This window comes from Rossellomorea sp. ABR4_012 (assembly GCF_056159545.1).
On sequence record NZ_JBSWVK010000003.1, the window covers coordinates 1 to 56,981 of the forward strand.

Below are 56,981 nucleotides of genomic sequence, written 5' to 3' on the forward strand. Positions count from 1 at the left end.
GTAGCTGGACAATTCTCGAAGTAAAGTTAATATTTTCTTGTTAATTGAAAAAAGGGCTGCCTGGCTGCAGCCCTTTTTCATATTCTGATAAAACGATCTATACAGCATCAAAATATGGTCGGATAATCGTCGAAACCTTGTCCGGATGCATCCAAAGAATAGATTTCATATTCTCCCCATTCATTTTCCCGAAGATCAATCCCTCCCAGCAGACCCTCTGAAGCTTCCAGCACGGCCTTTCGATAGGATATGATTCTTCCGCCCGATGTTTGAAAACTGATGATGTCCCCGTGATAATTACGCTGAACCTTCGTGATTTCCTCCATTTTCCAAACCCCCTCTTCAATGTTTTTCAGTAGTAGTATGGTCAAAAATGCCGCAGTTCATAAGGAAAAGGAGCTGTATTTAAAAATATAAAATAGGGAAAAAAGAAGGATTTTTCTCTTATAATAAGAAATAGAATAAGAGAATAAATATACAGAGGTGTAATGATGAGTAAATCTGAATGGCATACAAACGCCAGATCACGCTGGGATAATAATGCAGATAATTGGCATTCAAGAAGCGTAGAAAACTGGTCTACAGGCAGCAGGAAAGCAGTTATCCCCTTCTTTCTGAAATCTGTGGGAAAAGGGAATAAAGTAGGAGACCTCGGGTGCGGTGATGGCTATGGCTCCTATCTGCTTCATCAGAACGGATACAAAGTGACGGGCATGGATTTCTCTGAAAAAATGGTAAGGATAGCAAATCAGCTTGAACAGGAACATTTGCAATTTGTTCAGGGAGACCTTGCCCGCCTCCCTTTTAATGACAATGAGTTTAATGCAGTGATGGCCATCAATTCAATCGAATGGACAGAATCTCCGTTAGAGGCATTAAATGAACTTGAAAGAGTAACAGGCAAACAAGGGTATATTTGTATTGGACTACTTGGTCCGACGGCGCACCCGAGAGACAATTCCTTCCCTCGTCTACATGGAGAAGACGCCATCTGCAACACGATGATGCCTTGGGAATTAGAACGATTGGCTGAAGAAAATGGCTGGAATAAGATTGATGAAGAGTGGGTGTATAAAAAAGGTGTAAATGAAAGTTTGGCTTCATCACTTTCAAATGAATTACGACAAGCGTTGACGTTCATGACTCTTTTTATGTTCAGGCTTCCTTAAGAAATACATGCTTCAATGAAGAGTGGATGAATTTCTTTTAGTGTAAAATAAATGTAAGTACCGTGGGTATAACTCAACGATAAAAAGGTGGATACGATGACATTGACAACTAAGAAATTGAAAACAGATATCGAAATCGCACAGGAGTCTGCTCTCCTGCCAATCTCTGAAATTGCTCAAAAAATCGGACTGACAGAAGAAGATATTGAGCTGTATGGAAAATATAAAGGGAAAATATCATATGAAGCGATACATAATCTGAATAAACATAGTGATGGAAAACTAATATTGGTAACCTCCATTAACCCTACTCCCGCTGGGGAGGGCAAATCGACGGTGACGGTTGGGCTTGGCGATGCACTCAATCAGTTGAATAAAAATGCGATGATTGCCATGAGAGAACCTTCCTTGGGACCAGTCATGGGAATGAAGGGGGGAGCTACAGGGGGAGGGTTTTCGCAAGTCCTTCCAATGGATGAGATCAACCTTCACTTCACCGGGGACATCCATAGCATTACAACGGCTAATAATGCCCTTTCGGCAATAATTGATAACCATATGCATCAAGGGAATGAGTTAAATATCGACCCCAGAAGAATCGTTTGGAAACGTGCCCTTGATATGAATGATAGGGCTTTAAGGAACATCGTGATCGGTCTTGGAGGACCCGTTCAAGGTGTACCGAGAGAAGATGGGTTTGATATCACAGTGGCATCCGAAATCATGGCCATCCTATGTTTATCCAATGATCTTCCGGAATTAAAAAGGAGACTGGGTCAGATTGTAGTGGCTTACAACGATAAAAGACAGCCGGTCACCGTTAGTGACCTGAAGGTGGAAGGGGCGCTGACTTTATTACTGAAGGATGCCCTGAAACCTAATCTAGTGCAGACAATCGAGCAGACACCTGCACTGATCCATGGTGGTCCATTTGCAAATATTGCACACGGATGCAACAGTATCATCTCAACCAAAACAGCATTGAAACTTGCTGATTATGTTGTGACGGAATCAGGATTCGGGGCAGATCTTGGGGCAGAGAAATTCCTCAATATCAAGTCCCGTGCTGCGGGTATCGCTCCTGATGCAGTAGTCCTTGTAGCAACAATACGTGCTTTGAAAATGCACGGCGATCAAAGTAAGGAAGAGCTGCAGATTGAACATATGGAAGCCCTGAAACGTGGACTTGCCAATTTAAAAAAACATATGGAAACCCTGGATGCCTTTAACGTATCGTATGTGGTAGCGATCAATCGTTTTGTTACAGATACCGACAGGGAGATAGAATTGCTGAATGCCTGGTGTGAAGAGGAAGGGGTCCCAGTCTCATTAGCTGAAGTATGGGCAGAAGGCGGAAAAGGCGGACTGGATCTAGCACAAAAGGTATTATCGGTCATTGAAGATAATAATAAGGAATTCACTCCGCTGTATGATTTGTCAGACTCACTTCAAACGAAGATCGAATGCATTGCCGGAAAGGTATACGGAGCCAGTGAAGTGGATTTTACGGTGAAAGCAAAAAAGCAGCTGGATGAATTTGAAAAGAACGGATGGGGCACCCTCCCAGTTTGTATGGCGAAAACTCAATATTCCTTATCAGATGATCCCGTCAGGCTGGGGAGGCCAAAGGATTTCACCATTACGATCAGGGAGTTGAAGCCTAAGATTGGTGCAGGGTTCATTGTGGCACTAACCGGGGAAGTGATGACGATGCCGGGGCTTCCTAAACATCCGGCTGCATTGAATATGGATATTGATGCCGAAGGAAAACCCACTGGTTTATTTTAAGGTGACGCACCTGAATTGAAGGGAAGGAGGAGATCGGGATGTTTGATCCTACAGCCTTTGACAACTTAAAGGTAGTTGTAGAGGGAGCAGTGTACGACTTAGATCTATCAGGAGATATTTCCATTCTTGATCGGAAGGATTTATTTGATTTTGCTCATTATGACCGTACATACGTCATTCACTATTCCCTTCCTCATCGGTCTAGTTCGATTTCACTTGAATTAAGGGCTGACATGGGGCAATTTTTAGCGGAGAGAAATGGGATAGCCGCAAAGAACCAGGCAGGGGCAGTCATTCAATTGACATACATGGGAACTGAAACAATGGACGAGCATCGGGAAGAGCTTGAGAATGCCTGGGGCCCCGATAAAAGCTGGGAGTGGATCAACGTGAACTCCTCTCTACATTCGACTAAAATACAGGGAGTTCTTAGTTTTAATAGAGTCATTACAGAAGAAATGGTGGATGATATCCTTCAAATGGTTTCTTTTTCAGTGGAAACATTGAATATATTGGACTAATGGGGTTTGAAAATTAATAGACATTCGAAAGAGGGGGCGTTTTTGATGAGAATCGCATGGGTAACTGATAGTACTGCATACATCGAAGATCTATCAGCATGTAAGGAAAAAGATGTGTTTGTGGTGCCAATGAATATACTTTTCGGTGAAAAGGAGTATAAGGATGGAATAGATTTATCTCCTCAGGACCTTTTTGAAAAGTTGAAAGAAGAAAGAGTTGAAGTGAAAACGTCACAGCCTTCCATCGGTACGTTTAAGGAATTATATGAAGAGCTTGCAGACAACTATGATCATATTTTTTCGATTCACGTCTCTTCTCACTTCAGCGGTACCATGTCTTCCGCTTATCAGGCGGCAGAATTGCTCAGTGATACATTTCCAACCATTACCTGCATCGATTCCAAGACGCTGACATATCCTTTGACGGAACTCATTGAATATGGTCAAATCCTTCATAAAAAAGGGAAGTCGATTGAAGAAATTACGAAATCAATAGAGGAGAAGATCAAAACCCGAGAAGTGTATGTAATGGTGGGAAGTCTGGAACAGCTTCACAAGAGCGGAAGAATGAATGGCTTATCTTTCTTTCTTGGAAGTGTATTAAATATCAAACCAATCCTATCGATAGTAGATGGAAAGTTAGAAGTGAAAGACAAAGTAAGAAGTATAAATAAAGGCTTGAGTAAAATGAGTAATCTACTGCGTGAAGCATTACAAAAAAAGAAAATCAAAAAAGTTTCAATCTTACATGGGTTGAATCACGACGAGGCTGTCGAATGGATCGAAGAACTAAAGAAAAGCTACCCGGCAATCGAGTTCGGAGCATATCCACTTGGAGCCGTCATCGATGTCCATGCAGGTGCCAACACAATCGGGATCAGCTGGTCGGAGGATAACGCGGAAGCATAAGCGTGGAGAGGTGATGTATAAGTGTAAATCTTATACATCACCTCTTTAATCATTTAGCTCCGTTTTTTGATACAATGGGGAGGAAAGGTGATGATAATGTGGGCCGGGACGAAATAGAAGGATTAATACATGCGTTGAAGCGAGAATTTAAAGAAGAGTCAACAGGACATGACTGGTATCACCTTGAACGAGTAAGAAATAATGCTCTATTGATTGCAGAGAAAGAAAATGTGAAAGATACATATATCATTGAGTTAGCTGCTTTGCTGCATGATGTTCCGGATGAAAAACTTAATTCATCCGAGGAAGAAGGGAAAAGAAAGCTGGAAGGATTCGTATCCTTACTATCACTTTGTGAAGATGAGAAGGATGAACTCTATGACATCATCTTTTCAATTTCTTATAAAGGCGGTAACGAGGAATCTTTATCCTCGATTAAAGCGATGATTGTCAGGGACGCAGACAGACTGGACGCACTAGGGGCAATCGGAATCGCCAGAACGTTCGCATATGGCGGCAAGAAGGGGCGTGCGATATTTGACCCTGATATAGATGCAAGGTCTGAAATGAGCCTGATTGAGTATAGGAATGGGAAAAGTTCTAGCATCCATCATTTTTATGAGAAATTATTAAAATTGAAAAACTTGATGTGCACGGAAACGGGAAAAGTTCTTGCAGAAGAACGGCATGAATACATGCTTGAATTCCTAAAGCAATTCAACAAAGAATGGAATGGTCAAGAATGAGAATGTTAACAGCTGAGAACCTGTCAAAATCCTACGGAGAAAAGACTTTATTCGACAATATTTCGTTTTCAATAAATGAAAAAGAAAGAGTCGGCCTGATCGGTGTAAACGGTACAGGGAAATCAAGTCTCTTAAAGTTAATAGCGGGGATTGAAGAGTATGATGATGGTGAAATCATCACTCCCGGAGATTATCATATAACCTATCTACCTCAGGAACCGGAGATTGGCGGTGATTTGAGTGTTATTGGACAGGTTTTTCGCGGAGAGGCAAAAATCATTAAAGCCATGCGTGAATATGAAACAGCTCTGCTTGAAATGGAAAAAAATCCTGAAAGCGTGACTGTGCAGGAAAGATTATTTGAGGCTCAGAAACAGATGGATATCCTTCATGCATGGGAAGCCAATGCCAATGCTAAAGCGATTCTGACAAAATTGGGTATATATGATTTCTCCAAAAAAATGAATGAGTTATCAGGTGGTCAAAAGAAAAGAGTGGCACTTGCCGGTGTACTTATCGAAACTCCTGACCTTCTCATTCTCGATGAACCTACAAACCACCTGGATTATCAATCCATTAAATGGCTGGAAGATTATTTGGCTAAATATAACGGTGCAGTTTTACTGGTGACACATGACCGGTATTTCTTGGATAGTGTCACGAATCGTACATTTGAATTGGATGGGGGAAGGATTTTTACATATAAAGGGAATTATGCTTCGTTTATTGAAGCGAAAGCGGCAAGAGAGGAAAACGAGCGTCAGATATCCGAAAAACAGCAAAACCTTTATCGCCGTGAACTTCAATGGATGAGAAGAGGTGCAAAAGCCCGAACAACCAAGCAGAAAGCAAGAATCCAGCGATTTGAAAACCTGGAGGAAAACATGACTTCAGGTCCCAACCATTCACAAGTGGAGATCGCAATCGGAGGAAATCGTCTAGGCAAGCAGGTATTTGAATTGAAAAATGCTTCAAAATACTTCGATGGCAAGGTGATCCTGAAAGACTTCAATTACTTAATCAAACCGGGTGACCGAATTGGGGTGGTTGGAAAAAATGGAAGTGGAAAGTCAACATTTCTCAATCTTCTCTCAGGGACTGACGAACTGAATGAAGGGGAACTGATCACCGGTCAAACCGTCAGGATCGCATACTACACCCAAGGGCATGAAGAATTGGATGAAAACATGCGGATGATCGAATATATCAGGGAAGCCGGTGAATTCATCACAACGGATAAAGGGGAACGGATATCCGTCACTTCCATGCTGGAGCGATTTCTTTTTCCGATGAGTACCCATGGCACGCTTATTCGTAAGCTATCTGGCGGAGAGAAGAGAAGGCTGTTCCTCCTCAAGTTATTAATGGGAAAACCGAATGTGCTTCTGCTTGATGAACCCACCAACGACTTGGATACTGAAACACTCACGGTTCTTGAAGACTATATCAATGATTTTGCAGGCGTGGTAGTGACTGTTTCACATGATCGGTATTTCTTAGACAAGACTGCTCATCAATTGCTCGTTTTTAACGGGGAAGGCGATATAGGATACTATTTTGGAGAGTATACAGAGTACTTAGAGGAAGCTGAATTAGAAACGAGAAAGCAGGCAGAAGAAAAGAAACAGGATACAGTATCAAAGCAGCCCTCATCACAACCTGAAAAAGAGAAAAAAAGGTTATCCTATATGGAGAAGCGTGAATGGGAGGAAATCGAAGGAAAGATCTCTGCCATTGAAGGGAAACTGGAAAATGTCCAGGAAGAACTTCAAAGTGTCGGGAGCAATTTCGAACGAGCGCAAGAACTAATGAATGAAAGTCAGCAATTAAACGAAAAGCTCGAACACTTGATTGAAAGATGGAGCTATCTTTCAGAATTTGCAGATTAAGCCGCTTTGTTTTTTTACAGAATAACAACTGTGTTAAGATGTAATAAAGAAGTGTTGGCAGAAAGGGGATTAACTGTGAGAATCGTATCGATCGAACCTACACCCAGCCCAAATACGATGAAAGTTCTCTTAGACAGGGAGCTTGAAGCTGGGAAAAGTAATAACTATAAAAAAGATCAGACGGAGGGTGCACCTTCCATCATCAAAGAAATCCTTCTCATAGAAGGAATCAAAGGGGTTTATCATGTTGCAGACTTCCTTGCTGTTGAACGGAATGCGAAGTTTGATTGGCAGGAGCTTCTTCCTCAGGTCAGGAAAGCATTCGGAGAAGAGACGCAGCAAGAATCGAATGAATCCCGGATGGAAGAGCATTTCGGTGAAGTGAATGTTTCTGTACAGATGTTCAAAGGGATTCCGATGCAAGTGAAGGTGACAGAAGGAGAAGAAGAAAAGCGTTTTTCATTACCTGAACCTTTCTTGAAAGCATTAGCAGGTGCCCAGCAGGAAGGAGACAATGTCGTACTGCTCCGAAAGTGGAAGGACCATGGAGTAAGATATGGTGATCTGGATGATATCGGAAGCGATGTAGTAGAGGAATTAACCGCTGCCTATCCGGATTCAAGACTCGAAAGCTTGGCTCAACAGGCAATGGAAAACCGTACTGAAGCACAACCTGTCCGGCCAAGTAAGCAAAAAATCACGTTGGAAGACTTTCGTGCACCGGACTGGCAAACCAGATATCAGAAACTTGAAGCAATGGATACACCTTCCCTTGAGGACCTTCCGCTTCTTGAAAAAGCATTGGAAGATGAAAAAGTGTCAATTCGCCGTTTAGCCGTGGTATATCTGGGCATGATCGAAGACGATCGGGTATTGCCTTTATTATATAGAGGACTTGAAGATAAATCTGTATCCGTACGACGTACAGCCGGTGATTGTTTATCCGATTTAGGATTCAAGCAAGCTATGCCGCAAATGGTGAAAGCACTGGAGGATAAGAGTAAATTAGTGAGATGGCGCGCTGCCATGTTTCTATACGAAGAAGGCGATGAATCGGCCCTTCCTGGTTTGAAAGCTGCAGAAAATGATCCGGAATTCGAGGTCAAATTACAAGTGAAAATGGCGATTGAGCGTATAGAAGGCGGAGAAGAGGCAAAAGGCTCTGTTTGGAAACAAATGACAGAAGCGCGTTTGCAGGATTAACAGGAAAATGAAATAAAATATATTCTATAGGGGGAATGGTTGATGTCAATGGCTTATGAAGAGTATATGAGACAATTGGTGAAACCCATGAGACAAGAACTTGCTCAAGCAGGTTTCAAGGAACTGATGACCGCTGAAGAAGTGGAGCAGTATATGGAAAGTGCAGAAGGAACAACTCTGGTAGTGGTGAACTCAGTATGCGGCTGTGCAGCAGGACTTGCAAGACCTGCTGCTACTCAATCCATCATGAATAATGATAAGGCTCCTGACCAACTAGTGACTGTATTTGCTGGACAGGATAAGGACGCCACAATGAGAATGAGAGAGTACTTTGAAGGTTACGAGCCTTCATCACCTTCAATGGCATTATTAAAAGGTGATAAAGTGGTTCATTTTATACCAAGAGAAAAAATAGAGGATCACGACATTTCAGACATCATATCAAACTTGACTTCTGCATTCAACGAACATTGTTAAAAAAGATATATCATCACAGGGAACTCTTAAAGGGTTCCCTGTTTCTATGGTATTATAGATTGAATAAGCTGAATCAATAAAGGAGACAACCAATGTGTTTGTAACGACATGCGGGAGAGTTAACGAGAATGTCATCAAAGAGGCCTTGCGAATCGCATCTGAACTGAACATTCCCTATATCGAACGAGGAAAAAAATCACTTGTGTATCATATGGAAAAAGAAGGTCAAGATTGCGTAATGGTCGGTAAAGAGCGTCTGGAGCTTCATAAAAAAATAGGGGAGGAACCTTTTTTCTTTCATCCAAATTCAGCATCGTTCCGCATTAAAAGATTAATGCGAGGGGAAAGAGATCCCATGGTGGAAGCAACAGGGCTGAGAGAAGGGATGAGCTTCCTTGATTGTACACTTGGACTTGCTTCAGACAGCATTATCGCCAGCCATATAGTCGGCCCTGAAGGAACTGTTAAAGGAATGGAAGCAAATAAGTATATTGCCTCTATCATTTCAGAAGGCTTAAAGAATTGGACGTCGCCCCTTGCAGAGTTAAACGAAGCGATGAAAAGAATAGAAGTGCGGCAAGGGAATTATGAAAATGGGTTAAAGGAATGTGCTGACAAATCAATTGATGTAGTCTATTTCGACCCTATGTTTGAAGAAGGACTGACTGATTCAACCGGCATAAATCCAATCAGGAACTGGGCTTCCTATACACCCCTGAAAAAAGGAGTGATAGAAGAAGCCAAACGAGTGGCCAGAACTAAGATTGTCATGAAAAATCACTATCAATCCCCCCTTTTCGAGGAACTAGGATTTGAAGTGATAAAAAGACCATCATCCAAATTTCATTTTGGAGTCATCAGGCTGTGAAATGAAGTTTTTCAAAACAGTTTTTGAGAGAACATTCTAACAGGATATCGGCAAAGTGGGTTTGAACGAAGTCAAGGTGTTTGGTAACCCTAGAATGCCAGAAAAATAATAATTTGAAGTATAAAGGTGTATAAGCCAGTTCAACATTTGGATTGGTAGTAAGTTTTCATGCAATCATCCTCATTATTTACCATATTTATGGCAGCACTGTCACAAGTACATGAATTAGCTCAGTTTTTTCTTAACTTAGCAAGGGGGATCTTTGTATTGCTTTGTTTATGAGCTATTTTGAGGATTTATGAGCCATTTTGAGGATTTATGAGCCATTTTGAGGATATATGATCCATTCTGAAAATATATAATCCATTTTCAAAATATATAATCCTTTAAGAATCATTTAAATAAATCCGACCCTATCAGAGCCGACCAACTTTAGGATTAAATCATAAGGGCTTGCAGCAGAAGGTTCACAGATAGACCGCAGAAAGCGGAATTTCGAACGCAATCGAGAAGCGGTGTTAAACAGATCTTATAGAAAACAGCCAACAAAAAAGACAGGCCATCAACAATGCCTGTCTGCTTTTTTTACATTTACATTAGTCAGTGAATCCTAGTACTACAAAATAACCTAATAGAAGTAAATATCCGATATTAATCATAATTCCAGTATCCATTTTAGTTATCCTCCTTACGAAATATCCTCATTAATATACTACCACATAAATATTTTTATATCCTACAAAAAAATGAAACCTTTTTCACTTTTTGTTCGTAATAAATAGTATAATAATAGAAGCAATACATAGGAAAGGACGTTATCTATGGCAATTTGGCTCAAAAAGTCGTTTTTTGTTCTAATATCGATCCTTACATTCGGATTGGTGTCCCCGTCACAGGGTTTTTTGACCGAGGGAGGACATGCACTCGCTAAAAGCAACGGAAAACTTTCTTCAGTGGAAAGTGCAGAAGAGGAAGTCCTTCAGGAAGAAACGGTCTTATCAAGAGAAGATTTTCTGGACCAAATGATGGAGCAGGCAGAAATAAATTCATATATGAAATTTGGTACCAAGATTAAACCGGCGATTGAGGATGAATTCAGAAGCGTAATCCTGCCGAAGATGGAACATGCAATCGAACAGACTGCTTTACAATATGAAGAAGATTTATCCTTCCTTGTTATATCAGAGGTTCCGAAGTATGCAAAAACGGAGAAAATCTTTCATATCTACGATGAACGATCCGGGAAAGATGTGATCCGATTTCATGTCAGAAAGGATCATCCCCCTAAAGAAGGGTATTATTTTAACTTTCATTACCATACAGTACACGATAATTTCCAGACCCATCATGACCTTGGAAGCATTTACTGGGATAAAAACACTCCGCCTCAGTGGATGAGTGTCTCATAAACTTTTATACATACAGCAAGCACAACTTTCTTTGTGCTTGTTTTTTTATTTGGGAAGGCAAGGCTCCTTTCAAATGGGAATTGGAAGGAATCTATCCTAAAAAACAAATTAATATTATGGTAGAATAATAGTTATTCAGGCACTTTTCGTATACGGAGGTTCTTTTACATGAAACGTGCAGCCATATTCCTCGTGCTTATCACAACTTCTTTCATCATCTGGAAGCAAACACAGGCAAGCAACAGCGGTATTCTTTTAAAACATTCTGCCATTAAATCCAGCATGCAATTAAAATCAGACGAACAGTTGGAGAATATTGTTCTGCTGCCGGAGGATGACTTTGACCAAAGCGAAGCAAAAGGCATCATCCGAAGGCTTGATCATATTTCACCCCATCTACTCAGTGCAGTCGAAAATCAAGAAATAAAGATACGTTTATTCGAAAAAAAACTAACGGATTTTTCTTCTACGAGTCACTTGAAGGGTGTGACGCCCAGAGGGTACACAAATAAAAGTACAACCTGGGATGATGTACCTGGAATCGGGGGCTCCAAACTGGTTTTAGTGAAGATAGGACATAGTGAAAGGGGAATGGGGCATGATTCCGTTAATTTGGAATTACATGAACTTGCCCACAGCATCGACAGATATGTTGTCAATGACCCTTATTCAGAAATGGCATTTATGCAGGTTTGGAAGAAAGAAGCACCCCTTTTATTCCCTGGTCAATCATACTTCATTGATTATCAAGAAGAATATTTTGCAGAAACATTTGCCATGTACTACTTCAATTCAGACTCTAGGAATATATTGAAACGGAAAGCTCCATCTACTTATCAATACTTTAAGTCATTGAACTGAGTGTCAATGACCATTAGATATACATTTTACAGAGGCTGGGACAAAAGTGATTTGGTCTAAGTAAAACCCGAACTAATTTGCATTCAAGTAGGCAAATTAGTTCGGTTTTTTTGTTCAATGTATATATTTAGATTTAGCTTTTTCCAGCGGTTGATTGGAGTGCAAAACGAAGACTCCTGCGGGAAGAGTAGCTTATTTGAGACGTGTCCAGCTACAGGGCTTAGAGGCACATGTCATAAGTCAAACCGGCCAAGAAGGCAAAGAACGCCTTCGTGGTCGATTCGCCTTATGCTACCCGCCTCTGAACAAAGCCCTTCCGCTTTCCTTCCCACAGGCTTGCCGAGTTATCATGAACGAAACTAGCTCCTTACCCGTAACATCGTAGGTTAATTTGGTAAAACTGTTTTTAGGAAAACCCAATACCAAATCAGAGCTACATTACGGAAGGAGCCAGTTATTATGAAGGATACCTTAAAATACGTAGGTTTAGACGTATCAAAGGAAAAAATTGCGGTCGCTATTGCGGAAGAGGGTCGTCACGAACCACGATACTGGGGAATGATTCCTCATACTTCTGGGGCAGTGACGAAATTAATGAAGAAGCTGGGCAAATCCGAAAACCTGCGAGTTTGTTACGAAGCAGGATCTACAGGTTACCCGTTATACAGACTATTTCTAGCTTTAGGCATTCACTGTGAGGTGATTGCGCCATCCCTGATTCCTCAAAGACCGGGAGAACGCATCAAAACGGATCGCAGAGATTCTCTTTGACTGGCACAGTTATATCGAGCTGGCGAGCTGACTTCTATTTATGTCCCAACGGAAGAAGATGAAGCATTACGAGATCTTATCAGATGCAGGGAAGACGCGAAAGAAGATGAGCTGAGAATCAAGCACCGGTTAAGTAAATTTCTACTACGAAATAACATTAAGCCCCCGTCGGGGGTAAACAAATGGACGGTAAAATATTTTAATTGGTTGGATACGTTGAAATTTAAAAACACCCATTTAAGAATCGTACTTCAAGAATATTACCATCAGCTAAAAGAGCTAAAACAACGACTTCTTAGATTGGAAGAAGAGATTAAACGACAATCCACCGAAGGTGTACAAGCTCCAAAGGTTCAAGCCCTACAAGCGTTAAGAGGAGTAGCTCTTATCACGGCGACAAGTGTTGTCGCGGAAGTTGGGTCTTTCAAACGTTTCTCCACCCCGCGACAATTCATGGCCTATGTTGGATTAATTCCAAGTGAATATTCGAGTGGAGAAAGCAGGAAGCAAGGAAACATTACGAAAACAGATAATCGGCATGTACGACGTTTATTAGTCGAAGCTGCTTGGAGCTATCGTTTTCAACCTGCCGTAAAAGGAGAACTTAAGAAACGGATACATGGTCAATCACCTACGATTCAAGCAATTTCCTGGAAAGCACAAAATCGTCTGCACCAAAAGTATTACCGTTTAGTTTCACGAGGTAAAAATCCCGGAAAAGCCATAACGGCGGTAGCGAGAGAGTTAGCCGGTTTTATCTGGGCGGTTATGCAGGAAGTTGAAAGTTCTCCAAATGCTTAATGATTGATGTTTTGTTTGTAAAATCGTTTTGGAAATAAAAATCGAAATTAAATAGAAGCCTGAGAATAGGGCTCGAAGGCAAAGAGTAAAACCGGAAAGGAAAATCCACGTGCCTCCTATGTGATATATCTAAATAGATTAACTCACGCGCCGAGTTAGTGGACCAGACCTTTATAAGGAAAGATAAAATGTGAAAACCCACGAATATCAGAGTGCTAACCGCAGTAGAGATTTTTGCCTTCGTGCCGTGTTCTTACCTTCTGTTCCATCAAAGAAAAAGGAGGAACCAGACAAACCAAGATAAGCTACCACCCATATTTTCAGGATTTATTTGTGTAGTCTTATCCAGATTTAATACCGATTCCAGCGGTTGATTGGAGTGCAAAACGAAGACTCCTGCGGGATAAGCGTGTTAGGTGAGACCCCGCAGGAGCATCGCGACGAGGAGGCTCACCAACCGCCCGCGGAAAGCGAAGTTTTGCACGGAAATCATTAGCGGTAATGCATGGAATCAAATTAATTTAGAAGTCAAAACAAGCTTCTCTATTAGGGTTGCCTAAAAACTAAATCAAATCAGGGTGGGGTGAGTATCTTGACGGTTTCGTTCATATCAGGAGGCTCACGGGCTACCTGAGGAAAGCGAAGTCTTGCACGGAAATCATTAGCGGTATAAGTGCCTACAAAAACTTGTTCGTCTTAATTTGGTGGTTTTTTAGTTTTGTCCCAGCCTCTATATTTTTTCATTGGCTATTAGAGATTGATTGTCTTAAAATAAAGGAGATACATAAAAGAGTCATTTTTTCAGCAAAGGAGCGATATTGATGAAACACGGAGAATATGCTTATCTGGATATGTGCCGCCATGTACTGGATAACGGCTTCAAAAAAGAGGATCGAACAGGGACAGGCACCCTCTCGGTATTCGGTTATCAAATGAGATTTGACTTAACTAAAGGGTTTCCTCTGCTGACAACAAAAAGGGTACCTTTCAGGCTTGTGGCCAGTGAATTATTGTGGTTCATAAAAGGTGATACAAATATCCGATATTTACTTCAGCACAACAACAATATCTGGAATGAATGGGCGTTTAAAAACTGGGTGGAAAGTGGAGAATACTCAGGCCCTGATATGAAAGATTTTGGGCTCAGAAGCCAGCAGGATGAAGAGTTCAACAAGCAGTATCAAAAGGAAATGGAACATTTCAAAGAACGTATCCTCAATGATGAGAGGTTTGCCGAAAAATATGGGGAATTGGGTCCCGTTTACGGCAAACAGTGGAGAGCGTGGGAAACGACTACGGGAGGAACGATCGACCAGTTAAAAGATTTGATTGAACAGATAAAAGTCAATCCTGACTCAAGGCGATTGATTTTATCGAGCTGGTCGCCTGAATTTATTCCTATGATGGGATTGCCGCCTTGTCATACGTTATTTCAATTTTATGTTGCGGATGGAAAGTTAAGCTGTCAGTTATACCAGCGCAGCGGAGATATTTTTCTTGGAATTCCATTCAATATAGCAAGTTATGCTCTCCTGACTCATTTAATTGCACACGAATGCGGGCTTGAGGCGGGAGATTTTATCCACACCATAGGCGATGCGCATATTTATACGAATCACATGGAACAAGTTACAACCCAGCTTGACCGTGAACCAAAAGCCTTCCCTAAATTGAAGTTGAACAGCGAAGTGGAATCGATTTTTGATTTTGAAATGAAGGATATCGAATTGGAAGGATATGACCCTCATCCGTCCATCAAAGCACCGGTTGCAGTATAATGACAACTTGAAGGTATGGCCCGGATTAATTCCGGAATATGTTTGAAAGGGGAAGAGTAAAGTATGATCTCTTTTATCGTCGCAATGGACTCGAAATCAGCGATTGGAAAAAACAATGAACTCCCTTGGCACCTGCCTGCGGACTTAGCTTTCTTTAAAAGAGTCACCATGGGGAATCCGATTGTGATGGGAAGAAAAACATTCGAATCAATCGGGAAAGCCCTGCCTGGAAGAGAAAATATTGTAGTCACAAGAGATAGGCAGTACAAAGCAAAAGATTGTACGATCATCCACTCAGTGGATAAGGTTTCTGAAATTGAAAGCAGTTCAAATGAAGAAGTGTTTGTGATTGGTGGAGCGGAAATTTTTAAGGAAGTGTTTCCGTTTGCGGACCGCCTCTATATTACGCTGATAGAGGAAGAATTCGGGGGAGACACATTTTTCCCTCCATTTGATCAAGAGGAATGGGAATTGATAAGCAGGGAAAAGGGTCCCAAGGATGATAAAAACCCATTTGATTATTACTTCTTGACTTATGACCGCAAATAAATGAACGCCTCTGTTACAACGTATAGTTTTTTGTTTCCGGAAGTTGTAAGGAGATCAACAGCGGTGTTTGACAGGTGAAAAAATAATATCAAAAAAGGTACCGTTCCATCTACGGTACCTTTTTTTGGCGTTATACGTATAACAATATACAGAAATACATGCAGCCGCTCCCTGCCAAAACAAATAAATGCCAAATCGCATGATTGTAGGGAAGCTTGTTCCACACATAAAAGATGGCTCCGATAGAATACATAATACCGCCGGCTAATAAAAGAGAGAACCCTGCGCCTGTCAGACTAAAATAAAGCGGTTTAATCGCGATGATGACGAGCCAGCCCATGATAAGGTAGAAAAGAGTCGATACCACTTGAAACCGCTGAACGAAATAACATTTAAATACAATGCCTACGACAGCAAGCCCCCATACAACCCCAAAAAGTGTCCAGCCTAGTGCACCCCTTACACTTACAAGCATAAAAGGGGTGTAGGTCCCTGCAATCAAAATATAGATTGCTGAGTGATCAAGGATTGCGAATAGGTTCTTGACCTTTGACGGTTTAAAGCTATGCAGCAAAGTTGAAAATAAATATAGAAGGATCATCGATGCCCCGAATATGGAAAAGCTGACGATATGCCATGGTGATCCCCTGTCAACGGAGAAGATAATCAGCATGACCAAAGCGGGGATGCTTAATATGAAGCCGATACCATGAGTGATGGCATTGGCAATTTCCTCTTTCCAATTGGAATAATCAAAGTCATATGTCAAGAATACGCACCCTTTCAGTTAAACCGTAAGTTTATTATTTTATCGTAATCGTCTTTACCGAATTCTGCAACCATTTAGCAAAGCGATTCTTGTTTTTGTGAGTAATTTAGGTTACCCTCTTTTTAAGAATCGCTCAGTTAAAGGTGATAGTTATACCTCAACAGACCCGGGCCATTGTAACAATTTCTAGAAAAAGTTAAAGGATATAGAGGTGATTCTATGTGTGGAAGATTTTCTCTTACTACTCCCCTGGAAGAATTGATTAGTCAATTCTTAATAGATGAATTCATCGAAGAAGTTTCTCCCAGATACAATATTGCCCCTTCTCAAAAGGTGCTTTCACTCATTTCAAACAATGGTGAAAGAAAAGCGGGGGAAACACTTTGGGGCCTCGTGCCTGGCTGGGCAAATACGAATAAATGGAAGCCGCTGATCAATGCACGAAGTGAAACATTATTAGAAAAACCAAGTTTTCGCTCATTGGTCCATAAGAAAAGGATGGTCATTTTCTCAGATGGATTTTATGAATGGAAGCAGGAGGATGATGGAAAAGTCCCCGTCCGCTTTCAGCTCAAAAGTGAAAAACCATTTGTTTTTGCTGCTCTATGGGACCGAAGCAGTGATGGACAGGTAACATCCACGATCCTCACGACAGAAGCCAATGACCTGGTAAATCCCGTCCATAACAGGATGCCTGTTATGCTAAGCGATAATAATGAAATTGAAAGATGGCTGAACACAGATAAATATTCATTCGAAGAAGCATCCTCAGTACTGAAACCATTTCCTCTTGAAGAGATGAAGAGTTACCAGGTGTCCAAACTGGTCAACTCACCAAAAAATGATGTAATGGATTGTATCAACCCTGCCTGAAATTAATATCCCAGATTCGGAAACAGCACCAGCCAGCGAAAAGCGGTGTCTTGCACGGAATCGGGCAGCGGTGTTGTGACAGTAATAGTGTTAAAAAATTTTAATTTCGCAAGATTAGACATTTTACGCATCCTTAATGAGGTATAATAGGGATATAAACGGGTATAAATGAGGATTGATACTTTGCTGACAAAAACCATTGAGTTCAAATCAAAGTATGGAAGGAAAGTCAAAATCTTAGAAGTCCCTGTGCTAAAGGAAGACAGCCCGCTCTATTTTAGAGTAAATCTGAAACTGCATGCTTTCATTTCAAAAATCTTGAAAGAGCAGACCAGGAAACCAGTGTACAGTTTTAGAGAATACCTAAAGAAAACAATGAAATGGTCGGATTATGAACAAATTTATCACTCCGATGAATTAAAAAATAATGCTTGAGCAAGTAGCAAGGACATTCTAAAGCAAACACGTTCTTTAGAATGTCCTTTTTTCTTTGTGGAAATTGGGTATACATATACTGAATGATATACGATATCAATTGTTAAAATCTATTTTAATCCTGACTCTTTAACGTTATAATACAAGGGATATGGTAGAAGGATGTGGCAAAGTTGACCAAAATTAAAATAGTAACAGATTCAACAGTAGATTTAACAGAGAAGGAAATAAGCGACCTGGACATACATGTAGTTCCTCTATCGGTTACAATCGATGGAGAAACGTACTTAGATAGAATCGATCTAACCCCTTCAAGTTTTTTGGAGAAAATGAAAGCATCAGAGGAATTGCCTAAAAGTTCGCAGCCTCCTGTAGGAACTTTTCTTGAATTGTATGATGAGTTAGGAAAAGATGAATCGACTATTCTTTCGATCCACATGACCGGTAATATGAGCGGAACCGTGCGATCGGCACAATCTGCAGCAGAAATGTCTTCATCACAGGTAACAGTTGTAGACTCAAGATTCATTTCAAGAGCACTGGCTTTTCAGGTTATCGAAGCTGCCAAGCTTGCTAAGAAGGAGAAAACTCTTGAGGAAATCCTGCATTCCATTGAGAATATCCGTAAGAATACGAACTTGTTCGTTGTAGTGGATACCCTGGAAAACCTGGTGAAAGGAGGAAGAATCGGCAAAGGGAGGGCAATGATAGGCTCCCTGCTCAACATCAAGCCGATTGCTTCTTTGGCCGGAGGGGAGTATACCCCTGTAGCAAAGGTAAGGAGCCATACGCAGGTTGTCAAATACTTATCGTCACAATTTGTTGAAGACGTGAAAGGGAAAACGATACTCGGCGTCGGGCTGGTTGAAATTGACGGTTTGAAGCTTGCTCAAAATCTCAAGAATAAGATTAAAGAAAAAACCGGATACGAAGATTATGAAATACTACAGACCACACCGATCATCAGTACCCATACTGGAATCGGTGCAATTGGATTCATGTACTATACAGATTAAAAGAAACGGCGGGGGGCTGGCCCTTCGCCGTTTTTTGAATTTTATGCTATCAAAACCCATACTATTTAATATGATTCAAATTTTCATTTAGTTACATATACTAAAGTAAGTAAATAGGCGGCTGTCTGTCCAACGATTGAATAGTAGGGCAAAATAACTGCAGTTTACAATTAGTTTATGTATTATTAACAAAGGTTTTACGTATATACTGTCGTGATATAATAACATTATACTGTGAGCGAGGTGAAGCGGATGAATAGAATAGCATACTTCATGCTTGCTTTTGTTCTTCTCTTATCTGGCTGTTCATTGGAAGATGCAGCAGAACATGTAACAAGGGAAGTTTCCTTGTGGGATAAAGATAATCCGAATGAAAGCTTCATACCGAAAAATTTAAAGATTGTTTCAATTGGGGATTCTCTTACTCAAGGAGTAGGGGATAGTACAAAGAGCGGGGGGTATGTGCCTTACCTGGAGAATCAAATGGAGTCCATGGATGGAATTAATAATGCCCAATTCCATAATTATGGAGTCAGGGGTAATCGAACGGATCAGTTGCTTAAACGGTTAAAAGAAAACAAAGTGAAAAAATCGATCGAAGAAGCTGATATGGTCATGATTACGATCGGTGGAAACGATGTGATGAAGATTTTTAGGGAAAACTTGTCTCACCTGAGTTTAGAGGTTTTCCAGGAAGAGAAACGTTTGTATCAAGAAAGGCTTACGAACATCATGAGTACGATTAAAAGCTATAATTCTGATGCAGGGATTGTACTTGTGGGACTATATAATCCTTTCAATACATGGTTCTCAGAAATTGATGAAGTGAACCAAATCATTCAAAACTGGAACAGTGCAAGTGAGCATGTATTGAGCGGCTACGATAAAACGCTGTTCATAAAGATCGACGATTTATTCATCGACAGTGGAGATACCCTGTTGTATGAAGATTATTTCCATCCAAACGATGAAGGATATAAATTAATCGCAGACCGGATGTTTATGAGTCTTTCACAAGGGGAAACAATTGCAAGACTGACCAATTGACCATATTTAGTTAGAAGAGGAGCAGCCGCCATGAAGAATAAGTGGAAAGTAGCATTTTTTTCCTTATTGGGAGCCTTGATTGCAGGATTTGTCATTATTCTGTTAATGGTTTTTGCTCCTGCTGAGGATGATGAACTGCCTCAAAATAAAGCAAATAATAATAGAGAAGTGGGATTTGACGTACGCTCTAATAAACACGACCTGAACCTTATCATTGGGCACTATATCGAAGAAGAAGGACTTAAAGGTCCAGTTGAATATGACGTACAGTTAAAAGATGAAGTGGAATTACACGGATCTGTTCCAGTATTCACGTCAGACATTGATTTCGAGCTTAAATTTGAACCCAAGGCATTGGAGAATGGGGATATTCTCCTTAAACAGAAATCGATTTCAGTCGGCTCTCTTAACCTGCCGGTATCTTATGTATTGAAAGTCATCAGGGATTCATATAACTTTCCTGATTGGGTGAAAATCCAGCCGAATGATGAATTGATTTACGTATCCCTGCAGGATATGAAACTGAAAAGTGATATCAAAGTGAGAGCGAAGGAATTTAATTTAGAAGAAGACAACATTATGTTTAGATTATTAGTGCCAGTCGATCAAGCTCAATAAGAAAAGCGGAGGCGGCTCGTTCAGCCCCGACAAGCATTTGAGGGCCCACCGGTAAAGTCGCTCTTTGACATCATCGGAAGGACTGAAACGTCTCGAGTATATTTAAAAAAGGATGACCGGATCGGTCATCCTTTTTTTAGCCTTTTAACAGCAGTGCTTCCAGTTCCGGTTCACCTTCTGCCAATCCCAGAGCAACGATGGTATAGGCTTGATTGGGTTTCAATTTGACATTTGGTATATCCAGTACCTTGTTTTTTGTACCGGCAATTCTTGCTTCGAGATTAACCGTCATAGGCGTCAGGTTCAAGTACTCGGATGCTTGTTTGAATGAAACATCAGCAAATACGGTGTCTCCTCCTTTAACACCTATATCCACTGCCGGAGCGTCAGGTGAAAGGTGGATGAACTTTATCTTTGTTTCCCCGCTTGGAACAGATGGATCATCAATGAATGGAAGCAGCTGCAGTTTATTTGAAGTGCCGACTGCCGCAAGTGTATAAACCTTTCCAGGTTCAATCTTCACCTTTTTGCTGATCAGGGTGGTGACCCCATTGCCGGCCGGATAAATATCAATATGATACTTACCTGCCGGCAGCGTCAGGTAATCACTGATATCTTTAAATGCAACATCTCTTAATATACGATTTGCATTAACATAAATATCCACATTTGGGGCGTCAGGTACTGCATGGAGTACTCTGACATAGGAAGGCTGACTGGATAGATTCATTTCTCTTTGCTGCGCCTTGAGGGCTAAGTTCATATACTTCAGGTGTTTTTTATAATAATGGATGTGCATGGAAGGATTGCTGTATTTATAATATCCAGCCAATACATCATATAAAGCCGCTTTTTTTAAATAATTCTGTTGATTGCTCATTATACGTTCTCCCCTTTAATCTTTCTCACCACAATAGAATATGCAGGTGAGGTGGATTGGTGAAAATACCTATTTTGAAGAATTTTTCTGAAAAATAGAAAATTTTTCTTGAATTGTTGTATTCTTTAAGAGATAATGTACTTAACTTATATGAAAGCGGGTGGTGTGATATGAAAAGACTTATGAGAATAGTTAACGAAGAGCCGCATAAATCAAAAACAGTCTCTGCATGTCAACATACCGCTTTATTCGGGAAATCAATTTAGAGGTATTCTTATACCCTAAAGACAAAAAATCCGTTGGCGTGCAGAGCGCAAATGGATTTTTTTTACTTTAGGGAGGATTACCATTGAATAAAATGAAAACACAAATATTTACTGGCAAGATGGAATCATTAACAGAAGGAAATATAGAAGTTAATAAGCTTGGTAGAGTCGTGACGGAGCAAAAGGGCGCCTATAGGGTCATGACTCAAAACGAAGAATTACTGTGTAAAATCTCAGGCAGGTTTCGATTTGAAGCTGTAAGCCGAGAGGACCTGCCCGCGGTAGGAGACTGGGTACAGCTTAATGAAGATGGAAGCTTCATTGAAAAAGTGTTTCCAAGAATCAGTAAGTTTTCAAGGAAGAAAGCAGGTCAGGAAGCCGAAGAACAAATTATCGCAGCCAATATTGATACAATTTTCATTCTTTCCTCTTTGAATGATGAATTAAACATCGGTCGAATTGAACGCTATTTATTGCTTTGCTGGGAAAGTGGGGCAAATCCCGTAGTTGTACTGACGAAAGCTGACACTTGCATGAATGCTGAGGAAAAAAAGAAAGAAGTGGAAAGTAAATTGTATGGTGTGAAAGTTCTCACCATTAGTTCGATTACGAAAGAAGGAATCGAAGAATTGAATCCATTCTTAGAAATGGGAAAAACAGTGGCTTTAGTCGGTTCCTCAGGTGTGGGGAAGTCCACATTAACCAATCTTCTCATCGATGCAGTTGTCCAGAAAACGAAAGAAATCAGGGAAGCCGATGATAAAGGGAGACACACGACCACTCATAGAGAATTATTTCTCTTGGGAAATGGGGCTTCCATCATTGATACACCCGGAATGAGGGAAATCCAGCTATGGCAGGGAACCGAGGGTTTGTCCACTCAATTCAATGATATTGAAGAACTGGCTATGTCATGCAGGTTCAACGATTGCTCCCATGATGGGGAACCAGGCTGCAGGATCAAAGAAGCGATCCTCACTGGTGAACTTGACCAAAACCGATTAAGTCAATTCCAGAAGCTCCAAAGGGAAATCGCGTATACGGAAAGAAGAGGGAACAAAAGACTCGAGTCCCTAGAACGAAAAAAATGGAAAAACATCGGAAAGCAGCGTAAGCTGAAATAATAGTAAAAAGATTGATCCTTGACCGTACGGGATCAATCTTTTTCTTTTCGAACTGCATTCTTTTTATTTTTCACTATTATGAGTTAAAATCTCTTACAAAGGGAAAAGTCTAATTATCTCTAAGAAAGGTTGATGAGAATGACAGATGAGCAGAAGTATCAGAAAGCTGCATTTGCGGGAGGGTGTTTTTGGTGTATGGTGAAACCCTTTGATGAGCAATCCGGTATTGAAAGTGTCATTTCCGGATATACAGGAGGCAGCACTCCTAACCCCACCTACCGGGAAGTATGTTCTGAAACGACGGGGCATTACGAGGCGGTTCAGATAATATTCGATCCAGAAGTGTATCCTTTTGAAAAATTACTTGGAGTGTATTGGCAGCAGATTGATCCTACAGATCCAGGCGGCCAGTTTTTTGACAGAGGTCATTCTTATAAGACAGCCATCTTTTATCATAATGAAGAACAGCGGATTCTGGCAGAGAAATCAAAGCAAGATCTTGAACAATCTGGTAAATTCAATAAACCGATTGTTACAGCCATCCTCCCAGCAAAAGAATTTTATCCGGCTGAAGAATATCATCAGGATTATTATAAGAAGAATCCTGTGCACTATGACCGCTACAGCCGCGGTTCAGGCAGGGTGGCTTTCATAGAAGAAAATTGGGGGGAGAAAAATGAAGGATAAAGAAGGATTAAAGAAAAAATTATCTGCTATCCAGTACGAAGTGACTCAAAATAACGGCACGGAACCACCATTCAGAAATGAATATTGGAATGAATTTAATGATGGTATCTATGTTGATGTCGTCTCAGGTGAACCTTTATTCAGCTCGAAGGACAAGTATGATGCAGGGTGCGGCTGGCCTAGCTTCACTAAACCCATCGATGAAGTTGAAATAGATGAAAAAGAGGACCGCAGCCATTTCATGGTCCGGACGGAAGTGAGAAGCAAGCAGGGTGATTCACACTTAGGGCATGTGTTTGATGATGGTCCTGGACCGACAAACCTCCGTTATTGTATCAACTCTGCTGCTCTTCGATTTATCCCATATGAAAAGCTTGAGGAAGAAGGGTACGGAACATACAAAAAATTATTTTAATATATTGTAGTGTTGTGAGAACTTTCACATATGTGCTAAAATAATACCGCATGTTTATTCAGGTGTACATATGTGTATATATTTTAATATAGGAAGGTGAAGATTATATGTTGAAAAAGCTATTTGGTAAAAAAGAAGAAGCTCCAAAAACAGTACTCGCAGCAGCGCCGTTGACAGGAACTGTCAAAACGTTGGAGGAAGTTCCGGACCCGGTGTTTTCTCAAAAAATGATGGGCGACGGCATCGCGATCGAACCGACTGAAGGAAAAGTGGTTTCCCCTGTAGATGGTGAAATCATGCAGCTTTTCCCTACTAAGCATGCTGTAGGAATCAAAGCTAAGAATGGCGCAGAAATTCTGATTCATATCGGACTTGAAACAGTTTCCATGAATGGGGAAGGCTTTGAAGCACACGTTTCAGAAGGTTCAAAAGTAAATAAAGGGGATGCCCTTATTACGTTTGATCTCGATTTAGTAAAAGAAAAAGCAAAAAGTACGATTACCCCTATCATTTTGACAAATGGAGACAATATGGGTGAGTTGGTTAAGAAAGAAGCTGTATCGGTAACGGCAGGCCAAGAGGAAGTATTGGAAATTTCAGCCCAATAGGCAAGTGTAAAAAGGTGTGTCAGCACCGCTCTCAAGCGGTACGGACACACCTTTTTACTTTTATTCCTTTTTGGATGCCATCCCTCCCGATAAGATGAATTTCATCGCTTCCTCGGACTTGATATCCAGTATCTCGATATCTTCTTTTGGGATAAGGAAAGTGACACCTGCTACTTGAAAGGTTTGAGGTACATATACGGCAATATGCCCTGCAAGATCATTGTGCAGATCACCAAGGTGTTCAGTTGTTATGAACCCAAGGCATTTCATATTGGTACCTGGCATTTTAACCAGGGCAACTTTTGAAAAGGACTTCTTTTCTCCGATGAAAGAATGGATGGTGTCTTTGATGACTGAATAAATGGTTTTAACAAATGGAATTTTATTAAGGACCATATCTACCAGGCTGATGATGGCACCTGTTATGAATTTTGTTGATAACCAGCCCAGCAGGGTCAAAAGGATGATGGTGGCAAGCAGGCCGACACCAGGAATGTAGTTTTGATTTAAATAAGGCTTCATTACATTTCCAAGCAGTCCATCCAGGAAGACAAACATTTTATACAGAACATAAATGACTAAGGCAATCGGTACAATTGTTAATATGCCGTTTAATAACGACTTAATAAACCACTTCATCTTTCATTTCTCCTCTTCATGAACAATTTCAAGATACGTAATCTAAGTATAGTAAAAAGCCTTTATGGTGAAAAGAATTCTTTTCTGGGCAAAATAGGCAAATGCACAAACAGTGGCCGGGCTATTGACATAAATTGAAGTGTAAATAAAAAATGAGGAGAGATTTGTATGTATAAAGGTGCTGTTGAACCAAGTCATACTCAATGTTATCCGGGGTATGGTTATCCTGTTGCTGGAGCTTATTGCAATAGTTTCGCCTTGATTGTCGTATTGTTTATTTTGTTGATCATTATCGGAGCTGTATGTTTCTGTAAATAAGATGAATGGTGAAAAAAAGGTGCCGAAGCTCAATGCTTTGGCACCTTTATAATTTTCGTGGATTTTATATCTTAAAACTTGATATAAGTTCCTTTAATTTTTCGGCTTGCTGTGACAATTCTGAAGCACTTGCAGTGACTTCTTGCATGGCAGCGGAACCTTGTTCGGATGCCGCTGCGGTGGATTCTGTATTCGCTGCAGTAGCAGCTGCAATTTCGTTTACCTGTGCGAAGGAATCGGCTACTTCCTGGCTGAGGTTGAGTGTCGATTGAATATGGTCCACCATTTCATTCACAACGACAGTCGTTTTGTTTGTCTGATTCAAAATATCTTCAAGGGAAGCGTTTGTTTCATTAGTGATTTCTACCCCTGAAATGACTTCCTTCACGCCCTCGGAGTTTTGTTTGATGATTTCATTCACTTCTTCCTGAATACTGTGCACGATTTCTGTAACTCCTTTTGCTGCCTGTTGTGATTGTTCGGCAAGCTTTCTTACTTCATCCGCAACTACTGCAAAGCCGCGGCCGTGTTCACCAGCACGAGCTGCCTCGATAGCGGCATTCAGCGCAAGGAGATTCGTTTGTTCTGCGATTTCAGTTATCGTGCCAATAATCGTTGTGATTTGTGATGAACGTTTTCCTAGAGCTTCGACTGTGTGGCTTGTGTTGGCCATGGTTTCTTCTATATTCATCATTTTAGTAGAAGAAGCTTGAACCGACTTGCCGCCTTTTTCAGCTACCATCCTCATATCATTTGCCGTCTGTTTTACTAAATCAGCCTGATCGAACAGAAAACGGGCAGCTTCTTCCAAGCTGTTCATTTTTTCAAATGAAGTTGACATTTTCATTGTTGTCTGGTCAGTCCCGGCTGCAATTTCACTTGAAGTCTCCGCGATGGAGGTGATGGTCCTTGAAGTTTCTTCTGCAGAAGCCAGTAGCTGCTGAGAGCTTGCTGAAACATTTTCCGCCATCTCAGAGACCTGTCTGACCAATACCGAAATGCCTTCGATGAGCTGGTTTGTGTCTGAAGCGAGTCCCGCCAGTTCATCCTTCGATTTAACATTGATCCGTTTCGTCAGATCACCGCCGGCATTAGCGATTTCCAAAATAGAGCGGCTGATCTTCTTGACATTGGTTTTAATGTTCTTTGAGAGAACGAAACCGAAGAATACAGCTAATAATACAGCGAATGCTGATAAACTGATTGTCGCAATTTTAGATAAAGTGACTTGTTGGTTCAATGAATCTATCCTTTTGCTAAGGTCCTTCTCCTGGTCGACTACAATCATATCCACATAAGAACGGATTCCATCGAGGTATTTCTTTCCTGTACCTGATTCTACTAAAGCTGCAGCTTTTTCAAGCCCGTCATCCTTCCTCGTCTCAATGACCCTGTCAACAAACTGGATCCAGAATTCATATTGCTTTTCGATCTTTTCCAGTTTATCAAGCTGCTCCCGGTCATCTTTCAACAGGCTTTCTAAATCTTTAAAGTGGTTTTCAACCTGATTTTTGCCATTTCCGTATGGGGCTAAAAACCCTGTTGCGCCTGTGATGACAAACCCCTGTTCACCGATTTCGATGTCATTCAATACTTTAGATAAGTCCTTTACCTTTGTATCCACTTTCATATCGTATTCTATTAATGTTTTAATTTCACTTTCTAGCTTCATCATATTGTAGTATGAAGTAGAGGCAAGAATTAATAAGACAACGGTCAGTAAACCGAATGAAAGAACGACTTTTCCACGGATCGTACGAAAATATGTAAGTAATCCCCGATCATTCTTTTTCTCTTCCCTGCTGGTTTTCTTTTTCTTCCCTTTTGGCAAATTGATTGGTGATTTTAATTTTTTCTTTATCACTGCATCCCCCTCCTGGACGTGAAAAAAGTAGCATCAAAGGATGAACTTACCATTATTTTACCCATATTATACTGATTAATCTAGTCTATTTAGAGACTTTATGTCGAATTTTTAAGAATTTTATCAAATTTACATATAATCGAACGAATAAGATTATTTGTTGGTTTATGTTCGTTATTTGTGGTTATCGGTAATGTTGTAAGGTGCGTAAAAGTTGATATATAAATGATTCGATTTCGTCAATTGGTTTTGTGTATTACGTTACTCTATCTAAAGGCAAACATTGATGAGAGTATCTTCAATCAATTTTCAGTACATTGGATGGGTCTTTCGTAATGGTTTTTCCTTAAGGATAATCTCGTCACTCGGTTCCTGCAGTTTTTTTGAAATGCAAAGAAAGATTCCTATTTCTAAACATATGAATGTAAGTAAGAATCCTTCATTTGTGAATCCAAGGACGAATGAAAAGGGAGCTTGACATTGAGTCTTCAGGAGGGAGATTATGCCTCATTCACATTTAATTAAACCTTTGATTGGTGACCATTACCCGATGATTGATTATGGGAAGGGTGTTTATTTGTATGATACGTCAGGTCGGGAATATATTGACGCGTGTTCCGGAGCTGTCACTGCAAATTTGGGACATGGCATGGAGGAAATCATTCAATCGATTGTGGATCAGGGAAGCAAAGTGGCGTTCGTCTACCGTTCACAATTCAGCAATCAGCCTGCTGAAGATCTCGCCGCATTTCTTCATGAGAAAACAGGATATCCCTGGAGTTTCTTTGTGAACAGCGGCTCGGAAGCAGTGGAAACAGCGATAAAAATCGCTTTGCAGCATTGGCAGGAAAAAGGCAGACCGGCAAAAAGAAGGATCTTGTCGAGGTGGCTCAGTTACCACGGAATAACGTTTGGAGCTTTATCAGCTTCAGGTCATCCTGTCCGCAGGGAACGCTTCGATTCAATCATTGGGGATTGGCCGGTAATCGAACCTCCTTATTGCTCGAATTGTCCGTTTGGCAAGACTTATCCTTCGTGTGGCCTGGCCTGTGCAGAGCAGCTTGAGATCATGATAAACAGGATTGGTGCAGAGAATATCGCGGCCTTCATTTCAGAACCGATCATAGGAGCTGCAGGGGGGGCAATCACACCTCCGATGGAATATTATTCACGAATCAAAGAAATCTGCGAACGTAACGAGATTCTATTCATATCTGATGAAGTCATGACCGGCTGTGGAAGAACCGGAACGTTTTTAGCTCTTGAACAATGGGGGATAGATGCGGATATCGTAGCAGTGGGGAAAGGGTTGAGTGCCGGTTATGCTCCAATTGCGGCAACACTGATATCCGAAAACGTGATGGATCCTATTTTAAATGGGACAAGAATCATTATGAGCGGGCACACATATAGCGGTAATCCTCTTTCTTCCGCTGCGGCACTGGCTGTCCTGAAGCTCATCGAGTCAGAAAAGATCATTGATGGAGTGGAGAGTAAGAGCACCTACTTAAAAAATTTATTGCACAAATTGAAAAATGATTTTTCGTTTGTAGGCGACATAAGGGGCAGAGGCCTATTGTTGGGGATTGAATTTGAACTCACAAACCAAGAATCGGGGGGGGCATTTACTTCTTCTGTCGTCGCGGCGGGTGTTGAAAACGGAATCCTTCTATATCCGGCAGCAGCAGGGATTGATGGGAGAAAGGGTTCAGCTATCATTATCGCACCGCCATTGAACAGTTCGAAAAGGGAGCTTGAGGAAGTTTATAAAAGGTTACGTTCCACCTTTCAAACGATCAAAAAGAATTGGAAGGAGGATTAAAATGTGTGGACATCTAAAAAAAATATGCAGCTATGAGAAGATCGAGACCCTGTTCGATCATAATATGACTTTGATGTTTGGCGGCTTTGGGGGAGTAGGTTCGCCGCCGACCATCATTAAGAGCATCCTGGATTGGGGGATAAAAGATCTGACGATCATTGGCAACGATACAGGCTTTCCTCACATAGGGATCGGTCAGCTGATTGCAGATAATAGAGTGAAAAAAGTGATAGCCTCTCATATCGGCTCGAATCCGATTGCAGGCAGCTTAATGAGTGAAGGAAAGCTTGACGTGGAATTTTCTCCTCAAGGAATTCTTGCTGAACGGATCAGGGCTGGCGGTGTGGGACTCAAAGGAATCATAACCGAGATAGGGATAGATGATCCTTACTTAAATAAAGGGAAGAAAATTGTTGAGATTGAAGGAAGTCAATATCTGTTTGAGTCCGCATTGACCTCTCAAATAGGAATCGTATTTGCCAAAAAGGCTGATCCGTTTGGAAATCTCGTCTATGACAAAAGTGCAAGAAATACAAATCCACTGGTGGCTATGGCTTCTGATATAACCATCGTGGAGGCTGAAGAAATCGTGGAGACGGGAGATTTGAATCCTGAAGAGGTGGTGACCTCAGGAGTATTTGTGGATCATATTGTATCTTCTAAAGGAGTCGACTGGAAATGGATATGGGAATAAAGAATCGACTGGCAATGCGAGCTGCTAAGGAAGTAAAAGAAGGAATGATCGTCAATCTTGGTATTGGCATCCCTTCACTTGTACCCAACCACCTCCCTTCAGGGTATGGGGTGATTTTTCATTCAGAAAATGGAATTGTAGGGATAGGCGCTGCACCTTCTAAGGGCATGGAGAATGAAAATCTGTGCAATGCAGGAGGGTTCCCTGTTTCATTAATCACCGGGGGGAGTTATACAGACAGTGCCGCAGCTTTTGCAATGATCCGCAGAGGGAAAATCGATTTAACCATACTTGGTTCCTTACAAGTAAGCGAAAAGGGGGACCTGGCAAATTGGATCATCCCAGGTAAAAAAGTACCCGGTATGGGAGGAGCCACAGAGTTAGCTTCCAAAGCGAAAAAAGTGATTGTATTGATGACGCACTTGGATAAACATCATCGCAGTAAATTAGTCAAAGAGTGTACATTGCCATTAACGGCAAAACAATGTGTTTCCATGATCATCACTGATCGCGGAGTGTTCACGGTCGATCGTGCCCGATTAACATTGATAGAGATTTTCCATCCGTACACACTAGAAGAAATAAAAGATTCCACGGAAGCTGATTTTATTACAAGCCCTCAAATGGTTTATTCCGAATAAGGGGTGGAGAGGAGAGGATCAAGTTGAATGATGTCCATCGTCTCATAAAAAGTAAGCTGGAAAAAAAAGAAAAAAGCACTGTGGAATTTCTGCAGAAATTGGTTCAGGAAGATAGCATCAGAGGAAATGAATACAAGGCACAAGCGGTTATTATTGAGAAATGCAGGGAGCTGGGGTTGGAGCTAGATATATGGGAAGTACAAGAACAAGAATTGAAAGAGCATCCGTTTTATCGCTGTGACCGTACGGACTTTAAAGGAAATCCCAACTTGGCAGCCTTATTGAAGGGGACCGGCGGCGGTAAGAGCCTGATTTTAAATGGACACATTGATGTCGTTCCTGAAGGAGACAGAAAGGACTGGAAGTACGATCCTTTCAGCGGCACTGTTATCGAGGGGAAATTGTATGGCAGGGGCTCAACAGATATGAAGGGAGGCACTGCAGCGCTTTTATTGGCGATAGAGGTGATACAAGAGTTGAAAATTCCTTTGAAAGGGGACATCATCTTTCAGAGTGTAATAGAAGAAGAGAGCGGTGGAACTGGTACTTTGTCAGCATTGCTCAGAGGTTATAAAGCGGACGGGGCCATCATACCAGAGCCGACAAATATGAAGATTTTCCCCAAACAGCAGGGATCGATGTGGTTCAGGCTTTCAATCAAGGGGAAAGCGGCACATGGGGGCACCAGGTATGAGGGGATTAATGCAATTGAAAAAGGCTGCAGTGTCATTACAGCCCTGAGAAATCTTGAGCAAGAGAGAAACAAGAGAGTAAATGATCCTCTATATGAAAATGTCCCCATTCCCTTACCAATCAATATAGGGAAGATCGAAAGTGGAAAATGGCCATCCTCAGTACCGGATCTGGCGGTGATCGAGGGTAGAGTTGGGGTTGCCCCATGGGAGACGATGGAGCGGGTTGAAAAGGAATTTGAACATTGTCTTTCCAGATTGGGTGAAGATGATCGCTGGTTTAAGGATCATCCAGTTGAAATCGAGTGGTTTGGCGGAAGGTGGCAGCCAAGTGACCTATCACCTGATCATCCTATGATGTTTCAGTTAAAGAGCTGCTTTAAAAAAGTGATGACTGATGTACCCGTCATTGAAGCTTCACCTTGGGGAACAGATGGGGGAATTCTTTCTCAAGGGGGAGGCATCCCTGTCATCGTATTTGGTCCGGGTACGACGGAAGCTGCTCATGACGCCAATGAATTCATCGAATTGGAAAGAGTATTTCAAACTGCAGAAATCCTTACTTTATTCATCATAGATTGGTGTAACAACGAAGAATAACCTGATTCGTTGATAATAAATATTAGAAAAAAACAATGGAGCTGGAACAGCCATGATGAAAGATTGGTTGTTCTTTTAATCTGATGTTTGTTTCATAACCTTCTAATCCAATTCATATGTTGATAAAAAAGGGTGCTTGCCATGCAGAAATATGAAGCGATTAAACAATCAAAACTTACTGCTTCCGTTTTCAGGGATGGAACAAACAAAAGGATTCGGGTGGATGAAGTTCGTGGAAATCTACTATCCCTATTAACCTATTTAGAAAATGAGGTTCAATCTGCTCAGTGTGAAAAACTTATCATCAAAGCAAGGGAATATCAATTTAAAACTCTATTAGAAATGGGATTTGTTCATGAAGGTATGGTCACCCATTATTTTAACGGGGACAACGCCCATTTCATGTCAAAATTCATAAAGGATGAGCGCCGTACAAGCAAATACTGGAGTGAAGAAGATGACATTCTAAGTTCCGTCCAGAAGTTGCGAATGAATCCCCCTGAAAAGGACATAGATTATTCGATCCTGTTGGCGGGGGCCGATGATGCTGAAGATTTAGCCCATCTTTACAAGAGTGTATTTCAGCTTTATCCCGTACCTTTGCACGATCCCCAATATATAAGGGATGCAATGAATAAAGGGACAATCTTTGTAAGCATCAGAGAAAATGACCAGGTGATCAGTGCGGCATCTGCAGAAATTGATTTTCGATATAAAAATGCTGAACTTACTGACTGCGCTACCCTTCCTCAATACAGGAAAGGCGGTTTCATGAAGAATTTGATTGCCAAGTTGGAGGAAGAATTGCTGTCACAGGGTATATTTTGTGCCTACACCATTGCAAGAGCACTATCTTATGGGATGAATGCTGTCTTTCATCAAAGGGGATATCAGTACAGAGGAAGGCTCGCTAACAATTGTTATATCTTCGACAAAATGGAAGATATGAATATATGGGAAAAGGATTTAGGGCAATAAACCGAAACAATAAACGAAACATAGGCTGATGGAAAGGGCCGATCATCATATGGATCTTAGGGTGAAACTTTAAGAAAGATGGTGGATGAATTGAGGATGAATCTGTATAAACCAAAGAGACACTGGAAAGACATTGAGCTTTGGAAAGACGTCACCGATGAACAATGGAATAACTGGCTTTGGCAGCTGACCAATACGATAAGGACACTTGATGACTTGAAAAAAGTGGTGAATCTAACTCCTGAAGAGGAAGAAGGAGTAAGGATTTCAACAAAGACAATCCCTTTAAATATTACTCCTTATTATGCATGGTTAATGAATGAGGATGATCCAAGATGTCCAATCAGAATGCAATCGGTGCCGATCGGAAAAGAAATCCACAAAACCAAATATGACTTAGAGGATCCTTTACATGAGGATGAGGACTCTCCTGTACCTGGTTTGACACACAGATACCCTGATCGAGTGCTGTTTCTAGTTACCAATCAATGTTCCATGTACTGCCGTTACTGCACTAGAAGACGTTTCTCCGGTCAAATCGGGATGGGCGTTCCAAAAAAACAACTTGATGCAGCGATTCAATATATTCGTGAGACGCCGGCTGTAAGGGATGTTTTGTTGTCCGGCGGAGATGGTTTATTGATCAACGATCAGATTCTGGAGTACATTTTAAAGAATCTCAGAGACATCCCTCATGTAGAAATCATCAGAATCGGTACAAGGGCCCCTGTAGTGTTTCCTCAGAGAATCACAGAAAATCTATGCAGCATCCTTAAGAAATATCATCCTGTATGGTTGAATACACATTTCAATACGTCGATTGAAATCACGGAAGAATCAAAAAAAGCATGTGAAATGCTTGCAGATGCAGGAGTACCTGTGGGGAATCAGGCCGTCATCTTAGCCGGGATCAACGACAGCACCCCGATCATGAAGAAGCTGATGCATGACCTTGTCAAGATTCGAGTGCGGCCTTACTATATTTATCAATGTGATTTATCAGAAGGGATCGGACATTTCAGGGCACCGGTGGCCAAGGGACTGGAAATCATGGAAGGCTTAAGAGGTCATACTTCAGGATATGCAGTACCGACTTTCGTATTGGATGCACCAGGTGGAGGAGGGAAAATTTCGCTTCAGCCGAATTACCTTATATCACAAAGTGCCTCCAAAGTGGTTGTCCGTAACTTTGAAGGGGTGATATCGACATACCCAGAACCGCAAGGGTACGTACCTGGCAGAGCGGATGATTATTTTAAAGGGATTTATCATGACGAAGACATTAAAGATCCAACCATCGGGATTGCCGGACTGATGAATGATACACACGCTTCTTTGACTCCGAGTGGACTAAAAAGGTTAGAACGGAGAAAGAAATACGAAGAAGATCCAGCCCATAATTCTTTGAAGGACTTCAGGGACAAACGGGACCAGCTCAAAGAGAAGAAACATAAAGCGATGCTTGCAAAAATGAATGATGGTAAAAAGGAAGAATCCATCGATGGAAAATAAGCGAAGATGCGAATGGTGCGGTGAAGATAATGTCGCGGAGGAAAAGGGAAATGTGTATTGGGAACTTCCGGACGGGACGAGGGCCATTACAATAGCCGAGGTACCGGGAATCCACTGCAGAACATGCGGAATGGAATATCAGGAGGAGCATATCATCAATGAAATAGAAGATCAATTGATGTTAATCGACACCAAGGGGCTTTCAAATAAAATTACGTATGAAGAACTTCTGAAGATTCCTAGATTTTTGAAGAAAAATTATTTTCGCTTTTGACGAACGGTATCCTTTACGGATGCTTCATCATCCGCTATCCTTTAAAAAAGAACAGTTCGTAAAGGATAGGTGATCGGATGAGAAAATCTTTTTATCATTATTTAATGAAATACAGACAGCCGACAGCTAAAGATGATATTACTAAGTTTGCAAACGCGGCTTATGATGATCACAGCTTCCCGAAACAATCGGAGGTTTATGATGAAATCAGTTCATACCTCGAAATGAATGGTTCATACTTAGACAGTATGTCCATCTTCGATCGGGCTTGGGATCAATATTTAATAGAAGAAAAAGGGTAAGAGGGAAGACTGACTGAAGTTATACGTTCAACTGAAGTCAGTCTTTTTATATAATTTTGGGTTGTATACCGAGAGGTCATCTTCATTCAAAGTTGGGTATGAGTATAGATTTAACTGGAGAGCGGAGAAACCGAATTCTTGTATCCCGTTATAGCGTTTTTTGCATATTATATAAAAAAGGCGATTAAGGGTGAGGGGAGAATGAAGAATCGAAAAGAGCCTAGATTCAGGGTAGGGGAAACAGTAGTCGTGACCATCTACGGGACAGTTGGGAAAATTACAAATATAAAGAAACTGGATGGGGAATTCCTTTATGAAGTAAACGAAAGTGAAGGGTTATTTAAAGAAAAGGCACTTGAACTGCTCGAATCGTATGACGGATATATTTTCGAACAAGAACAAATCGATATCGAATATAAGTTTCTATTTGGGGATCTGGTCATTGTCAAAGGGTATGAAGAGGACCTATTTAAAGTCGTCGGATTCAGGACGGAAATCTGGCGTTATAAAGACGATGCGTGGGAAGATGTAATATACGAATTAATGAGGATCACTGACGGGGAATGGCTGGAGGCAGATGAAGATGAAATTACTCTCGTAGCCGATGAAGAGCAGGCAGAGGCGTTTATTAAAAAATACGGTTTTGTATTCCCGCAAAAAAAAGATTCAAAGACAAAACTCCTTAAGTCACCCTCACATAAAATAAGCTGGGTTGACCAGCTGCTCGATTACTATAATGACTATAAAGCTCTTTATCTTTTCTTTCACGATAACACATATAAAAAGAAGATGGAGCATGTACTCGAACAATTAAAAAATCATGCAAATTCTCACTCTGCCGTTAAAGAGAAGGAATAATCCACATAATATATAAAAACAGCGGAACACTTATCAATAAGAAGGAAATCAAAATTGTACGAAGTACCCATTGCATGCAGGCTGCAATTTTCCCTTCCCCGTTCTCTAATTCTTTTAAAGTGGATTGGCCTTTTTTAATAAACGTCAACATACTATCGCTCCTCTAATCTTAATGGTAAAGTGTATGCTTGTCCTAAATCTCTTATGAAAACTTTTTTTCTGCTGGCATAACTAAGCTGCCGGCATCATAAATTGAGAATCAAAGGGGGCGATCAAATGCGGGAGATAGAAGTCTTTATCGACACTGAAGAAATTGCCGAATTCTTCATGAAAGAACTTGTGCAAAGAGGCTTTGTACCTTCTGAAGATGAATTGGAAGAACTAGCAGACATAACCTTCGAGTATCTGATTGCCAAGTGCATCATCGACGAGGAATGGGAAGAGGACGTATAAATCAAATCAAAGGTCCGTCCCTCAGCGCTTTAACAAATGCTGAGGGACGGACCTTTTTGTTTAGATCACTTTTTTGAAACCAAGCGAACCATCTAACCGTATATATAGGAAGTGCTGATATTGAAAGTTAATTATTGGAGGTAGCAGGTATGCTGAAGAAAATATTAAAAAGTCTGTTAGGTTCTCATTCAAAACCCCATTACTACAGCTCGAGTAATTCATGGGGCAAGCACAAAAAACATAAACATTTCGGTCATCACTATTATAAGAAAAAGTACAAGAGTAAAAGTTTCTTTTCAAGCTTTTTCAGCAGCTAGGCTTTAGTAATGATACAATCCCTGTTTCGAAGAATGGTTGACAGCTTTGAAATGAAATGGAAGAAGGGCGGGAAAATCCATCAGCATCTGATTATTGATTGTATAGGGAAGGGAAGCTACGGCACCGCTTACACGGTTAGACATATCAAAACTGGAGAAGAAGCCGTACTGAAAAGAATCCGGCCATATAAAAAGTTGTTTTCTGACCACAGGCAATACATGGATAACGAAACATCGGTCTTGAAAAAACTGCATCATCCCCATTTTCCTGGCGTATTTGAAAGTGGTTTTCATAAAAAGACTCCATATTTCATAATGGGAAAGATGAGAGGCAAAACGTTCGAAGATTTAATTTTTACAGAAGGAAAAACCTATTCAGAAGAAGAATCTTTAGAAATAGGCATCAAATTAGTGAACTTGATCATCGATATCCACCGAAAAGGATATGTTCACAGGGATTTGCGGATTCCGAATATATTGTGGGATAACGGGGAAATAAATATCATCGATTTCGGGCTGGCCTGTAAGATAGAGACGGAGTCTGAAAGAGAGCCCGGAAATCATAAAGATTATATGAGGGATAAGACTGCAAGGAGTGATTTATACGCCCTTGGACATTTTCTGTTATTCCTGCTTTATTCTTCTTATGAGCCCATTGAACGAAAGGAAAAAAGCTGGCAGGAAGAATTGGAGATCACTCCCGAAACCAGGGTGCTGATCCAAAAGCTGCTCAGGAATGACAAGCCTTTTGAAAATGCAGAAGAAGCTCGTGATGAATTGATCAAAATAAGATATCAAAAAAATAGTTGAAACCGGAGGAATTGTCATGTCATTTTTTAATAAAGTATTTGCGTCATTTGGAATTGGTGCAGCAACTGTCGATACGAAATTGGAAAAATCAAGCTATCAAGCCGGGGAAACAGCAAAAGGTGTAGTGGAAATCAAGGGGGGAAGTACATCACAAACCATCGATTCGATCTACTTGACTCTTTACACTACTTATATTCGTGAGTCCGATGATAAGAAATATACTGATTATGCTCCTATTCAAAAGGTTCAAATTTCAGAACCATTCACAATTGGGGAAAATGAAAAGAAAGAATTCCCATTTTCTTTCACTCTGCCCTTTGAAACGCCAATTACGTATGGTAATACAAGAGTGTGGGTCGCTACCGGACTGGATATAAAAAACGCGGTAGATCCAAAAGATAAAGATTATATTGAAATTCTTCCGAATAACTTGATCAATGCTATTCTTCAATCTGTTCAAGATTTGGGGTTCAGAATACGCAAGGTTGAGTGCGAACAGGCTCCCCGCCGTTTCAGAGGTCGTTATCCCTTCATTCAGGAGTTCGAATTCGTCCCTGTGAATGGACAGTATCAACGTTCATTGGATGAAATTGAATTAATGTTCCTTAATCAATCTGAGGAACAGGCCGATGTTCTGATTGAAGTGGATCGAAGAGCGAGAGGACTAGGCGGATTTCTGGCCGAAGCACTTGAAATGGATGAGTCCATGGTGAAAATGACCATCCGTTCATCGGATCTGCCTCATCTATCTTCAAAGTTGAAAGAAACCATCGACAGATTCATTTAATCGGTTTCGACAAAGGTTCCTATTTTTTGATGAAGGATTCGACAAGGCCTTTGTTTAATATTATGAGTACAACTTAACCGGAGGGGTGCTCATGCTTTTACTTGAAAAAATCAAACGTCCAAAGATGCTGAGGTCCAATTATGACATTACCGTCTTTCAAACTCCAAAGTACGGACAAGAAAAGGGCTACCAGAAGGTGTATCGAATCTCAATAGAAGCGAATAATCACGAAGAGGCACTTTACGAAACATTCAGGATTTTTAATGTTCCCGACCTTATTCCAGGTGACTACAAAGGCCGGTATATCGCCACCCGTGATATCATTTTTATCGACGAGGGCAGAAAGGGTCACTTTTACTACCGATTGCAGCCGAATGGATGGAAAAGGGTCAATCGTATCCTCCTTCACTAAATTCTAAAAAAAGGAAAGACTCCATGAATCAGGGAATCTTTCCTTTTGATTTTGATCAGATGTGGTGACCAGGTCCGTTTTTCCTGTTTACAGTTGATTCCTCTTTAGCATGGGCATTGTGTTCTGCCTCGAGTGCTTCTTTAGGAATATGATTATTCTTCTTTGGCGAATTAATTCGGTTTCTGTGCTTTTTACCCAAAAGGATTCCTCCTCGTTTGTTAAGATTTTAGCCTTTCGGTTCTTGAAGAGTTAGGTTGAGTTCTGGAGCGGGTAGAAGGGTTTGTTTCATTCGCATGCTGAACAGCCTGCTGAAGTTTTTTGCTCATTTTTTCCTTCGTCATGACCATACCTCCTTCTGTCTATAGTCTTACCAGTTTATGACTTCCTATCCGTGAACTTGCGAATCGTTGCATATGCTAATAAAAAGGATTACAATAGTACTTCAACAGTCTTTATTAGGAGGAATTGTAAGATGAGCGTACATATTAATGCAAAAGAAAATGAAATTGCAGAAACGGTGTTACTTCCTGGAGATCCGTTAAGAGCAAAATACATAGCAGAAACATTTTTGGATAACCCGGTATGTTATAACGAAGTACGTAACATGTTTGGATACACGGGAACGTATAAAGGAAAAAGAATCAGTGTACAAGGAACTGGCATGGGTGTACCATCCATTTCCATATACATTAACGAATTGATGCAAAGCTACAATGTTCAGAACTTGATCCGCGTCGGTACTTGTGGAGCGATCCAGAAGGATGTAAAAGTACGCGATGTAATCCTGGCGATGACTTCCTCTACTGATTCGCAAATGAACCGTTTGACTTTTAATGGGATCGATTATGCCCCTACAGCAAATTTCGATCTATTGAAACGTGCTTACGACAGTGGTGTAGAAAAAGGTCTGAGCTTAAAAGTTGGAAATGTATTTACAGCAGATATGTTCTACAACGATAATGCTGAACATGAAAAATGGGCTCAATATGGAATTCTAGCCATTGAAATGGAAACTTCGGCACTTTACACATTAGCTTCAAAATATGGACGAAACGCACTTTCTGTATTGACAGTCAGCGACCATATTTTAACCGGTGAAGAAACTTCAGCCGAAGAGAGACAAACGACTTTCAATGAAATGATCGAAGTTGCTCTCGAAGCCGCAATCAAAGAGTAATTTAGAAAGATAACGCTTACTTAAAACTGCTTACTCAACAGTAAGCAGTTTTATTGTGGTTCAAGTGCATCTTTCAGTAGGATTATCCTGATTACATGATACAGGATTCATGTTAATATGAGGATGTAACATTATAGAGAAACTAGGTGAAAGTATGAAAAAGGTCATCCTGGTTATTGCCGGCTCCCTTGTTTTATTATCAGGGTGTCAGCAAGCACAAGAATGGTCCCAGAACTTATTAGGAAAAAAACAGACGGAAGAAACTGAGAACACAGAAGAAAACAACAATCAAGGGGTTACGGAATCCCCGTCGGAAACACCTGAGGAAGACACCGATGAACAAGTTCCGGCAGAAGAATCTGTTCCTCCCGAATTACAACTGGAATCGAAATTCTTTAACAATGTCAAGGAAGTGGACGGCAAGAGGGTAATTCAGAATCCTGCCAATATCCTTGCGCTGGTAAATAAAGAATTTGCGCTAGGTGAGTATAAACCGGAAGATTTAGTACGTCCGGAGGTTCCTTTCGTATTCGGAAACCAGGAACTAGAAAAGGCCTATATCCGTGAAGAAGCTGCAAGGGCATTGGAGCAGATGTTTGCAGCAGCGGAGTCTCAGCAGATTTTTCTGACAGCTATTTCAGGTTATCGTTCATACGAATATCAAGAAATGCTGTTGAATCGTGAAATCAAGCAGTTCGGTGAAGAAAAAGCCGTAATGGCCGTTGCTCCCCCTGGACAAAGCGAGCATCAGTCAGGACTTGCAATCGATATTTCCAGTAAAAGTAATGACTTTCAGGTCAATATTGAATTCGGTCAAACTAAAGAAGGCAAATGGCTTGCGGAAAATGCTTATAAATATGGTTTTATCCTCAGATACCCTGAGGACAAAGTGGATATAACAAAGTACCAATATGAGCCATGGCATTTTAGATACGTTGGACCGGAAGCTGCCAAGGTCATTCACGAAAATGACTGGACCTTGGAAGAATATTTTCAGAATGTGAAAAAAATCTAATGATAGAAGGCAGGAAGCAATTAAAGAGCTTCCTGCCTTTTTTATTTTGGAAATGTATAAGATGTATTGGTGAAAGTATGGTAAATCTCCATGCAGTTTATTCATTTAAAATAAATTCATTATGTTAACCTCAGGTAATAGTGAATATTTGGAAGGAAACTGCAGACATTATATTAAAAGACCAGGCTAAGGAGGGTGTATCCATGTCTCCGATAAAAATCATTCCAAAAAAGAAAAAAAATCCTAAATATAAAAGAGAAGAGCCGATTGCAGTCGATGACTATTTAAGTGATGATGAACTCGGATCCTTAAACCAGGATCTGGATAAAAATATCACTTATTTAAGAAGTAAATTGGGAGATAGTGGAGATGTCATCACAAGGAACCTTCAGCCTCACCCCCAACTCCAAATGGTCATCATTTATATTGACGGGTTGTCAGGGGCACAGCAAATTCAGGACAGTGTCATAAAGTCAGTGATGGAATGGTCTGAAAGATATATTGACGAAAAGCATGGAAGTAACTTTATCTCAACATTGGGCGACTCCATCATGACTATAGGAGATATAGGTTATTGTGAAGATTTTAGTGAGGTGTTTTCTGCGATTCTCTCAGGGGATGCAGTCATTCTTGTTGACGGATATAATCGCGGGGTGATTGCAAAGACGAAAGACCCCAATAAAAGAGATGTAACCGAACCTAAAACACAAAGTGTGGTACGCGGACCGCAGGAAGGCTTTACGGAGGATATCAGGACGAATACCAGCCTTGTGAGAAGAAAGATTAAGAGCGTGGATTTAAGGGTTGAATGCAATCTGATTGGGAGGTATACACAGACTGACGTCAGTATTATGTATGTAAAAGGAATCGCCAGTGAAGATATTATTGGTGAAGTGAGAAGAAGATTAAGTGAAATCGATATCGATGGGATTCTGGAAAGCGCCTATATTGAAGAGCTTATACAAGACAGCACACTATCTCCTTTTCCTACGATGTTCAATTCAGAACGGCCAGATGTGATAGCTGCCGGTTTACTGGAAGGAAGAGTGGCGATACTAGTGGACGGAACTCCTTTTGTGTTGTTGGTTCCAGTAGTATTTCCTCAATTCTTTCAATCGGCAGAAGACTACTACCAGCGCTCGGATTTTGGGATCATAAGGTTACTTCGTTATGTAGCCTTCTTTTTTGCCTTGTTGAGCCCTTCTTTATTTATCGCGATTAAAACGTTTCACCAGGAATTGATTCCGACACCCTTAATTATTACATTGGCGGCACAAAGGGAAGGAGTCCCTTTTCCGGCTTTCGTAGAAGCATTGATCATGGAAATAACGTTTGAAATTCTAAGAGAGGCCGGTATTCGAATGCCGAAAGCCGTTGGGCAGGCGATTTCTATCGTCGGGGCATTAGTCATTGGACAAGCGGCCGTTGAAGCAGGGTTCGTCACGCCTGCGATGGTCATAGTTGTGGCAATAACGGCTATATCAACTTTTGTCTTTCCTGCCTATAATCTTGCAATTGCAGTGCGCGGGCTTCGATTTGTCTTTATGACGCTGGCTGCAACGTTTGGTTTATTCGGTGTGACAGTAGGTCTGTTCGTCATGGTCATACATTTATGCAGCCTTCGGTCATTCGGCATACCCTATATGTCTCCGATTGCTCCTTATAATCATACAGACCAAAGGGATTCCATTTTTCATTTGCCGTTAAAATGGTTGAAGACAAGACCACGTCTGATCAATCAGACGAATTTGACAAGACAGCAATCAGTAAAAAAGTCTCCTGAAGAGTAAGAAATCCAGCGAGGTGAAAAATGAAGATACTCAAAATTTCCTTAATCTTATTACTAGCGTTAAGTATTGTGACAGGCTGTTGGAATAGACGTGAACTTAGTGAGTTGGTCATCGCCTTGGCCATTGGGCTGGATAAAACGGATGATGGCTTTCGGTTTACCGTCCAGTTGATCAATCCCACAGTTTCTTCAGAAGCGACAAAAAAGGGAGCAATCGGCTCAACGGTCCGTACGATTTCATCTGAAGGGGAGACGTTATTTTCAGCATGGAGAAAATTAACAAAGTCAACGCCGAGAAAAACATATTTTGCTCACGTGCAGCTTTTGGTCCTGCAGGAAGAGCTAGTGAAAGAAGACATATCGAAATTTTTAGACCCTCTAATAAGAGATCATGACTTCAGAACAGATTTCAACGTGATGATTGCTAAAGAAAATAGTGCAAGAGAGATCTTGACCACACTCACTTATCTCGAACCGATACCTGCGATGGCATTAAAATCCATGCTTGCTTCCTCAAATGAGAATCTCGGTACAGCTACGGTTTATGAATTTGATGAGGTCCTGGAAGATCTAAAAACCCAGGGTAAAGAACTGGTCATATCTGGAGTCAAGGTGAAGGGGGATGCTGAAGCAGGTTCTCAAGTCCCTAATACTGAAACCTCAGATCCAAAAACTTATCTCAAGCTTGATAATCTTGCAGTTTTTAAAGAGAGCAAAATTATCGGCTGGTTTAACGAAGATCAAAGTAAGGGATACAACTATACACAAGGCAGGATGAAAAGTACATCAGAACTATTGTCATGCCCGATGAATAAAGACGGAAATCTTACAGTGGAAATTATAAGATCAGAAGCCAATCTGACAGCTAAACTGGTCAACGATGTACCGAAAATCAAGATCGATGTAGAAGCAGAAGGGAATCTTGTGGATGTAGAGTGTGAACTTGATCCCTCGGATTTAAAGATATTAACAGAGATTGAAAAGGATTTAACCAAGAAGATAAAGTCAGAAATCAAGGATACGATCAAAGTATCTCAAGAGGAGTTCAAATCAGATACTCTTGGCTTCGGGAGTATCGTACATCGAAAAGAACCTTCATATTGGCGGAAAAATGAAGACAGATGGGCAGATTTGTTTCCTGAAATCGAATACGAAATTAAGGTATCTGCAAAAATGAGAAATACAGGCTCACTAGGGCAATCACTTAGTGAAAAGGGGGGATGACCATGGTCAATTTACTCATAATCCTCGTTATTTCGATACTGATGTTTTTCGTTGATTTCCGAGAATTAAAGAAAAACCGGAAAGAATTAATCGTCTATTCAGGTATTCTTGCATGCGGCATTGCCCTCTTTGCTGCCGATGCTTTTCACTTGGAAGTCCCCAATCCATTAAATGCTGTCATTTTTCTGTTCAAACCGATGACACAATGGCTAAACAGTTTGTTTAAATAGGACTAGGAGAGATAATATGGATCGTACTATTGAAAAGATATCACCTCAACAGTTCAGACTTTTAGTCCTTTTCTTTTCCATTGGCAGTTCCATTCTGTTAGTCCCTCCGGCTTTGATCCAGGCGAGTCAGCATGATGGATGGATATCAGGGCTCATTGGGGTGGCCTTTGGGGTGGGCATCATGCTATTGTATATCAGCTTAATGAAAGCCTATCCTGATGATTCGCTGTTTTCGATTTTCGAGAAATCATACGGAAAGATCCTGGGAAAGGCGCTTTCCTTCTTCTATTGTTTCTTCATTTTCTTTTTAACATGTGAAGTGGTAAGTAATTTAGGTGATTTTATGATAACTCAAGTCATGATTGAAACACCTAAGATGTATATTCATTTATTATTTTTGGTGCCGATCCTTTACGGGGTCAGCAAAGGTCTGGAAGTGATTGGAAGGTCTGCGCAAGTGATTTATCCTACCTTCCTGATATTATTGACGTTTTTAATCATTTTTTTGATTCCTGAAGGACAATTCAGAAACATCGAGCCTGTATTAGGAGAAGGGATAAAGCCTGTATTGAATGGTTCTCTATCCATATTGACGGTACCGTATCTGGAACTGTTCATTCTTTTGATGATCGCCCCGCATGTAAATGAGAAAAAGAAAGTAGGAAAGTCCTTTCTTATTGGAGGTTTATTGGGAGGATTAATCCTTGTATTCATTACATTCCTTATCCTTATTGTAATGGGGTATTCATTTTCTTCCCTTCTTCAATTCCCGACTTATGTACTGGCAAAGAAGATAAATATTGCTGACTTTTTACAAAGGGTGGAAGTGGTTGCTGCAGCGGTTTGGATCATCAGTCTATTTTTTAAGGTGGCCATCTGTTTTTATTCTTCAGTAATTGGGCTGGGAGAAGTATTCGGCCTGCAAAATAAAAAGATCCTCCTTTATCCGGTGGGGGTGAGTGTGTTGTATTTTTCAGTATACATCTATCCCAACACAGCGTTTTTTTCAATGTTTGTCACTGAGGTCATACTCTCATATTCCCTATTATTTGGTTTGGTCATTCCTTTAGGTACTCTTTTGATCATCATGTTAAAGAAAAAAAAGCCTGCACGGAAAGGGGCAGAAGGAAATGCAAACTGAGAAACAATCCATTTCCTCAAGACAACTTCACATCCTTGTCATCATGTTTACGTGCGGCAGTTCCATATTGTTAATTCCCCCGGCATTACTCCAGGCGAAAAATGATGGATGGATTTCAGGGCTTATTGGCTTAACGATTGGTATATTAATCGTCATGCTGTACATGAAAATGTCAAAAGTCCTAAAACACCGATCCATTTATGAGGCAAACGAACAAGTATATACAAAGTGGGTAGGGAAGTTTGTGAACGCTATTTACTTTCTATTCTTCTTTTTCCTAAGTGCACAAGTCCTTAGTAATATGGGGGATTTCGTTACACAGTCAATCATGATTGAAACCCCAAAGGAATATATTCATCTTCTGTTTCTATTCCCGATAGTTTACGGGGTGAAGCTAGGGATCGAGGTAATCTCACGTCTGGCGGAAACTATTTATCCTACCTTTATAATTCTATTTGTACTGTTTGTTCTGTTATTGATCCCTGATATTGAGTTGCTCCACTTTGAACCCATTGGTGCAGCGGGAATCAAAAACATCCTTCACTTTTCATTGCCATTTATTTCATTGCCTTTTTTGGAGTTTCTTGTTTTTCTTTTCATCATTCCCCATGTGAACCGAAAAGTTGATGTATCCAAAACAATAATTAGAGGTTCCTTAATAGGGGGCAGCTCATTAGTGGTATTAACTATTTTGGTTATTGGTGTTTTGGGAGTGGAGGTTGCTGCCATGGAGACCTACCCTACATTCTTATTGGCAAAGCAAATAAATATAGCAGATTTTTTGCAGAGATTGGAGGTACTCATCGCGGCAATCTGGATCATCAGCCTGTTTGTTAAACTGCTAATCACTTTTTATGTGAGCTGTGAATGTATTTGTTCTATTTTATCGGTTAAAAATGTAAATTTGATTGTTGTGCCTCTTGGAATCGTATTATGGTATTTAGGAAACATTGTCTATCCAAGTAGTGCTTACTTCGCAGAATACATCAGAATATCGGTATCCTATAAAATATTGTTCGGCATCGGAATCCCGGTGTTGACCCTTTTAGTCGAAATGATCAGAAGAAAGAAGATGGCATAAATCCTCCGGTAAAATAGAAAGACTTTTTTATCACCTTCCCTCATAAACAATAATAAGAGAGGCTGTCCAAATGTTTTATATTGGGGGAATACATATGTTCAAGGGATTCTTTATTCTGGTGATAGGAAGCATTCTTATAGGTATTGGGATCAATCTGTATTTTGTGCCCTATCATTTTCTCGATGGAGGCATGATCGGTATCGGGTTGATCTTTCATTATTGGTTCGGGTTCAAGCCTGGGCTGACAATCATCCTGTTGAGCATCCCTCTGTATGTGATTGCCTTTGTCAAAGATCGAACCCTTTTTTATAACAGTATACACGGGTTGTGGCTGTCTTCTTTCATGATCGACTTTTTTTATCAGTGGTATGATTCATATGTTCTCCCCCCTTTGTTTAGCGCTCTCGTGGGCGGCACATTGGTGGGATTGGGAATTGGACTGATGCTTAGAAGTGATTCAGCTACAGGAGGAACAGACTTAATGGCCCAGTTGATAAGTAAGAGCTTCGGTTTCAATGCGGGCAAATTGATTTTTGCAATAGACAGCATCGTTTTGCTGATAGGCTGGTCGATTATTGGTTTGGAATCATTTTTATATTCGTTGTTCGCGATAAGTACTGTAGGTTTTTTTACGACGATTTTGACGCATCATAAGGACAGTGATGGATATTCCTTTCGCTAAGTGATAAAAGCTGATAGAATAAAGAAGTTATCTGATTGTCCATATTGGATATTCATGATATTCTTAACGGAAATTCTTATGATACATAGCAATGAAAGTGGTGGAAGCCTTGGAACAGGATAAATCAACAGAACAATCAGTGACTCAGGAAGAAAATCAATCAAGCTATCTGAAAATAAAAAAATTCAAATTTGTAATGCTCCTCTTTTTTCTTGTATTTGCTACCGCTGGAATCACGACTTTCGCATTGGCATTCGGGGATGAGAAAGCAGTAAACGTCGGTGTCACCGAACGATCGGAGTTCAATAAGCTGTATGAAGCATACGATAAATTAAATGAAAAATATTATAAAGATCTGGACCAGGAAAAGTTGGTCAATGGAGCGATCAACGGCATGCTTGAGAGCGTCGGTGATCCATACTCCGATTATATGAATCAGGATGAAGCCAAAAAATTTCAGGAAAGCATTTCTTCTTCTTTTGAAGGAATCGGGGCCGAGATCCAAGAGAAGGAAGGATATATATCGATCGTATCCCCTATTAAAGGATCACCTGCTGAAAAAGCAGGCTTACAGCCAAACGATAAAATCCTGAAAGTGGATGGGGAAAGTATCCAGGGCATGTCGGTTACAGACGCAGTCCTTTTGATCAGAGGTGAGAAAGGAACGAAGGTAACTCTGACGATTCAGCGCCCAGGCCAAGAGAAGTCAATGGAAGTCACAATCACAAGAGATGAGATTCCGATTGAAACCGTCTACGCTGAAATGAAGGACAATGGGGTCGCTGAAATCCAGATTACAAGCTTCTCCGAAAACACATATAAAGAGTTGGTCAAAGCTTTGAATGAAATGCAGGATAAGGGCATGAAAAAGCTCTTACTGGATCTGAGACAAAACCCGGGAGGCCTGTTGGATCAGGCAATTCAGATTTCCAACCTGTTTGTACCGGAAGGGGAAGTACTCTTCCAGGTCGAAGACCATAATGGGGAAGTTGAGAAGTTTGTGTCTGAAGGCGGACAAAAAGTGAATGTACCAACAGCCATTCTGGTGGATGAGGGCAGTGCCAGCGCTTCAGAAATTTTAGCTGCTGCAGTAAGTGAATCCAACAATATCCCATTGGTCGGAACAAAAACCTTTGGGAAAGGGACCGTTCAAACAGCAGAGAATTTTGAGGACGGCTCCAATATGAAATTTACCACTGCGAAATGGCTGACGCCAAAAGGTAATTGGATTCATGAAAAAGGAATCACTCCTGATCATGAAGTGAAGATGCCTGATTACGCACAGCTTCCTTTCATCAATCCAGATAAAGAGCTTAAAGAAAGTGATATGTCCGATTCTGTGAAAGCCGCTGAACAGATGCTGAATGCTTTAGAATTGAATCCAGGAAATGTGGACGGCTACTTCGATGAAGATACGAAAAAGGCTGTACAGCAATTCCAGGAAAAGAATAAGCTTGAAGCCACAGGTATACTTAAAGGCGAGACAACGGTGAAACTTATGGACCAGCTCCGTCAAAAACTGAAAGAAAACGATCCTCAATTCAAAAAAGCCGTTGAGGTACTAAAATAATTCGTGAAATAACAAAAAAGATCTCAGGGATGACCCCTGAGATCTTTTTTGTTTTCCCTTTTACTTACTTGTATAGAAGAAATACATATGACCAACAATGATAATAAAGTTGGAGGTGATAATGATGTTTAGAAAATGGACGGTAATTCCGCTGATTTTGGTCTTGACATTCACAATATATGTAGTGATGAATGACTCCTCCGCACCTTCTGAAATAACTGAAATGCAAGAAGATGTAAGTGTGAAAAGTGCAGATGGAAATCAAGAAAGAACAGACTCCATTTTTCCTTTAAGTAATGCAGAGAAAGGAAAGCCCATCAATGTGCTCGTACTCGGCTCGGATCAACGGAAAAATGAGGCCGAAAGAGCGGATGTGTTAATGATTGCCCAATATGTTCCCAATGATACAACAATCAAACTCATTTCCATCATGAGGGACACATATGTAGAGATACCCGGTTATGGAAAGAGCAAAATAAATCATGCCTATGCATGGGGCGGCAATGATTTAGTAAAGAAAACGCTGCAGAAAAATTTCGATCTTGAGATAAATCACACCGTAAACCTCAATTTTCAAGATTTTATTGATATGGTGGGAATCATCTTCCCGGAAGGTGTTCAGGTTACTATTTCTGAAGGGATGATCAATCATTGGAAGTGGGCTAAAGATCCCGGCAAACAATTGCTTAAGGGAGAAGAAATCTTGCAATATGTCCGTTTCAGAGGGGACATATCAAGTGATTTCGGGAGGGTGGACAGGCAGCAGGAAATTATTGCTCTGGCTCAAAAAAATATCATGGCTCAAATAAAATCTGGAAAAGGTATCTCAACAGCAGTTGAATTGTTTCGTGAAGGCTTTGAAAAAGTTGATACAACTTTCTCGATTGATCAGGTAATGAAACACGGACTATCATTCATGTTTCATCCGATCGATACTGTTGAAACCATCCGGATACCTGTTGAAGGGAGTTACCAAAACGTATCAAAACCAGGGGCAGGAGAAGTGTTGGAAATGAATGAACATGCCAACCTTGATGCACTTAATGAGTTTATTCAATAAGTATTCACACCTTCATGATGGAGAAAAATCCGATGAGTCGAGATCCAGGTAGTTTTCAATTCGTTTCATTTTCCTTACAATCAACTGATATAAATATTTTTTGTATTTATCGTCTTCGGAATGATCATACTCATATTGAAGTATTTTCAGGTGTTCCAGGTGTTCCTGGAGAGTACGTTCGTCACTGTCGGATCCGCCGGATTGTACTTTTCTCAGAATCACATCTACCAGTTTATCATTTGTTGCTTCGATGGTTTTGGTCCCTTGGCGGACATAAATGGCCCCATATCGAAGCTCTCCTCTTGTTACGATAGAAGTATAGGGGACATACCTGGGATCATAGTCTATAATCAGCACTTGAAATCGTTTCATGCTTAAAAGGGGATGAATGTTCTCTGTAAAGAGAAAATCCTCGGTCCTATATCGTAAATACTTAGGGAGCAGATGCTGAAGTTTATTATCAACATCAGCTTTATCCAAAAACTCTTCTTCAGATAACCCTTTCAATTCAATGGATCCATCATCATATTGCATAACCCCGATTATAATACAGCCTCCTCCAGAATTGGAAATGGCCAATACATGCTTGGCAAGCTTGGAGACCTCGATCCAATCTGATTTGAAATCTACATAGTCAGTTTCTCCCGTATTATGGAGTAATAGATCTTTTAACGATTCATGGGAAGGATTCTTTAGAAAATCCCGCAGCTTTAACGGTACAATTTTTTCATAAAACAAAGGAAATCCCCGCCCTTCTATCTATTAGAATACAGCTTTCTTCTATTATATAACTTTCCGGTACACCCTTAGAACAATCAATCAAGGTTTGATATGTCATTGTATTTGCTTAAGGTTTTATATAGAATGAAGAAATGTAGATTGTAATATAGAGAGGATAGGAAATACAGATGAAAAAAGAAGTCTTTATATTATCAGGTTTTCTTGGAAGTGGAAAAACAACATTATTAAAACAAGTCCTTCAAACATTAAAAATAGAAAATAAAAAGCCGGCTGTTTTAATGAATGAACTTGGCAGTGTTTCGATTGACAGTGATGCAGTGGAAGAAGATACTGCAATGAGGGAGCTGCTGGACGGCTGTATCTGTTGTACAATATCAGATAAGCTTGAGGCCCAATTACAAGGGCTGTTAGTCAACGAACAATTTGACGTACTCATCATCGAAACGACAGGGGCGGCACACCCTGTAGAAGTAGTGGATTCAATTCTTTCACCATTGTTTGCAGATAAATTTGATTTCAAAGGAATCATTACTGTCGTGGATGGAAAGCAGTGGAAGAACCGGTCACAATTCAGTCCGTCAGTGTTGCATCTGATGAGAGAACAGATCCGGCATGCTCAATTTATCATCGCGAATAAAATAGATCTGCTGACTGAAATGGAACAAGGTATGTTCATATATGAATTACAGCAGTTGAACCTGAAAGCGAAAGTCTTTTTAACGAATCACGCGAAAGTATCAATGACTGATATCTTTGCAACAAAAACGATAAAAGAAATAGATGAATTTGATAAAGCCACAATAGGGCAGCACCTTTCACTTCAGGCGGTGGTATATACGTTTAAAGGCGAGGTTGATGGTGAAGTATTCGAAAATTGGGTAAAACAACAGCCGGACACGATTTACAGAATGAAAGGGTACATCCCGCTCAAAGGCAAAAAGTATCCTACGATGTTTCAATATTCATATGGAATGCCTTTATTCATGCAGGCTGATATGAAATATAAGACTAACTTTGTCATAATCGGTGAAGGGATACATAAAACAAATATGATACGATCACTTGAAGAGATCGATCATTCATAAGGTCGCGGGGTGTGAGCATGGTATTTCTGCTGATTAGTTTAGAACTGATTTTGTTTTTGGCCGGATTATCCGGTTTATTCATTTATGAGACTACATTTCAATTGAGTATCTTTTTATCGCTGCTTACCATCAGCATTTTATTATTTATTTTAACGGTATACTACTATCAAAGAAAAAAAGAAAAAAGAGCAAAATCAACAAATGACTGCTGGGATTGGCCGTTCTATATGCCTGATTGTCTGCCATCTTCCGGTGCAGGAAAGAAATCCCTGGATTGTGATTCGTTTGATTGCGGCCCTGACTGCACTCCTTAGGAGGATTCCATGAAATTATTCATTCCCCTTTCTTTCATGCCTTGTCACCGGATACCCGAGCGCTCTTTTATTGTAGGCAATTATCAATTTCCTTTGTGTTTCCGCTGTATGGGCATCGTGACAGGGATTTTTATCGGCATCATTATTAATTGGTTTTATTTTATTTCTGTGTACACCTTAGCAAGCGGGGGACTTTTAATGATTCCGATGATTATTGATGGATATACTCAAATGAAGAGGTGGCGGTTGAGTAATAATCCTTTGCGACTCACAACAGGCATGATGTTTGGCTGGGGTCTTGCGATTGGAATCGTGTATTTGTCACGTAAGATCATTTATTTGATTTTAAGTGTATGATCTATAATCACCCCGGCAGAATAAAAGGGCTAACCTGAAATTGGTTAACCCTTTCACCTTAACTTTTACTTTCTCCGAATTTTTTGAATGTCATTTCATCTTCTACAAGTCCGCATGCAGCACATTGCACTTTCAGCTCTGGACCATTATAGGCTAGGTGAAAAGGGTCAAGGGTCCCTTCTTCATACTGCTGGACAACTTGTCCTGACTGAGGATCTAATTTCACACTTTGCGGAACTTGCTGAATGATGTTAAACCTGGTCCGGTTCGTTCTGCAATTAGGACAACGATATGGTGTAGTCATAATAACAATCACCTTTCTTTGTTTTTCTCTAGTATGCTCCGCTGAATAATAAATATGTGAAGGAGGATTACGATGTGTACCAATACATATCAATCTCTGCTTGAAGAATATCAAACGATCTGGAAAAATCGGATATTGCTTTCAGAAAATAAGTCCGCAGAAGAGATTCTAAAGGGAACCATCAAGCGGGAGCTGCTCGACGAAAACAGTCATCCGCGTGCCAGGAAGCCTATCCGAGACAAATACATATCAGCCTCCAAACGAATCATTGAGTCCGATTTATCTTCTGATACGAAAATCGAATTGCTCCGGATACATATAGAATTGCTCGAACATCTAAAAGAAAAGAAGTAGGGAATCACCAATCCATTACTTTACATTCAGATTATTTTGTTTCTAAGCTTTTTCCTTTTCTTTATACCCTTGAAGGTATATAATTCAACATAGATTATTGAAAAGGATGATATAGTATGCTGTTTATTACATTACTACCTTTAAGTGTACTTTTATATATGATGTACTATCGCTATGCACCGGTTCGTGTAAAAAGACTGAGTGATAAGGAAGTGGGCGGTTCTCACATTGTCATAGATGTCCGGGATTATCAGGATTCATACAAATCAAACTGCGATCAATCCATAGCCATTCCATGTGGATACTTAAAACGATATTCCCATGAAATTCCCAAAGGACCGATTGTCGTAATTGGAAGTTCTTCTGTCGAGTGCAATGTGGGTGTAAGACAATTAAAAGGTTTAGGTTTCAACGTTGTGGGTTATATAAGTGTGATAAGAGATGAACCATGCAAAGAAAGCTATTCCATGGGTTAAATTACCCTGATTTATGACACCAACTTGTAATATCCGTTACAAAAAGTCCTGCTTTTTAAGGGTGTCAACATTCTTTTTTCGGTAAAATTTAGTTATATGAGACAAAATATTCTTTTGACGGAAATGTAAGTAAATGAAGCAAATCCTTTATTTATCTGAGATTGCCAACTTGCTAGATAAATTGATTTTCAAAACTGAACAATTTCAAGCAAGTTACCATTTCCTCCCGTAAATGTAACAAAAAAAGGGTGTTATGATGAATGTGCAGCAAGAAAACAACACATTCACTAAGGAGGAATTCATCTCTATGAATAAGAAAAAAATGTTATCAGCAGCAACAGCATTAACATTATTAGCATCGCCGCTAGCAGCAGGAAGTGCTGACGCTGCAAGTCCAGAGCAAGTAAAAACAAAGGTACAAACTCTTCAATTAAATGGTAATCAAGAAGATTTAAATAAATATATCCAAGACATTCTATCAAAATATAACGTGAATGGTCAGAATTTCAATATTCAAGATTGCTTGAAAGGCCAAGCACCTCAACCACAGGAAGCACCAAAAGCTGAAGCTCCAGCTCCAGCACCTGAACAACAGGCACCAAAAGCTGAGGCCCCTGCACCTGAACAACAAGCACCTGAAGCAGAAGCACCTGCTCCTGCACAGCCTCAAGAACAACAGGCACAGCCTCAAGCTCAAGAACAAAAACAGCAAGCAGAACCTGCAGCTGAAACTGGTGAATTAAGCCAATATGAGCAAAAAGTTGTAGAATTAACAAATCAAGAACGTGCGAAACAAGGATTGCCGGCTCTTAAAGTAGATGCTGAGTTAAGTAAAGTTGCAAAAGCAAAATCAAAAGACATGCAACAAAATAATTACTTCTCTCATGACAGCCCAACATACGGTTCTCCATTTGATATGATGAAGCAATTTGGCGTAGAATATTCTTCAGCAGGTGAAAATATTGCCATGGGTCAGCCTACTCCGGAAGAAGTAGTACAAGCTTGGATGAACAGTGACGGCCACCGTAAAAACATCTTAAGCTCAAACTACACTCACATCGGTGTAGGATATGTTGAAGATGGCCACTATTGGACACAGCAATTCATTTCAAAATAAGACATGATATACCGAGCAGCCCCTATAAAGGGGCTGCTTTTTCTTTTTTATGTAAAATAATCAGGCAGCTTATATTTGCATTTCACTGAAATGATTCTTAGTATGGTAATATAAAGATTTTGTGGAGTGGATTTCGGTGAACAAAGAAAAATCAGTTCTGATAACAGGCGGTGCTAAAGGATTAGGAAGCCGCACAGCGATTCAATTTTCAAAGAACGGATATAAAGTATTCATTAACTATAGAAATGATGAACCCCATGCAAATGACTTCGTCCAGTATTTACGTGATACATACCATAATGAAGTATTTGCGATCAAAGGCGATGTATCAATTCCTGCCGATTGTGAAAGGATCGCTGAAGAAATAAACGAAAAAAGTGATGGAATTGATATTCTGATCCATAATGCTGGACCTTATGTAAAAGAAAGAAAAACATTTGATGAATATTCACCTGAAGAATGGAATTACATAGTAAATGGTAATCTAAACAGCGTATTTTATTTAACACGATTAATGATTCCAAAAATGAGGGAAAGGAATTGGGGCAGAATCATCACATTTGGCTATGACCGTGTGGAAACCTCCCCGGGCTGGATATACCGTTCTGCTTTTGCCGCTGCAAAGGCCGGGCTTACCTCATTCACAAAAACAATTTCGATCGAGGAAGCCCGGAATGGGATCACAGCCAACATGGTTTGTCCCGGTGATATAGTAGGTGAATGGAAAGAAGATATAATCGAACATGCAAAAAAGAGAAAGGATCCTTCCACTCCTGTCGGTCGTCCCGGAACCGGAGAAGACTTGGCAAGGGTCATAGAATTTCTCTGCAGGGAAGAATCTGATTTTATTACAGGGACGGTCATCCCGGTGACTGGCGGCAAGGATGTCCTGGGGAAAATATTCCACAAATGATACGAAAAGAGATCCGCTCAGGTTAGAGCGGATCTCTTTTGTCATGCTTTCATTTCTCTTATATAGCCTTTCTTGAATTTCTTTTGAATAAGAAGCAATCTGCCTGAAAGGGTAAGAGCTCCCGCTGTCAAACCTGAAGTAAGACCAAGCCAATAGCCATATGGACCGAAATCCGTGTAATTCGCCAATAGATAACCTAAAGGAAGTCCGATCACCCAATAGGAAATCAAGGCCATGATAAAGGTGATATTCACATCTTTATAACCGCGCAGAGCTCCCTGGACAGGTGCCTGTATCGCATCGGAAAGCTGAAAGAATACAGCATATAACAGGAAATGTCCAATCAGTTCAAGAACGTACGGATCATCCGTATATAAATACGAAATTTCAATGCGGAAGACATATAAAATCACACCATATAATACAGCCAGGACAAGGGCAATGGCAACGCCCATCCAACTGTATGCTTTAGCATCTTTGAGTCTTTTTGCCCCTACTTCAAAGCCTACGACAATCGTCAGGGCCATTGAGATGCTTAAAGGAATCATATATAAAAATGATGCAAAATTGAGTGCAGCCTGATGAGCGGCAATGACTGCAGTTTTATATTCACTCATCAGCAATGTAACCGCAGAAAAGATACTCACTTCAAAAAATATGGATAAACCGATGGGGACACCGATTTTAAAGATTTCTTTCCATGTACTTAATTTAGGCTTTTGCAAAGATTTAAAAATGAAGAATTCCTGAAAAGGACTTTTCGTGTGGATCACCCAGAATGCAATGATCGTGATGACCCAATAAGTTATCGCAGAAGCGTAACCTGCCCCGACACCTCCGAATGCAGGCATACCCAGCTTCCCAAAAATAAAAACATAATTTAAACACACATTTACAGGGAGGGATAATAAGGTGATGAACATGGTCACTCTTGTTAACCCCAAAGCATCTATGAATGACCTCAATACATTATAGATGAACAAGGGGATCATTCCTATTGATAATGCAATCAAATACTCTTTTGCCACCCGGTGCACGTTTTTTTCAAGGTTCATGCCGCCCAAGATGGGTTCAAGTACGATTATTCCAATTGCGATAACGATGATTGACAGAAAGATGGCAGCATAAACTCCCTGAAAAACCGTATGGGGTACTTCCTTCTTTTTGCCACCGCCAATTAACTGGGCGACGATCGGGGTTACGGCAAGCAGAATACCGCTCAGACCAGTAAAGACCGGTACCCAAAGCGAAGATCCAATTGCGACTCCAGCCAGGTCGGTCGGAGAGAATTGCCCTGACATGATCGTATCGAAGAAGTTCATGGCAAACATGCCAAGCTGAGTAACCAGAATAGGGATTAAAATGATAGAAAGCTGTCCCAGCTTTCCTTTTATGTTATAGGTCTGTTTCATAGGTCTGACTCCTTATTTACGTTTGCTTCAATTTAAAATAAAATGAATGCCTCATGTATCATTAAATACACTACCATACTGTACCATAATTATCAGAAAGTAAGTAACGTAAAATTTCCTGGTGTAATCACTTTTTATTGGGGAATTAAAAGAAAGAAGAATTCATTGTTCTATCATGGGGGCATTTTTGATAAAGTGTATATTGATAGTTAAAATGAAACCTACAATGACAAGATAGGAGTACATATACATGAACAAACATATATTATTTACGGGCGGCGGATCGGCCGGACACGTTACAGTGAACACAGCATTGATTCCTCATTTTGAAAAAGAAGGCTGGGGAGTGACCTATATAGGGTCGGAAGATGGGATTGAGAAAGAAATCATAACGGATCAGTTCCCTCATATCCCATACGAAAGTATAGCAAGCGGTAAGCTGAGACGTTATTTCTCTTGGAAGAATTTCACCGATCCTTTCAGGGTGAT

General features: G+C 40.5%; 66 protein-coding genes (1 of these 66 running past the window's edge). 56 read left to right on the top strand and 10 right to left on the bottom strand.

What is annotated here, in order from left to right:
- Nucleotides 1-107: 107 nt before the first annotated feature.
- A complete protein-coding gene (locus tag ACXAFV_RS12655; protein WP_475126947.1) occupies nt 108-326 on the bottom strand; it encodes a DUF3892 domain-containing protein in 219 nt (72 codons plus the stop codon).
- 165 nt (nt 327-491) lie between these two features.
- On the opposite strand from ACXAFV_RS12655, the gene ACXAFV_RS12660 reads away from it, so the two are divergent.
- The 15 genes from ACXAFV_RS12660 to ACXAFV_RS12730 all read left to right on the top strand — a co-directional run bounded on the left by ACXAFV_RS12660 (nt 492) and on the right by ACXAFV_RS12730 (nt 15,739).
- Complete coding sequence (locus ACXAFV_RS12660) at nt 492-1,169, top strand: class I SAM-dependent methyltransferase (RefSeq protein WP_475126948.1); 678 nt, start codon at nt 492-494, stop codon at nt 1,167-1,169.
- Between the two features lie 96 nt (nt 1,170-1,265).
- Complete coding sequence (locus ACXAFV_RS12665) at nt 1,266-2,957, top strand: formate--tetrahydrofolate ligase (RefSeq protein WP_475126949.1); 1,692 nt, start codon at nt 1,266-1,268, stop codon at nt 2,955-2,957.
- 38 nt (nt 2,958-2,995) lie between these two features.
- Nucleotides 2,996-3,478: a hypothetical protein gene (locus ACXAFV_RS12670; RefSeq protein WP_475126950.1), complete on the top strand. Its 483-nt coding sequence runs from the start codon at nt 2,996-2,998 to the stop codon at nt 3,476-3,478.
- Nucleotides 3,479-3,523: 45 nt separating this feature from the next.
- Complete coding sequence (locus ACXAFV_RS12675) at nt 3,524-4,387, top strand: DegV family protein (protein WP_475126952.1); 864 nt, start codon at nt 3,524-3,526, stop codon at nt 4,385-4,387.
- Nucleotides 4,388-4,461: 74 nt separating this feature from the next.
- Nucleotides 4,462-5,133 carry an HD domain-containing protein gene (locus ACXAFV_RS12680; RefSeq protein WP_475126953.1) on the top strand — a complete coding sequence of 224 codons (672 nt, stop codon included), beginning with the start codon at nt 4,462-4,464 and terminating at the stop codon, nt 5,131-5,133.
- Nucleotides 5,130-7,022, top strand: a complete 1,893-nt coding sequence (locus ACXAFV_RS12685; RefSeq protein WP_475126954.1) for an ABC-F family ATP-binding cassette domain-containing protein — start codon at nt 5,130-5,132, stop codon at nt 7,020-7,022. Before ACXAFV_RS12680 ends, ACXAFV_RS12685 begins: the two co-directional genes overlap by 4 nt.
- Nucleotides 7,023-7,097: 75 nt before the next feature.
- The gene (locus ACXAFV_RS12690; RefSeq protein WP_475126956.1) at nt 7,098-8,225 is read left to right on the top strand and encodes a conserved virulence factor C family protein; all 1,128 of its coding nucleotides are present in this window, start codon (nt 7,098-7,100) and stop codon (nt 8,223-8,225) included.
- Nucleotides 8,226-8,267: 42 nt separating this feature from the next.
- Nucleotides 8,268-8,702, top strand: coding sequence for a BrxA/BrxB family bacilliredoxin (locus ACXAFV_RS12695; protein ID WP_475126958.1), 435 nt, complete (start codon nt 8,268-8,270; stop codon nt 8,700-8,702).
- A 94-nt stretch (nt 8,703-8,796) separates the two neighbouring features.
- Entirely contained in the window at nt 8,797-9,570 is a 774-nt protein-coding gene (locus ACXAFV_RS12700) for a class I SAM-dependent methyltransferase (protein WP_475126959.1), read from the top strand.
- An 821-nt stretch (nt 9,571-10,391) separates the two neighbouring features.
- The gene (locus tag ACXAFV_RS12705; protein WP_475126961.1) at nt 10,392-10,979 is read left to right on the top strand and encodes a YpjP family protein; all 588 of its coding nucleotides are present in this window, start codon (nt 10,392-10,394) and stop codon (nt 10,977-10,979) included.
- Nucleotides 10,980-11,147: 168 nt separating this feature from the next.
- Complete coding sequence (locus ACXAFV_RS12710; protein WP_475126962.1) at nt 11,148-11,840, top strand: anthrax toxin lethal factor-related metalloendopeptidase; 693 nt, start codon at nt 11,148-11,150, stop codon at nt 11,838-11,840.
- Nucleotides 11,841-12,299: 459 nt separating this feature from the next.
- Nucleotides 12,300-12,611: an IS110 family transposase gene (locus ACXAFV_RS12715; RefSeq protein ID WP_475126964.1), complete on the top strand. Its 312-nt coding sequence runs from the start codon at nt 12,300-12,302 to the stop codon at nt 12,609-12,611.
- Nucleotides 12,612-13,412, top strand: a complete 801-nt coding sequence (locus tag ACXAFV_RS12720; RefSeq protein ID WP_475127913.1) for an IS110 family RNA-guided transposase — start codon at nt 12,612-12,614, stop codon at nt 13,410-13,412.
- Between the two features lie 821 nt (nt 13,413-14,233).
- Nucleotides 14,234-15,190: a thymidylate synthase gene (locus ACXAFV_RS12725; protein WP_475126965.1), complete on the top strand. Its 957-nt coding sequence runs from the start codon at nt 14,234-14,236 to the stop codon at nt 15,188-15,190.
- A gap of 63 nt (nt 15,191-15,253) precedes the next feature.
- On the top strand, nt 15,254-15,739 hold the full coding sequence (locus tag ACXAFV_RS12730; protein WP_475126966.1) for a dihydrofolate reductase: 486 nt from the start codon (nt 15,254-15,256) through the stop codon (nt 15,737-15,739).
- 130 nt (nt 15,740-15,869) lie between these two features.
- Here ACXAFV_RS12730 and trhA read toward each other — a convergent pair whose 3' ends face one another.
- Nucleotides 15,870-16,508 carry a PAQR family membrane homeostasis protein TrhA gene (gene trhA / locus ACXAFV_RS12735; RefSeq protein ID WP_475126967.1) on the bottom strand — a complete coding sequence of 213 codons (639 nt, stop codon included), beginning with the start codon at nt 16,506-16,508 and terminating at the stop codon, nt 15,870-15,872.
- 219 nt (nt 16,509-16,727) lie between these two features.
- Between trhA and ACXAFV_RS12740 the strand changes: the two genes are divergently transcribed.
- From ACXAFV_RS12740 to ACXAFV_RS12760, 5 genes are all read left to right on the top strand, one after another.
- Nucleotides 16,728-17,381 (top strand): SOS response-associated peptidase, encoded by a 654-nt coding sequence (locus ACXAFV_RS12740; RefSeq protein ID WP_475126970.1) that lies wholly within the window; start codon nt 16,728-16,730, stop codon nt 17,379-17,381.
- Nucleotides 17,382-17,549: 168 nt separating this feature from the next.
- Nucleotides 17,550-17,816, top strand: coding sequence for a DUF2535 family protein (locus tag ACXAFV_RS12745; RefSeq protein WP_475126972.1), 267 nt, complete (start codon nt 17,550-17,552; stop codon nt 17,814-17,816).
- Between the two features lie 173 nt (nt 17,817-17,989).
- Entirely contained in the window at nt 17,990-18,832 is an 843-nt protein-coding gene (locus ACXAFV_RS12750) for a DegV family protein (RefSeq protein ID WP_475126973.1), read from the top strand.
- Between the two features lie 252 nt (nt 18,833-19,084).
- Nucleotides 19,085-19,879 (top strand): SGNH/GDSL hydrolase family protein, encoded by a 795-nt coding sequence (locus ACXAFV_RS12755; protein ID WP_475126974.1) that lies wholly within the window; start codon nt 19,085-19,087, stop codon nt 19,877-19,879.
- A gap of 30 nt (nt 19,880-19,909) precedes the next feature.
- The gene (locus ACXAFV_RS12760) at nt 19,910-20,497 is read left to right on the top strand and encodes a YpmS family protein (RefSeq protein ID WP_475126975.1); all 588 of its coding nucleotides are present in this window, start codon (nt 19,910-19,912) and stop codon (nt 20,495-20,497) included.
- Nucleotides 20,498-20,633: 136 nt separating this feature from the next.
- Here the strand turns inward: ACXAFV_RS12760 and ACXAFV_RS12765 are convergent, their stop codons facing one another.
- Nucleotides 20,634-21,377, bottom strand: a complete 744-nt coding sequence (locus ACXAFV_RS12765; RefSeq protein WP_475126976.1) for a DUF4397 domain-containing protein — start codon at nt 21,375-21,377, stop codon at nt 20,634-20,636.
- A 358-nt stretch (nt 21,378-21,735) separates the two neighbouring features.
- Between ACXAFV_RS12765 and rsgA the strand changes: the two genes are divergently transcribed.
- The 4 genes from rsgA (at nt 21,736) to ACXAFV_RS12785 (ending at nt 24,477) form a co-directional block, all read left to right on the top strand.
- Entirely contained in the window at nt 21,736-22,767 is a 1,032-nt protein-coding gene (gene rsgA, locus ACXAFV_RS12770; protein ID WP_475127914.1) for a ribosome small subunit-dependent GTPase A, read from the top strand.
- A gap of 195 nt (nt 22,768-22,962) precedes the next feature.
- Nucleotides 22,963-23,454 carry a peptide-methionine (S)-S-oxide reductase MsrA gene (msrA, locus tag ACXAFV_RS12775; RefSeq protein ID WP_475126977.1) on the top strand — a complete coding sequence of 164 codons (492 nt, stop codon included), beginning with the start codon at nt 22,963-22,965 and terminating at the stop codon, nt 23,452-23,454.
- Nucleotides 23,444-23,869, top strand: coding sequence for a peptide-methionine (R)-S-oxide reductase MsrB (msrB, locus tag ACXAFV_RS12780; RefSeq protein ID WP_475126978.1), 426 nt, complete (start codon nt 23,444-23,446; stop codon nt 23,867-23,869). Before msrA ends, msrB begins: the two co-directional genes overlap by 11 nt.
- A gap of 107 nt (nt 23,870-23,976) precedes the next feature.
- On the top strand, nt 23,977-24,477 hold the full coding sequence (locus tag ACXAFV_RS12785) for a PTS sugar transporter subunit IIA (protein WP_475126981.1): 501 nt from the start codon (nt 23,977-23,979) through the stop codon (nt 24,475-24,477).
- A gap of 60 nt (nt 24,478-24,537) precedes the next feature.
- On the opposite strand, the gene ACXAFV_RS12790 is transcribed toward ACXAFV_RS12785, so the two are convergent.
- A complete protein-coding gene (locus tag ACXAFV_RS12790) occupies nt 24,538-25,116 on the bottom strand; it encodes a DUF502 domain-containing protein (protein WP_475126983.1) in 579 nt (192 codons plus the stop codon).
- Between the two features lie 168 nt (nt 25,117-25,284).
- On the opposite strand from ACXAFV_RS12790, the gene ACXAFV_RS12795 reads away from it, so the two are divergent.
- Nucleotides 25,285-25,434, top strand: coding sequence for a YjcZ family sporulation protein (locus ACXAFV_RS12795; RefSeq protein ID WP_475126985.1), 150 nt, complete (start codon nt 25,285-25,287; stop codon nt 25,432-25,434).
- A gap of 64 nt (nt 25,435-25,498) precedes the next feature.
- Here ACXAFV_RS12795 and ACXAFV_RS12800 read toward each other — a convergent pair whose 3' ends face one another.
- Nucleotides 25,499-27,298: a HAMP domain-containing methyl-accepting chemotaxis protein gene (locus tag ACXAFV_RS12800; protein WP_475126987.1), complete on the bottom strand. Its 1,800-nt coding sequence runs from the start codon at nt 27,296-27,298 to the stop codon at nt 25,499-25,501.
- Nucleotides 27,299-27,800: 502 nt separating this feature from the next.
- On the opposite strand from ACXAFV_RS12800, the gene ACXAFV_RS12805 reads away from it, so the two are divergent.
- From ACXAFV_RS12805 to ACXAFV_RS12865, 13 genes are all read left to right on the top strand, one after another.
- Entirely contained in the window at nt 27,801-29,120 is a 1,320-nt protein-coding gene (locus ACXAFV_RS12805) for an aspartate aminotransferase family protein (protein ID WP_475126989.1), read from the top strand.
- A 1-nt stretch (nt 29,121) separates the two neighbouring features.
- Nucleotides 29,122-29,814, top strand: coding sequence for a 3-oxoacid CoA-transferase subunit A (locus ACXAFV_RS12810; protein WP_475126990.1), 693 nt, complete (start codon nt 29,122-29,124; stop codon nt 29,812-29,814).
- A complete protein-coding gene (locus ACXAFV_RS12815) occupies nt 29,793-30,455 on the top strand; it encodes a 3-oxoacid CoA-transferase subunit B (RefSeq protein WP_475127916.1) in 663 nt (220 codons plus the stop codon). Before ACXAFV_RS12810 ends, ACXAFV_RS12815 begins: the two co-directional genes overlap by 22 nt.
- A gap of 23 nt (nt 30,456-30,478) precedes the next feature.
- A complete protein-coding gene (locus ACXAFV_RS12820; RefSeq protein ID WP_475126992.1) occupies nt 30,479-31,747 on the top strand; it encodes a peptidase in 1,269 nt (422 codons plus the stop codon).
- A 141-nt stretch (nt 31,748-31,888) separates the two neighbouring features.
- Entirely contained in the window at nt 31,889-32,725 is an 837-nt protein-coding gene (ablB, locus tag ACXAFV_RS12825) for a putative beta-lysine N-acetyltransferase (RefSeq protein WP_475126993.1), read from the top strand.
- Between the two features lie 96 nt (nt 32,726-32,821).
- Nucleotides 32,822-34,237 carry a lysine 2,3-aminomutase gene (gene kamA, locus ACXAFV_RS12830; RefSeq protein WP_475126995.1) on the top strand — a complete coding sequence of 472 codons (1,416 nt, stop codon included), beginning with the start codon at nt 32,822-32,824 and terminating at the stop codon, nt 34,235-34,237.
- On the top strand, nt 34,227-34,511 hold the full coding sequence (locus ACXAFV_RS12835; protein ID WP_475126997.1) for a YokU family protein: 285 nt from the start codon (nt 34,227-34,229) through the stop codon (nt 34,509-34,511). Before kamA ends, ACXAFV_RS12835 begins: the two co-directional genes overlap by 11 nt.
- A 77-nt stretch (nt 34,512-34,588) precedes the next feature.
- Nucleotides 34,589-34,813, top strand: a complete 225-nt coding sequence (locus tag ACXAFV_RS12840) for a YozE family protein (protein ID WP_475126999.1) — start codon at nt 34,589-34,591, stop codon at nt 34,811-34,813.
- A 201-nt stretch (nt 34,814-35,014) separates the two neighbouring features.
- On the top strand, nt 35,015-35,671 hold the full coding sequence (locus ACXAFV_RS12845) for a hypothetical protein (RefSeq protein WP_475127003.1): 657 nt from the start codon (nt 35,015-35,017) through the stop codon (nt 35,669-35,671).
- Nucleotides 35,672-35,947: 276 nt separating this feature from the next.
- The gene (locus ACXAFV_RS12850) at nt 35,948-36,124 is read left to right on the top strand and encodes a YozD family protein (protein ID WP_475127005.1); all 177 of its coding nucleotides are present in this window, start codon (nt 35,948-35,950) and stop codon (nt 36,122-36,124) included.
- A gap of 368 nt (nt 36,125-36,492) precedes the next feature.
- The gene (locus ACXAFV_RS12855; RefSeq protein WP_475127007.1) at nt 36,493-37,251 is read left to right on the top strand and encodes a protein kinase domain-containing protein; all 759 of its coding nucleotides are present in this window, start codon (nt 36,493-36,495) and stop codon (nt 37,249-37,251) included.
- 16 nt (nt 37,252-37,267) lie between these two features.
- Complete coding sequence (locus tag ACXAFV_RS12860; protein WP_475127009.1) at nt 37,268-38,038, top strand: sporulation protein; 771 nt, start codon at nt 37,268-37,270, stop codon at nt 38,036-38,038.
- A gap of 91 nt (nt 38,039-38,129) precedes the next feature.
- Complete coding sequence (locus ACXAFV_RS12865; RefSeq protein WP_475127010.1) at nt 38,130-38,450, top strand: hypothetical protein; 321 nt, start codon at nt 38,130-38,132, stop codon at nt 38,448-38,450.
- Nucleotides 38,451-38,505: 55 nt separating this feature from the next.
- On the opposite strand, the gene ACXAFV_RS12870 is transcribed toward ACXAFV_RS12865, so the two are convergent.
- On the bottom strand, nt 38,506-38,649 hold the full coding sequence (locus ACXAFV_RS12870) for a hypothetical protein (RefSeq protein WP_475127012.1): 144 nt from the start codon (nt 38,647-38,649) through the stop codon (nt 38,506-38,508).
- Between the two features lie 19 nt (nt 38,650-38,668).
- Nucleotides 38,669-38,791: a hypothetical protein gene (locus ACXAFV_RS12875; protein WP_303049510.1), complete on the bottom strand. Its 123-nt coding sequence runs from the start codon at nt 38,789-38,791 to the stop codon at nt 38,669-38,671.
- Between the two features lie 131 nt (nt 38,792-38,922).
- Here ACXAFV_RS12875 and deoD point away from each other — a divergent pair, with 131 nt between their 5' ends.
- The 10 genes from deoD (at nt 38,923) to ACXAFV_RS12925 (ending at nt 49,419) form a co-directional block, all read left to right on the top strand.
- The gene (deoD, locus tag ACXAFV_RS12880; protein ID WP_475127013.1) at nt 38,923-39,627 is read left to right on the top strand and encodes a purine-nucleoside phosphorylase; all 705 of its coding nucleotides are present in this window, start codon (nt 38,923-38,925) and stop codon (nt 39,625-39,627) included.
- A 154-nt stretch (nt 39,628-39,781) separates the two neighbouring features.
- Nucleotides 39,782-40,642 (top strand): M15 family metallopeptidase, encoded by an 861-nt coding sequence (locus tag ACXAFV_RS12885; RefSeq protein WP_475127014.1) that lies wholly within the window; start codon nt 39,782-39,784, stop codon nt 40,640-40,642.
- Nucleotides 40,643-40,845: 203 nt separating this feature from the next.
- Nucleotides 40,846-42,432, top strand: coding sequence for a spore germination protein (locus ACXAFV_RS12890; RefSeq protein ID WP_475127015.1), 1,587 nt, complete (start codon nt 40,846-40,848; stop codon nt 42,430-42,432).
- A gap of 20 nt (nt 42,433-42,452) precedes the next feature.
- On the top strand, nt 42,453-43,655 hold the full coding sequence (locus ACXAFV_RS12895) for a Ger(x)C family spore germination protein (protein WP_475127016.1): 1,203 nt from the start codon (nt 42,453-42,455) through the stop codon (nt 43,653-43,655).
- 2 nt (nt 43,656-43,657) lie between these two features.
- Nucleotides 43,658-43,885: a hypothetical protein gene (locus ACXAFV_RS12900; RefSeq protein ID WP_475127017.1), complete on the top strand. Its 228-nt coding sequence runs from the start codon at nt 43,658-43,660 to the stop codon at nt 43,883-43,885.
- 16 nt (nt 43,886-43,901) lie between these two features.
- Complete coding sequence (locus tag ACXAFV_RS12905; protein WP_475127019.1) at nt 43,902-45,026, top strand: GerAB/ArcD/ProY family transporter; 1,125 nt, start codon at nt 43,902-43,904, stop codon at nt 45,024-45,026.
- The gene (locus tag ACXAFV_RS12910) at nt 45,016-46,107 is read left to right on the top strand and encodes a GerAB/ArcD/ProY family transporter (RefSeq protein WP_475127020.1); all 1,092 of its coding nucleotides are present in this window, start codon (nt 45,016-45,018) and stop codon (nt 46,105-46,107) included. The genes ACXAFV_RS12905 and ACXAFV_RS12910 overlap by 11 nt, the downstream gene beginning before the upstream one ends.
- A gap of 94 nt (nt 46,108-46,201) precedes the next feature.
- A complete protein-coding gene (locus ACXAFV_RS12915; RefSeq protein ID WP_475127021.1) occupies nt 46,202-46,789 on the top strand; it encodes a YitT family protein in 588 nt (195 codons plus the stop codon).
- Nucleotides 46,790-46,880: 91 nt separating this feature from the next.
- Nucleotides 46,881-48,359: a lmo1851 family serine protease gene (locus ACXAFV_RS12920; RefSeq protein ID WP_475127022.1), complete on the top strand. Its 1,479-nt coding sequence runs from the start codon at nt 46,881-46,883 to the stop codon at nt 48,357-48,359.
- A gap of 124 nt (nt 48,360-48,483) precedes the next feature.
- Nucleotides 48,484-49,419, top strand: coding sequence for an LCP family protein (locus ACXAFV_RS12925; RefSeq protein WP_475127023.1), 936 nt, complete (start codon nt 48,484-48,486; stop codon nt 49,417-49,419).
- Nucleotides 49,420-49,431: 12 nt separating this feature from the next.
- Here ACXAFV_RS12925 and ACXAFV_RS12930 read toward each other — a convergent pair whose 3' ends face one another.
- Nucleotides 49,432-50,157, bottom strand: a complete 726-nt coding sequence (locus ACXAFV_RS12930; RefSeq protein WP_475127025.1) for an AlbA family DNA-binding domain-containing protein — start codon at nt 50,155-50,157, stop codon at nt 49,432-49,434.
- A gap of 170 nt (nt 50,158-50,327) precedes the next feature.
- On the opposite strand from ACXAFV_RS12930, the gene ACXAFV_RS12935 reads away from it, so the two are divergent.
- From ACXAFV_RS12935 to ACXAFV_RS12945, 3 genes are read left to right on the top strand one after another with little or no spacing between them, the layout of a single operon-like run.
- A complete protein-coding gene (locus tag ACXAFV_RS12935) occupies nt 50,328-51,245 on the top strand; it encodes a CobW family GTP-binding protein (protein ID WP_475127026.1) in 918 nt (305 codons plus the stop codon).
- A gap of 11 nt (nt 51,246-51,256) precedes the next feature.
- The gene (locus tag ACXAFV_RS12940) at nt 51,257-51,559 is read left to right on the top strand and encodes a hypothetical protein (RefSeq protein ID WP_475127027.1); all 303 of its coding nucleotides are present in this window, start codon (nt 51,257-51,259) and stop codon (nt 51,557-51,559) included.
- Between the two features lie 9 nt (nt 51,560-51,568).
- A complete protein-coding gene (locus ACXAFV_RS12945; RefSeq protein ID WP_475127028.1) occupies nt 51,569-51,916 on the top strand; it encodes a DUF2085 domain-containing protein in 348 nt (115 codons plus the stop codon).
- Between the two features lie 58 nt (nt 51,917-51,974).
- Here the strand turns inward: ACXAFV_RS12945 and ACXAFV_RS12950 are convergent, their stop codons facing one another.
- Nucleotides 51,975-52,220 (bottom strand): DNA alkylation repair protein, encoded by a 246-nt coding sequence (locus ACXAFV_RS12950; protein WP_475127029.1) that lies wholly within the window; start codon nt 52,218-52,220, stop codon nt 51,975-51,977.
- Between the two features lie 72 nt (nt 52,221-52,292).
- Here ACXAFV_RS12950 and ACXAFV_RS12955 point away from each other — a divergent pair, with 72 nt between their 5' ends.
- From ACXAFV_RS12955 to ACXAFV_RS12970, 4 genes are all read left to right on the top strand, one after another.
- Nucleotides 52,293-52,574: a hypothetical protein gene (locus tag ACXAFV_RS12955; RefSeq protein ID WP_475127031.1), complete on the top strand. Its 282-nt coding sequence runs from the start codon at nt 52,293-52,295 to the stop codon at nt 52,572-52,574.
- A gap of 116 nt (nt 52,575-52,690) precedes the next feature.
- Nucleotides 52,691-53,050, top strand: a complete 360-nt coding sequence (locus tag ACXAFV_RS12960) for a hypothetical protein (protein ID WP_475127033.1) — start codon at nt 52,691-52,693, stop codon at nt 53,048-53,050.
- A gap of 307 nt (nt 53,051-53,357) precedes the next feature.
- The gene (locus ACXAFV_RS12965) at nt 53,358-54,167 is read left to right on the top strand and encodes a CAP domain-containing protein (RefSeq protein WP_475127034.1); all 810 of its coding nucleotides are present in this window, start codon (nt 53,358-53,360) and stop codon (nt 54,165-54,167) included.
- Nucleotides 54,168-54,303: 136 nt separating this feature from the next.
- Entirely contained in the window at nt 54,304-55,080 is a 777-nt protein-coding gene (locus tag ACXAFV_RS12970; RefSeq protein ID WP_475127036.1) for an SDR family oxidoreductase, read from the top strand.
- Nucleotides 55,081-55,121: 41 nt separating this feature from the next.
- Here the strand turns inward: ACXAFV_RS12970 and ACXAFV_RS12975 are convergent, their stop codons facing one another.
- Nucleotides 55,122-56,492 carry an MATE family efflux transporter gene (locus tag ACXAFV_RS12975; protein ID WP_475127037.1) on the bottom strand — a complete coding sequence of 457 codons (1,371 nt, stop codon included), beginning with the start codon at nt 56,490-56,492 and terminating at the stop codon, nt 55,122-55,124.
- A 250-nt stretch (nt 56,493-56,742) separates the two neighbouring features.
- On the opposite strand from ACXAFV_RS12975, the gene ACXAFV_RS12980 reads away from it, so the two are divergent.
- Nucleotides 56,743-56,981: the 5' portion of an undecaprenyldiphospho-muramoylpentapeptide beta-N-acetylglucosaminyltransferase gene (locus tag ACXAFV_RS12980; RefSeq protein ID WP_475127039.1), read on the top strand. 835 nt of this gene lie beyond the right edge of the window; the window shows 239 of its 1,074 coding nt (coding positions 1-239); its start codon is at nt 56,743-56,745; its stop codon lies off the right edge, out of view.

Bases quoted from the DNA above. Each gene is read 5' to 3' on its own strand.
- rsgA (WP_475127914.1), top strand. From the start codon at position 21,736: ATGAAAACACAAATATTTACTGGCAAGATGGAATCATTAACAGAAGGA.
- msrB (WP_475126978.1), top strand. From the start codon at position 23,444: ATGAAGGATAAAGAAGGATTAAAGAAAAAATTATCTGCTATCCAGTAC.
- ACXAFV_RS12785 (WP_475126981.1), top strand. From the start codon at position 23,977: ATGTTGAAAAAGCTATTTGGTAAAAAAGAAGAAGCTCCAAAAACAGTA.
- ACXAFV_RS12790 (WP_475126983.1), bottom strand. From the start codon at position 25,116: ATGAAGTGGTTTATTAAGTCGTTATTAAACGGCATATTAACAATTGTA.
- ACXAFV_RS12910 (WP_475127020.1), top strand. From the start codon at position 45,016: ATGCAAACTGAGAAACAATCCATTTCCTCAAGACAACTTCACATCCTT.
- ACXAFV_RS12835 (WP_475126997.1), top strand. From the start codon at position 34,227: ATGGAAAATAAGCGAAGATGCGAATGGTGCGGTGAAGATAATGTCGCG.
- ACXAFV_RS12965 (WP_475127034.1), top strand. From the start codon at position 53,358: ATGAATAAGAAAAAAATGTTATCAGCAGCAACAGCATTAACATTATTA.
- ablB (WP_475126993.1), top strand. From the start codon at position 31,889: ATGCAGAAATATGAAGCGATTAAACAATCAAAACTTACTGCTTCCGTT.
- ACXAFV_RS12660 (WP_475126948.1), top strand. From the start codon at position 492: ATGAGTAAATCTGAATGGCATACAAACGCCAGATCACGCTGGGATAAT.
- ACXAFV_RS12955 (WP_475127031.1), top strand. From the start codon at position 52,293: ATGTGTACCAATACATATCAATCTCTGCTTGAAGAATATCAAACGATC.
- ACXAFV_RS12975 (WP_475127037.1), bottom strand. From the start codon at position 56,492: ATGAAACAGACCTATAACATAAAAGGAAAGCTGGGACAGCTTTCTATC.
- ACXAFV_RS12675 (WP_475126952.1), top strand. From the start codon at position 3,524: ATGAGAATCGCATGGGTAACTGATAGTACTGCATACATCGAAGATCTA.
- ACXAFV_RS12710 (WP_475126962.1), top strand. From the start codon at position 11,148: ATGAAACGTGCAGCCATATTCCTCGTGCTTATCACAACTTCTTTCATC.
- ACXAFV_RS12950 (WP_475127029.1), bottom strand. From the start codon at position 52,220: ATGACTACACCATATCGTTGTCCTAATTGCAGAACGAACCGGACCAGG.
- ACXAFV_RS12805 (WP_475126989.1), top strand. From the start codon at position 27,801: ATGCCTCATTCACATTTAATTAAACCTTTGATTGGTGACCATTACCCG.
- ACXAFV_RS12925 (WP_475127023.1), top strand. From the start codon at position 48,484: ATGTTTAGAAAATGGACGGTAATTCCGCTGATTTTGGTCTTGACATTC.
- ACXAFV_RS12890 (WP_475127015.1), top strand. From the start codon at position 40,846: ATGTCTCCGATAAAAATCATTCCAAAAAAGAAAAAAAATCCTAAATAT.
- ACXAFV_RS12845 (WP_475127003.1), top strand. From the start codon at position 35,015: ATGAAGAATCGAAAAGAGCCTAGATTCAGGGTAGGGGAAACAGTAGTC.
- ACXAFV_RS12715 (WP_475126964.1), top strand. From the start codon at position 12,300: ATGAAGGATACCTTAAAATACGTAGGTTTAGACGTATCAAAGGAAAAA.
- ACXAFV_RS12875 (WP_303049510.1), bottom strand. From the start codon at position 38,791: ATGACGAAGGAAAAAATGAGCAAAAAACTTCAGCAGGCTGTTCAGCAT.
- msrA (WP_475126977.1), top strand. From the start codon at position 22,963: ATGGTGAAACCCTTTGATGAGCAATCCGGTATTGAAAGTGTCATTTCC.
- ACXAFV_RS12665 (WP_475126949.1), top strand. From the start codon at position 1,266: ATGACATTGACAACTAAGAAATTGAAAACAGATATCGAAATCGCACAG.
- ACXAFV_RS12850 (WP_475127005.1), top strand. From the start codon at position 35,948: ATGCGGGAGATAGAAGTCTTTATCGACACTGAAGAAATTGCCGAATTC.
- ACXAFV_RS12860 (WP_475127009.1), top strand. From the start codon at position 37,268: ATGTCATTTTTTAATAAAGTATTTGCGTCATTTGGAATTGGTGCAGCA.
- ACXAFV_RS12900 (WP_475127017.1), top strand. From the start codon at position 43,658: ATGGTCAATTTACTCATAATCCTCGTTATTTCGATACTGATGTTTTTC.
- ACXAFV_RS12680 (WP_475126953.1), top strand. From the start codon at position 4,462: ATGGGGAGGAAAGGTGATGATAATGTGGGCCGGGACGAAATAGAAGGA.
- ACXAFV_RS12840 (WP_475126999.1), top strand. From the start codon at position 34,589: ATGAGAAAATCTTTTTATCATTATTTAATGAAATACAGACAGCCGACA.
- ACXAFV_RS12730 (WP_475126966.1), top strand. From the start codon at position 15,254: ATGATCTCTTTTATCGTCGCAATGGACTCGAAATCAGCGATTGGAAAA.
- ACXAFV_RS12740 (WP_475126970.1), top strand. From the start codon at position 16,728: ATGTGTGGAAGATTTTCTCTTACTACTCCCCTGGAAGAATTGATTAGT.
- ACXAFV_RS12905 (WP_475127019.1), top strand. From the start codon at position 43,902: ATGGATCGTACTATTGAAAAGATATCACCTCAACAGTTCAGACTTTTA.
- kamA (WP_475126995.1), top strand. From the start codon at position 32,822: ATGAATCTGTATAAACCAAAGAGACACTGGAAAGACATTGAGCTTTGG.
- ACXAFV_RS12745 (WP_475126972.1), top strand. From the start codon at position 17,550: ATGAGGATTGATACTTTGCTGACAAAAACCATTGAGTTCAAATCAAAG.
- ACXAFV_RS12865 (WP_475127010.1), top strand. From the start codon at position 38,130: ATGCTTTTACTTGAAAAAATCAAACGTCCAAAGATGCTGAGGTCCAAT.
- ACXAFV_RS12705 (WP_475126961.1), top strand. From the start codon at position 10,392: ATGGCAATTTGGCTCAAAAAGTCGTTTTTTGTTCTAATATCGATCCTT.
- ACXAFV_RS12855 (WP_475127007.1), top strand. From the start codon at position 36,493: ATGAAATGGAAGAAGGGCGGGAAAATCCATCAGCATCTGATTATTGAT.
- ACXAFV_RS12810 (WP_475126990.1), top strand. From the start codon at position 29,122: ATGTGTGGACATCTAAAAAAAATATGCAGCTATGAGAAGATCGAGACC.
- ACXAFV_RS12670 (WP_475126950.1), top strand. From the start codon at position 2,996: ATGTTTGATCCTACAGCCTTTGACAACTTAAAGGTAGTTGTAGAGGGA.
- ACXAFV_RS12760 (WP_475126975.1), top strand. From the start codon at position 19,910: ATGAAGAATAAGTGGAAAGTAGCATTTTTTTCCTTATTGGGAGCCTTG.
- ACXAFV_RS12755 (WP_475126974.1), top strand. From the start codon at position 19,085: ATGAATAGAATAGCATACTTCATGCTTGCTTTTGTTCTTCTCTTATCT.
- ACXAFV_RS12655 (WP_475126947.1), bottom strand. From the start codon at position 326: ATGGAGGAAATCACGAAGGTTCAGCGTAATTATCACGGGGACATCATC.
- ACXAFV_RS12920 (WP_475127022.1), top strand. From the start codon at position 46,881: ATGAAAGTGGTGGAAGCCTTGGAACAGGATAAATCAACAGAACAATCA.
- ACXAFV_RS12915 (WP_475127021.1), top strand. From the start codon at position 46,202: ATGTTCAAGGGATTCTTTATTCTGGTGATAGGAAGCATTCTTATAGGT.
- ACXAFV_RS12960 (WP_475127033.1), top strand. From the start codon at position 52,691: ATGCTGTTTATTACATTACTACCTTTAAGTGTACTTTTATATATGATG.
- deoD (WP_475127013.1), top strand. From the start codon at position 38,923: ATGAGCGTACATATTAATGCAAAAGAAAATGAAATTGCAGAAACGGTG.
- ACXAFV_RS12945 (WP_475127028.1), top strand. From the start codon at position 51,569: ATGAAATTATTCATTCCCCTTTCTTTCATGCCTTGTCACCGGATACCC.
- ACXAFV_RS12765 (WP_475126976.1), bottom strand. From the start codon at position 21,377: ATGAGCAATCAACAGAATTATTTAAAAAAAGCGGCTTTATATGATGTA.
- ACXAFV_RS12935 (WP_475127026.1), top strand. From the start codon at position 50,328: ATGAAAAAAGAAGTCTTTATATTATCAGGTTTTCTTGGAAGTGGAAAA.
- ACXAFV_RS12895 (WP_475127016.1), top strand. From the start codon at position 42,453: ATGAAGATACTCAAAATTTCCTTAATCTTATTACTAGCGTTAAGTATT.
- ACXAFV_RS12695 (WP_475126958.1), top strand. From the start codon at position 8,268: ATGTCAATGGCTTATGAAGAGTATATGAGACAATTGGTGAAACCCATG.
- ACXAFV_RS12685 (WP_475126954.1), top strand. From the start codon at position 5,130: ATGAGAATGTTAACAGCTGAGAACCTGTCAAAATCCTACGGAGAAAAG.
- ACXAFV_RS12885 (WP_475127014.1), top strand. From the start codon at position 39,782: ATGAAAAAGGTCATCCTGGTTATTGCCGGCTCCCTTGTTTTATTATCA.
- ACXAFV_RS12725 (WP_475126965.1), top strand. From the start codon at position 14,234: ATGAAACACGGAGAATATGCTTATCTGGATATGTGCCGCCATGTACTG.
- ACXAFV_RS12795 (WP_475126985.1), top strand. From the start codon at position 25,285: ATGTATAAAGGTGCTGTTGAACCAAGTCATACTCAATGTTATCCGGGG.